The sequence below is a fragment of the Streptomyces sp. NBC_00370 genome (assembly GCF_036084755.1).
Classification (GTDB): Bacteria; Actinomycetota; Actinomycetes; order Streptomycetales; family Streptomycetaceae; genus Streptomyces.
In genome coordinates this window covers 4,823,015-4,878,709 of sequence record NZ_CP107968.1, presented here as the reverse complement: position 1 = coordinate 4,878,709, position 55,695 = coordinate 4,823,015, and the positions used below count along the sequence as shown (strand labels likewise).

The window sequence follows — 55,695 nt, the reverse complement described above, 5'->3', positions numbered from 1 at the left end:
GCCGGTGCAGATCGGCGCGGGTGGGCGCGAGTGCGAGGGGGGTCATCGGCTGTCTCCGTCCGCGGGGGCGTCGTCGGAAAGGGCGTCGAGCAGGTCTTCGGCCAGCTCCGGCTTGAGCAGCCCGTGCGCGAGCGCGCGGTCCGCCGTCGTACGGGCCATCGCGAGATAGCCGGCGACGGCGCCGGGCGCGTGCTTGCGCAACTCGCTGACGTGCGCGGCGACCGTGCCCGCGTCGCCGCGCGCGACCGGTCCTGTCAGGGCGCTGTCGCCGGAGCGCAGGGCGTTGTCGAGGGCCGCGCCGAGCAGCGGGCCGAGCATCCGGTCGGGGGCGGCGACGCCCGCGGTCCTGAGCAGTTCCATCGACTGGGCCACCAGCGTGACCAGGTGGTTCGCGCCGAGCGCCAGGGCCGCGTGGTAGAGCGGGCGGGACTCCTCGGCGATCCACTCGGGTTCGCCGCCCATCTCGATGACCAGCGCCTCTGCGGCCAGCCGCAGCTCGTCGGGGGCGGTGACGCCGAAGGAGCAGCCCGCCAGCCGCTGCACGTCCACGGAGGTGCCGGTGAAGGTCATCGCGGGGTGCAGCGCGAGCGGCAGGGCCCCCGCGCGCAGGGCCGGGTCGAGGACCCGGGCGCCGTAGCGCCCCGAGGTGTGGACGAGGAGCTGCCCCGGCCGTACGGCGCCGGTCTCGGCGAGCCCTTCGACCAGTCCGGGCAGCGCGTCGTCGGGGACGGTCAGCAGGACCAGCTCGGCCCGTGCGAACACGTCGGCGGGGGTCACCAGCGGCACGTCGGGCAGCAGCTCCGCCGCTCTGCGTACGGAGGCGTCCGAGACGCCGGACACGGCGACGGGGCGGTGCCCGGCCTGCCGCAGCGCCGCTGCGAGGGCCGGCCCCACCCGTCCCGCACCGACCACACCGACGGTCAGACGAGCGGGCCGGTCCCGGGGATCGAGAGGTTCCTGTGCTGCTCTGGGGTTCACGCGGCGGGGCCTTCCGTTCCAGTCCGCGGGGGGTACCGGACGATTTCTGGCCATGCTACGCCAGCACACAGGGCACTTTCCTGGGCACACGGACCGGGCTGGGAAACGGGCGGCGGCTGCGCGATGATCGGCTCATGGGTGACACGAGCGAGCAGGCGGCCGAACAGCCGGAACAGGACGGTACGGCCTCGAAGCGGGACGCCGGCCGCCGCAGGCGGGCCGCGCACCGCGGCGCCGAGCGGGTGCTGGCGCGCGGCGCCTGGGACCGGTCGATGGGCGAATGCCTCACCGCCCTCGCCGAGGACGGCGCTTCGGTGTACGACATGGCGGCCTCGCCCGACATCTACGGCGACGGGGTCGTCGCCGAGCTGGAGCGCCGGGTCGCGGAACTGCTGGAGACGGACGCCGCCGCGTTCTTCCCGACCGGCACGATGGCGCAGCAGGTGGCGCTGCGCTGCTGGGCGGGGCGTACCGGCAACCCGGTCGTGGCGATCCATCCGCTCGCCCACCCCGAGGTCCACGAGGAGGGCGCGCTGCCGACCGTCAGCGGCGTGCGTACGGTCCATCCGACCCGGGAGCCCCGGCTGCCGACCGCCGACGAGATCCGCGACCTCGGTGAGCCCTTCGGCACGCTGATGCTGGAACTGCCTCTGCGGGACGCGGGGTTCGTGCTGCCGTCCTGGGACGAGCTGATCGACGTGGTGGACGCGGCGCGCGAGCGCGACGCCGTCGTGCACTTCGACGGCGCCCGGCTGTGGGAGACCGTGACGCATTTCGGCCGCCCGCTCGCCGACATCGCGGGGCTCGCCGACAGCGTGTACGTGTCGTTCTACAAGTCCCTGGGCGGTCTGTCCGGCGCGATGCTCGCCGGCTCGGAGAGCCTGGTCGACGAGGCCCGGGTCTGGCGCCACCGCTACGGCGGCCAGCTCTACCAGCAGTACCCGGCGGCGCTCGCCGCACTGGTGGGCCTCGACCGTGAACTGCCCCGGCTGCCGTCGTACGTGGCGCACGCGCGCGTGGTGGCCACGGCGCTCGCCGAGGGGTTCGCCGCTTCGGCGGCCCCGTGGTTCCGGGTGCACCCCGACCCGCCGCACACCCATCAGTTCCAGGTGTGGCTGCCGTTCGGGCAGCGGGTGCTCAACGAGGCGTCGCTGCGCCAGGCGGAGGAGACGAAGGTGGCGCTGTTCGGCCACTGGAGCGCGCCCGGCACAGCGCTGCCCGGCGTCGCGATGACCGAGGTGACGGTGGCGGCGGCCGGCCTGGAGTGGACGCCGGACGACGTGCGCACGGCGGTCGCGGACTTCGTCGAGCTGGTGGTCGAGGAACAGGAACGCGAACTGCGGGCGTAGCCGGCGGGGCCGTCGGGCTAGGCGCCGCGCCGCCGTGCAGCGGCGGGGGTCCGGGGGCTTGCCCCCGGTTTCGGGAAGGGGCGGGTAGGGGACAAGGCCCCGCGCAGCGGACACCACCCTGGTCGCATCCGGCGGGCCCGGCAGCCGCGCGCGCCGCCGGCTCAGGCGCCCGCGCCGCCGCCTGCCCGTACCAGGCCCGTCTCGTACGCCAGCACGACGACCTGCACCCGGTCACGCAGCCCCAGCTTGGTGAGGATCCGGCCCACATGGGTCTTCACCGTCGCGTCCGAGAGCACGAGCCGCCCGGCGATCTCGCCGTTCGAGAGCCCCTGCGCGACCAGCATCATCACCTCGCGCTCGCGGGTGGTCAGCCGGTCGAGTTCCTTGTGCTCGGGCTCGGCCGCCGACGGCAGCATCGGGGAGAACCGGTCGAGCAGCCTGCGGGTCGTGGAGGGCGCGACCACCGCGTCGCCGCTGTGCACCGACCTGATGGCGGAGAGCAGTTCGCCCGGCGGCACGTCCTTGAGCATGAAGCCGCTCGCCCCCGCCTTGAGCCCGGAGAAGGCGTACTCGTCGAGGTCGAAGGTGGTCAGGATGAGCACCTTCGGCGGGTTCGGCGCGGCGCAGATACGGCGGGTGGCCTCGACGCCGTCGAGGCGCGGCATCCGTACGTCCATCAGCACGACGTCCACCGCTCTGCCGCGGAGGTTCTCGATCGCCTCCGCGCCGTCCCCCGCCTCGGCGACGACCTCCATGTCGGGCTGCGCGGCCAGCACCATCCGGAAGCCGGTGCGCAGCAGCATCTGGTCGTCGACGAGCATGACGCGGATCGACATCAGCGGGGTTCCTGTCCGGTAGGAGCGGTGGGTGGCGGGGTCAGTGCGCGGGTTTCAGGGGGAGCAGGGCGCTGATCCGGAAGCCGCCGCCGGGCCGCGGCCCCGCGTCGAGCGTGCCGCCGACCATGCCGACCCGCTCACGCATGCCGATGAGTCCGTGGCCGTGGCCGTCGGCGCCGCCGTCCTCGTACATCTCGTGCGCCGCGCCCCTGCCGTCGTCCTCGACGAGCAGCCCGAGGCCGTCGTCGAAGTAGACCAGGCGCACGCTGGCACCGACGTCGGGGCCGCCGTGCTTACGGCTGTTGGTGAGGGCTTCCTGCACGATCCGGTAGGCGGTGAGCTCGACGCCGCTGGGCAGGGCGCGCGCGGTGCCCTCGATCTTGAAGTCGACGGTGATGCCGGTCTTGCGCACCTGCTCGACCAGGTCCTCGATCTGCTCCACGTCGGGCTGCGGCACGTACTCGCCGCCCTCCTTGGTGTCGCCGGTGCGCAGCACGCCCAGCAGCCTGCGCATCTCGGCGAGCGCCTGCCGGCCGGTGCTGGAAATGGTCTCCAGCGCCTGCTTGGCCTGCTCGGGCGCCGCGTCCAGGACGTAGGCGGCGCCGTCGGCCTGGACGACCATCACGGAGACGTTGTGCGCGACGACGTCGTGCAGCTCGCGGGCGATCCTGGCCCGCTCCCCCGCGACCGCCACCTTGGCCTGCGCCTCGCGCTCCTTCTCCAGCCGGGTCGCGCGCTCCTCCAGCTGGTCGAAGTAGGCACGGCGGGTGCGGATCGAGTCGCCGAGCACCCAGGCGAGCACGAACGGCACGGCCAGCACGACCGTGAAGAAGATCTGTCCGCCGGTGCTCGTCGTGTTCGGCGGCCAGCGCAGCTGGGACAGCGGGGCCGCGCACAGCCCGCCGAAGAGCGCCAGCAGCGAGGCCCAGCGTGGTCCGCCACGGGCGGCGACGGTGTAGATGATGACCAGCATCGCGAAGTCGCCGGGTCCCACCCGCACGTCCAGAGCGAGCTGGACCAGGCCGAGGGCCGTCACCAGCAGCAGCATCCGCTCGGGTGCCTTGCGGCGCAGCGCCACGACCAGACTCAGCAGCGCCGCCACCGCCATGGCGGTCAGCCTCGGCTCGACGCCGCGCGTCTCCTGGATCGCCCACAGCAGTGAGATCCCGAAGAGCACGACAGCCCAGAAACTGTCGACGCCCGTCGGGTGTCTGCGGAGGAAGTCGTAGAGGCGCTGCACGTAACCCAGCGTAGGGATGTGTAAAAGGACGAGGGGTCAACCGGAGGACCGATCCGGTCGGCGGAAGCGTACTCCCCAAGGTGGAGACTTGGCGCCGTGACGGATGAGACAGATCAGTCTGACGAGGTGCGGGGCGACCTGAGCGGCGCGCGGGGAGCGCGCCGCTGGCGTACGGCGGCCGAGGCGGCGCTGTACGGGCCCGGCGGCTTCTATCTGCGCCCGGAGGGCCCCGCCGGGCACTTCCGCACCTCCGTGCACGCCTCTGCGCTGTTCGCCGCCGCCGTGGCCCGGCTGCTGGCCGGTACGGCGCGGGCGCTCGGTGGCGGTGAGGTGGCCTTCGTCGACATGGGCGCGGGCCACGGCGAGCTGGCGGCGGGCGTGCTGGCCGCCGTACCGTCCGGCCTGGCGGTACGGGCGTACGCCGTCGAGCGCGCCCCGCGCCCGGCGGGTCTCGATCAGCGGGTCGAGTGGTGCGCCGAGCCGCCGGCCGGGGTGCGGGGGCTGCTCTTCGCCAACGAGTGGCTGGACAACGTGCCGTTGGACGTGGCCGAGACGGACGCCGACGGCGTCGCGCGCTACGTCCTCGTCCGGCCCGACGGCGGCGAGGAGCCCGGCGGTCCCGTGGCCGGACCGGACGCCGCGTGGCTGGCGCGCTGGTGGCCGTCGGACGGCGCGGGCGACCGGGCCGGGACCGGGCGGGCGGAGATCGGCCGGCCGCGTGACGAGGCGTGGGCCGCCGCCGTGGCCTCGCTGGACTGCGGTCTCGCGGTCGCCGTCGACTACGCCCATGTCCGGTCCGCGCGCCCGCCGTTCGGGACGCTGACCGGCTTCAGGGACGGCCGCGAGGTGCCGCCCGTCCCCGACGGGAGCTGTGACCTGACCGCCCATGTGGCCCTGGACGCCTGCGCGTTGCCGGGCGCCGAACTGATCAGCCAGCGCGACGCCCTGCACCGGCTGGGGGTGTCGGGGCAACGGCCGCCCCGTGAGCTGGCCACGACGGACCCCGCGGGCTATCTGCGGGCCCTGTCGGCGGCCGGAGAAGCGGCGGAGCTGACGGCGCGCGGCGGGCTCGGCGACTTCGGCTGGCTGCTCCAGCCCGTCGGCACCGACCCGGCGGAATGCTGGCTCTGAGAGACTGTCGCCCATGACGGAGACCACCCGGACGACGGTCGGTGTCGGCGGCGCCGCCGAGAGCACCGACATGGTGCTCAACATCGGCCCCCAGCACCCCTCCACGCACGGCGTGCTGCGGCTGCGGCTGGTGCTCGACGGCGAGGTCATCCGCAGCGCCGAGCCCGTCATCGGCTATATGCACCGGGGCGCGGAGAAGCTGTTCGAGGCGCGCGACTACCGGCAGATCGTGATGCTCGCCAACCGCCACGACTGGCTGTCGGCGTTCGCCAACGAGCTGGGGGTGGTGCTGGCCGTCGAGCGGATGCTCGGCATGGAGGTGCCCGAGCGCGCCGTGTGGACCAGGACCCTGCTCGCCGAGCTGAACAGGGTGCTCAACCATCTGATGTTCCTCGGCTCCTATCCGCTCGAACTGGGCGGTATCACGCCGGTGTTCCACGCGTTCCGGGAGCGCGAGGAGGTGCAGAGCGTGATGGAGGAGATCTCCGGCGGGCGGATGCACTACATGTTCAACCGGGTCGGCGGCCTCAAGGAGGACCTGCCCGCCGGCTGGACCGGCCGGGCGCGGCACGCGGTCGCCGAGGTCAGGTCGCGGATGGACGTCTACGACGGACTCGTCCTCGGCAACGAGATCTTCCGCGGCCGTACCCGCGGGGTCGGTGTGCTGTCGCGGGACGCGGTCCACGCGTACGGCGTTTCGGGGCCGATCGCCCGCGCCTCCGGCGTCGACTTCGACCTGCGGCGCGACGAGCCGTATCTCGCGTACGGCGAGCTGGGCGACACGCTCACGGTTGTCACCCGCGAGGACGGCGACTGCCTGGCGCGCTTCGAGTGTCTGCTGGAGCAGACCCACAACGCGCTGGCGCTGGCCGACGCGTGTCTCGACCGGCTCGCGGAGCTGCCGCCCGGACCGATCAACCAGCGGCTGCCGAAGGTGCTGAAGGCGCCGGAGGGGCACACGTACGCCTGGACCGAGAACCCGCTCGGCATCAACGGCTACTACCTGGTGTCGAAGGGCGAGAAGACGCCGTACCGGCTGAAGCTGCGCTCCGCCTCGTTCAACAACATCCAGGCGCTGACCGAGTTGCTGCCGGGGACCCAGGTCGCCGACATGGTGGCGATCCTGGGCTCGCTCTTCTTCGTCGTCGGAGACATCGACAAGTAGCGACAAGTAGCCCGTCCCCGGCTCGTGTTCAGCCGGGACTCAGCCGGTCTTGCTGCGCAGCCGGCCCAGTTCGAGCTGTTCGGTCTCGTCGTGCTCGGTCAGGTCGATGACCTGGCCGACGGTCCGTTCGTTGGTCGTGCGCTGCTCGGCGACCGCTTCCTCCCCGACCACGTCGGCGAGGTCCTCGCCCTCGACGTCGGCCAGTTCGGCGGCCGACGCCGGTCCGTCCTGGCCGCTCTCGGTGTCCTTGTCGCCGCTGTCGGCCTCGGCATCGGCGCCCTTGTCGTCCTCGCCGTGCTGCTCGGCGGGGGCTGCCGCCGTGTTGTGCGTGGTCCCGGCGATCTGGGTGCCGAAGAAGTCGAAGCCGCCGCCGGGCAGCCGCACCGGGCCGCGCTGCGGGGAGTACGGGACGATCGCCGAAGCGGTGGGGACGCGGGTGGCGGGGAGAGCGGACGACGTGCGGCTGTGCTGCTCTCCTCCGGCGGCAGCCGCGTGCTTCCCCTGCGGCTCCTTGGCCTCGGCGCGCTGCTCGACGCGCTGCTCGGCGGTCTCGGCGCGCTGCTCGGTCGTTTCCCGCTTCTCCCGGTTGAGGGCGGCCTCGACGGTGCGCCGCACCTGCTGCTCCGCGTGCTTGCGCGGCAGGCTCTCCATGGCGCGCCTGGCCATGAGGTAGGCGGACGGGGTGGCCGCGTCGCCCGCCGGCAGCAGGGCCTTGGGCTCGGCCGCGGCTTCGATGGCGAGCTGGCGGCGGCCTTCGAGTGCGGTGGCGCGCTCGGTCTCCGCCGTGGCGTACCGCCGCAGCAGGGCGGCGTGTTCGCCGCGCAGCCGGGCCAGTTCGACGCGTTTGGCGCGCAGCCGGCCGTCGAGCTTGACGCGGATCTCCCTCGACTCGTCTATGTCCGCCTCAAGTTCGGCTATCCGCTCTTCCGTCTGCCACTGGTCGCTCTCACGGGCGCGGGTCAGATCGGCGACGCGGTGGCCGGCGTCCTCGTCCCAGCGGCGCATGAAGACGGCACCGGTGGCCGCGGCTGCCGCGGCCAGCGCCGCGCAGGTCCGCAGGACCACCGGATCCGCGAACAACCAGGCGCCTGCGGCGCAGACGACCGCGGCTCCGGCGACCGAGATCGGCGGCAGGAGCTTGTGAAGGGGTGGCGAATGGCGGTGGCGTCCACGTGGCATGGCGGAAATTTACCGTGCGTGGGGACGGAATGGGGGGCCGGTCGGACAATCTTTCCCCGCCCGTTGCCGACTCCCCTCCCGTTCCCCTCCTGTTCCCCCGCGGAACTACTTCTTGAGCAGGCCCTTGGAGTCCAGGTAATCCTTCGCGACATCCGCCGGCTTGGCGCGCTCGGCGTCGACCTTGAGGTTCAACTGCGCGAGATCGTCGGTCGTGAGCGTCGCCGTGAGCTTGTCGAGCGCCGCGGCTATCTCCGGCGAACCTGCGTCCTTGGCATTGACCACCGGCAGCAGGTTGTCGGCGTTCTGCAGCTTCTTGTCGTCCTCCAGGACGACCAGGCCGAAGCTGTCGAGCGTGCCGTCTGTGGTGGTGGAGAGAACCAGCTGGTCCACCCCGTCCTTGACGGCCTGCTTGGACTGCGGGGTGCCGACGCCCTTCGGGTCGAGGCCGGTCACGTCGATGCCGTAGGTCTTCTTCAGACCGGGGATGCAGAACGGCCGTACGGCGCACTCGTCACCGGCGGCGACCTTCACCTTGAGCTTCGACTTACCGAGGTCCGAAAGGGTCGTGAGCTTGTTCTTCGCGGCGAATTCCTTCGTCACGGCGAAGGCATTCTGGTCGACGGCCTCGCCGACCTGGAGCACCTTCAGCCCGCGCGGCTCCGCCAGCTTCTTCAACTCGGCGACGGTGGCCGCCGGGTCGCTGGAGGCGAGCGGCTTGGCCAGCGCTGTCTTGGCGCCGTTCACCTTCGCGTTGAGGAATTCGGTGACCGTCGCCGCGTATTCCGGTACGACGTCGATGTCGCCCTTCTCCAGCGAGGGTTCGTACAGCTCACGGTTGCTCACCGTGGTGACGGACGTCTTGTATCCGGCGGCGCCCAGGGTCTGGGCGTACAGCTCCGCCAGCACCTTGGACTCGGTGAAGGCGGCGGCGCCGACGACCAGCGAGCCCTTGCTGCCGGAGCCGGAGCCCGCGCTCGTGTCGCTGCTCGCGGAGCCCCCCTTGTCCTTCTCCAGGCTGTCGCCGCCGCATGCGGCGAGCGAAACGGTCAGGGCCGCCACTCCGAGTACCGCACCCGCGATCTGCGAGGTCTTGCTCATCAGGTTCACCATCCAAAAAGGCCGAAGTTCGGTCGTCACACGGTTGTGCGGGTCTTTGTCGTGGGGGTCGTCGCGGTGGGAGGTGCGGGGGACGCGGCGGTGGGGCGGGCGGCCTCGGAAGCGGCGGGCCTGGCGGGCGCGATCAGCCGGTCGAGCAGCAGCAGCGCGCCCTCGACGAGCAGCGCGAGCAGCGCGACGAGGATCGCGCCGGCGACGACCTGGGCCGTGTTGTACGTGTTGAAGCCGGCGGTGATGATCCGGCCGAGCCCGCCCTGGCCGACCATCGCGGCGATGGTGGCGGTGGCCACCACCTGCACGGCGGCGGACCGGAGCCCGGTCATGACCAGCGGGTAGGCGAGGGGCAGCTCGACCCGGGTGAAGACCTGGGTGCCGGACATGCCCATGCCCTTGGCCGACTCCACCACCGCGCGGTCGACCTCGCGCATACCCACGTACGCGTTGGTCAGCAGCGGCGGCACGGCGAAGAGGACGAGCGCGATGATCGTCGGCAGGAAGCCCGAGTTGCGCAGGGGCGAGATCATGAAGAGCGCGAGGACCGCGAAGACCGGGATCGCGCGGCCCACGTTGGAGATGTTGATCGCGAGCGCGCCGCCCTTGCCGATGTGGCCGAGCCACAGCGCGAGCGGCAGGGCTATCAGGCACGCGAGCAGCATCGAGACGCCGCTGACGTAGGCATGCTCGCCGAGGCGGTGCCACACGCCGTTCTGCCCCGACCAGTTGGCGCCCGTGGTGAGCCATGTCCAGGCTCCGCCCAGCTCCCCCATCGTCAGCTCACCGCCTTCAGCGTGCGTATCCGGGTCCAGGGCGTGAGCAGTCGCTGCACGCCCAGCAGCAGCAGATCGGCGACGACGGCGAGCAGGACACAGAGCACGGATGCGGTCAGCACCTGTGCTTTGAAGAACGTCTGCAGGGCGTCACTGATCAGATTGCCGAGTCCGCCCCGGCCGACGATCGAACCGATCGTCGTCAGGGCGATGGTCGAGACCGTCACGATGCGCAGCCCGGCCATCAGCGCGGGCAGCGCGAGCGGCAGCTCGACCTCCCAGAGCAACCTGGCGGGTCCATATCCCATTCCGCGTGCGGCGTCCCGTGCCTCTTCCGGTACCGATTCGAGACCCGCGATGATGTTCCGCACAAGAATGGTCAGCGAATAGAGCACGAGTCCGGTGATCACCAGACCGGCGGAGAGCCCGAAGAGGGGCAGCAGCAGCGAGAACATCGCCAGCGAGGGAATCGTGTAGAGAAGAGTCGTCAGTCCGAGCACGGGAGCGGCGAAAGCCGGTTTGCTCCGGGCCAGCAGTGCCAGCGGGAAAGCCACCACCAGCCCGATGGCGACCGAGACCGCCGTGATCCACACATGCTGGACCGTGGCATCGATCAGCTCGTGACTGCGGGAGTGAAGATACTCACCACAGATCCAGTCGTTGGCCGCCATGCATCCTTGCGCGCTCATCCGTCCCCACCTCCCCTCGGGCCTGTCCGGCGGATCAGGGTCGGACAGGCCCAATCCCCGAACGTATGTCTGTCACCTACGTCTGGGGACCCTATCCCCGACCACTGACATTCGCGGAAGTCCGCCACATTCCAGCAACATGGCCTTCACACAACACGGCTCACAATGGGGAACCATGATCCGATTCGAGCACGTCACCAAGCGGTACGCGGACGGCACCACCGCCGTCGACGACCTCTCCTTCGAGGTGTCAGCGGGCGAACTGGTCACGCTCGTCGGACCGTCCGGCTGCGGGAAGACCACGACCATGAAAATGGTCAACCGGCTCATCGAGCCCACCGAGGGCCGGATATTCCTCGACGGGGACGACATAGCCAAGATCGACCCGGTCGAGTTGCGGCGCCGTATCGGCTACGTCATTCAGCAGGTCGGTCTCTTCCCGCACAAAACGGTCCTGGAGAACACCTCGACCGTTCCCCATCTCCTCGGCTGGCAGCGCGCCAAGGCCAAGAAGCGCGCCGCCGAACTCCTCGACCTGGTGGGGCTCGACCCGTCCGTCTACGGCGACCGCTACCCCGCCCAGCTCTCCGGCGGCCAGCAGCAGCGCGTGGGCGTGGCCAGGGCACTGGCCGCCGATCCGCCCGTCCTGCTGATGGACGAGCCGTTCGGCGCCGTCGACCCCGTCGTACGCGACCACCTGCAGAGCGAGTTCCTGCGGCTGCAGGCCGCCGTCCACAAGACCGTGCTGTTCGTCACACACGACATCGAGGAAGCCGTCCGCCTCGGCGACCGCATCGCCGTCTACGGCCAGGGCAGGATCGAGCAGTTCGATCCGCCGGCCGCCGTGCTCGGCGCTCCCGCCACCCCGTACGTCGCCGACTTCGTCGGCGCCGACCGCGGCCTCAAGCGGCTCTCCGTGACGCCCATCGAGGAGGGCGACCTGGACCAGCCTCCGGTGCTGCACCTCGACGACCCGCTGGACAAGGCGGCGGCGCGGCTCGCGAAGGACGGCGCGCGCTGGGCCGTCGTCCTGGGCCCCGACGACAAGCTGCACGGCTGGATCTCCACCGAGCAGACCGGCGCGTCCGGGACCGTACGGGAGCGCGCCCGCCGGATGGAGGCGTGGCTGCCCGTCGGCGCCTCGCTCAAGCAGGCCTTCGCCACGATGCTCCAGCACGACGCGGGCTGGATCGCGGTCATCGACAAGGAGGAGACCGGCCGGTTCCTCGGCGTCCTGACCCCGGCCCGGCTGCACGAGGCTCTGCGCAGGTCGATCGACGCGGACGCGCAGGCCATCCCGCGCACGGCGGTGGAGCTGGAGACGGTCAGCACGGTCGCCCCGCACTGAGCCGGGCCCGGCCATAGGGTTGGGGTCATGAGTACGTTGCGCGGAGGACGCGAGGGAGGCACCGTCGAGGGGCTGCCGGACTGGGGCAGGTGCGCGGTGATGGGTGTCGTCAATGTCACGCCCGACTCCTTCTCCGACGGCGGCCGCTGGTTCGACACCACCGCCGCCGTCAAACACGGCCTCCACCTCGTCACCGAGGGCGCCGACCTCGTCGACGTCGGCGGTGAGTCCACCCGGCCCGGCGCCTCGCGCGTGGACGAGGACGAGGAGCTGCGCCGGGTCGTGCCCGTCGTACGGGGGCTGGCCTCCGAAGGCGTCCTCGTCTCCGTCGACACGATGCGCGCCTCCGTCGCCGAGCAGGCGGTCGCCGCGGGCGCCGTCCTCGTCAACGACGTGAGCGGCGGTCTCGCCGACCCCAACATGGTGCCCGCCGTCGCCGCCGCGGGCGTGCCCTTCGTGGTCATGCACTGGCGCGGCTTCAGCCAGGACATGAACAGCCGCGCCGTCTACACCGACGTGGTCGCCGAGGTCGTCGCCGAGCTGCGGGAGCGGATGGACGCCGTGGTCGCGGGCGGCGTCGACCCCGCCCGTATCGTCGTCGACCCGGGCCTCGGCTTCGCCAAGCAGGCACCGCACGACCTGACCCTCATCGCCCACCAGGCCGAGCTGCGCGCCCTCGGCAGGCCGCTGCTGGTCGCCGCCTCCCGCAAGCGGTTCCTCGGGCACGTACTCTCCGGCGGCGAGGGCGCACCGCCGCCCGCCAGGGAACGCGACGCGGCGACGGCGGCGATCTCGGCCATCGCCGCGCTCCAGGGCGCCTGGGCCGTCCGCGTCCACGAGGTACGGGCCACGGCCGACGCCGTACGCGTGGCACGCGCCGTGGAAGGCGCCGCCTGATGGCCGAAGGACGCGGCACGGCGCACACGGACAGCGAGCAGGTCGAGCTGGCCAACACCACGTTCTACGAGGCGATGGAGCGCGGCGACATGGAGACGCTGTCCGGGCTCTGGCTGGACGACGGCGTCTCCTGCGTCCACCCGGGCTGGCCGGTGCTCACCGGCCGCGGCGAGGTGCTGCGGTCGTACGCGCTGATCATGGCGAACACGGAGTACATCCAGTTCTTCCTCACCGATGTCGCGGTCTCGCTCGCCGCCGACACCGCGCTGGTGACCTGCACGGAGAACATCCTCAGCGGCGGCCCCGCGGAGGAGGCGGGCGAGCTGGGCCCCCTCGTCGGCCAGCTCGTCGTCGCCACGAACGTGTTCCGGCGCACGGCCGACGGCTGGAAGATCTGGTCGCACCACGGCTCACCCGTGCTGGCCGAAACCGACGAGGAACAGGACGACGAGCCACCCGCTTGAGTGGGTAAGGGCCTCGGGTGGATTGGTTCAGGGCCCCACGGGTATGGGCGGGGCGACCGGCACCGCAGCTACCCGTCCTGACCCCACGGGCGAGTGCTGTCGGTGCTCGCAGGTAGATTCGACCGAGATGACCCGGCAGCCCGCACGCGGCCGGGGCGTCCGCCGACCAACGACAGCAGGAGTGATTCGCGTGGATCGTGTCGCGCTGCGCGGCCTCAAGGCCCGCGGGCACCATGGCGTCTTCCCACGGGAGCGCGAGGAGGGCCAGACCTTCGTCGTGGACGTCGTGCTGAGCCTGGACACACGGCCCGCCGCAGCCGGCGACGACCTGGCGAAGACCGTCCACTACGGCATCGTGGCCGAGGAGGTCGTGGCTGTCGTCCAGGGCGAGCCGGTCGACCTGATCGAGACGCTGGCGGAGCGCATCGCCCAGCAGTGCCTGAAGCACGACGGCGTCGAGGAGGTCGAGGTGGTCGTCCACAAGCCCGACGCCCCGATCACGGTGCCCTTCGACGATGTGACCATCACCATCACCCGGAGCCGAGTATGAACGCACAGAGCGATCCGACCGTCCAGCCGGTCCCCGCCTCCGTGGTCGCCCAGGTGGACGCCGCCGATGTCACCCTGTCCAACCCCCGGCGTGCCGTCATCGCCCTCGGCTCCAACCTCGGCAACCGGCTGGAGACCCTGCAGGGCGCGGTCGACGCGCTGGAGGACACCCCGGGGCTGCGGGTGAAGGCGGTCTCCCCGGTGTACGAGACGGAGCCCTGGGGCGTCGAGCCCAGCTCCCAGCCCTCGTACTTCAACGCGGTCGTGCTGGTGAAGACGACGCTCCCGCCGTCCTCGCTGCTGGAGCGCGGCCAGGCCATCGAGGAGGCGTTCGACCGGGTACGGGACGAGCGCTGGGGCCCGCGCACCATCGACGTGGACATCCTGGCGTACGCGGACGTCGTGTCGGACGACCCGCTGCTGACGCTGCCCCACCCGCGCGCCCATCAGCGCGCGTTCGTCCTCGCCCCCTGGCGCGACGTGGACCCGGAGGCCCAGCTGCCTGGACACGGCGCCGTGCTGGAGCTGCTGGCCGGCGTCGGCGAGGACGGCGTACAGCATCGCGTGGACCTGGAACTCCGGCTGCCCGAGTAGTCGTTAGGCTCAGCGGGTCGGTCAGGTACGGGTAGGCGAGGCGAAGGGCGGCTTTCTCGGTGAAGCAGTTGAGGATCGGCGTCCTGGCCGGCCTTTTTGTGGTGGCCGGCGTGCTCTCCTGGAGCGGCGCCCGCCTCTGGGACTCCGTGGGTACGCTGCCGAGCGTCCCGCTCGCCGCACCCATCGTCCTCGCCCTGATCGCCGTCATCCTCTTCGCGACGGCGATCTCGCTCCGCGGCCAGCTGAAGGCCCAGCGCGAGCGGCGCCCGGGGGCGAAGGGCGTCGACCCGCTGATGGCGGCGCGCGCCGTGGTCTTCGGCCAGGCCAGCGCGCTGGTGGCGGCGCTCGTCGCCGGTATCTACGGCGGCGCCGGTGTCTTCCTGCTGGGCTCGCTCGACATCCCGCCCCGCCGTGACCAGGCCATCTACGCGGGCTTCTCGGTACTGGCCGGCTTCGCCGTCATCGCGGCTGCCTTCTTCCTTGAGCGGGTCTGCAAGCTCCCGGACGGCCCGGACGACGACAACGACCACCACGGGGCGAGCCCCATACGCTAGGGAGTGTCCGCGAGCCAGACGAGACTTCGCGGACACGATCTAGGCCCCTTCGGCCCGGTATCAGCGGCCGATGATCAGGCTCATCGCCTCCGAGCGGGTCGCGGGGTCGCGCAGCTGGCCGCGGACCGCCGACGTGATGGTCTTGGCCCCCGCCTTGCGGACGCCCCGCATCGTCATGCACATGTGCTCGCACTCGATGACCACGATCACGCCGCGCGGCTGGAGGATCTTCATCAGCGACTCGGCGATCTGGGTCGTCAGCCGCTCCTGCACCTGGGGGCGGCGGGCGTAGACGTCGACGAGCCGGGCCAGCTTCGACAGACCGGTGATCTTCCCGTCAGCCGACGGGATGTAGCCGACGTGCGCGACACCGACGAACGGCACCAGGTGGTGCTCGCAGGAGGACATCACCTCGATGTCCTTCACCAGCACCATCTCGTCGTGCCCGAGGTCGAACGTCGTCGTCAGGACGTCCTCGGGGCTCTGCCACAGTCCGGCGAATATCTCCCGGTACGCCCGTGCCACCCGGCCCGGCGTCGCCCGCAGGCCCTCCCGGTCCGGGTCCTCCCCGACGGCTATGAGCAGTTCGCGAATGGCGTTCTCGGCGCGTTTCTCGTCGAACTCGCCGATGGTTCCTTCGCCGTCCAGCGTCATCGGGTCCGTCATGTGGTGCCTCGTTCCTGTTCCGTCCCCGCGAGCGGGCAGACAAATACCGCGCCCCCACAGGCTAAAACCTGGGGGGCGCGGTATCCATTCCGGGCCTGTTGTGGCGCCCGGGATCAGCTCTCCGGACGGTCCTCGGGGACCGCCTCGGTCGGTGTCTCACCGGTCGTCACGGCGGGCAGGCCGCCGTTCGTACCGTTGGCCCCGTTGGTCAGAGCGAGCTCCTTCGGGGAGAGCACCGGCGGCCGTGTCGAAGGCGTACGCCGCGAGGAGCCGGTCCACGCCGGACGGGCCGGGCGCTTCACGATCGTCGAGAAGACCTCGGCGATCTGCTCCTTGTTGAGCGTTTCCTTCTCCAGCAGCTGGAGGACCAGGTTGTCGAGAACGTCGCGGTTCTCGACCAGGATCTCCCAGGCCTCGTTGTGCGCGGTCTCGATCAGCTTCTTGACCTCTTCGTCGACCAGCGCGGCGACCTCTTCCGAGTAGTCGCGCTGATGGCCCATCTCACGGCCGACGAAGGGCTCGGTGTTGTCGCCACCGAACTTGATCGCGCCCAGACGCTCGGTCATGCCGTACTGCGTGACCATGGCACGTGCCGTCGCCGACGCCTTCTCGATGTCGTTGGCGGCGCCGGTGGTCGGGTCGTGGAAGACCAGTTCCTCCGCCGCGCGTCCGCCCATCATGTAGGCGAGCTGGTCGAGCATCTCGTTGCGCGTGGTCGAGTACTTGTCCTCGTCGGGCAGGACCATGGTGTAACCCAGGGCCCGGCCTCGGGACAGAATCGTGATCTTGTGCACCGGGTCGGAGTTCGGAGACGCCGCCGCGACCAGGGCGTGGCCGCCCTCGTGGTACGCGGTGATCTTCTTTTCCTTCTCGGACATGATCCGGGTCCGCTTCTGCGGGCCCGCCACGACGCGGTCGATGGCCTCGTCCAGCGCGTTGTTGTCGACGAGCTTGCGGTCACCGCGCGCCGTGAGGAGCGCGGCTTCGTTCAGCACGTTCGCCAGGTCGGCGCCGGTGAAGCCGGGCGTACGACGGGCGACAGCGCCCAGGTCGACGTCCGGGGCGACCGGCTTGCCCTTCTGGTGGACCTTCAGGATCTCCAGCCGGCCCTGCATGTCGGGACGGTCGACCGCGATCTGCCGGTCGAAGCGGCCCGGGCGCAGCAGCGCGGGGTCGAGGATGTCGGGCCGGTTCGTGGCGGCGATCAGGATGACGCCGCCCTTCACGTCGAACCCGTCCATCTCCACGAGCAGCTGGTTCAGCGTCTGCTCGCGCTCGTCGTGGCCACCGCCGAGACCCGCACCGCGGTGCCGGCCGACGGCGTCGATCTCGTCGACGAAGACGATCGCCGGGGCGTTCGCCTTGGCCTGCTCGAAGAGGTCACGCACACGGGACGCACCGACACCGACGAACATCTCGACGAAGTCGGAACCCGAGATCGAGTAGAACGGGACGCCCGCCTCACCGGCGACGGCACGGGCGAGCAGCGTCTTACCCGTACCGGGCGGGCCGTAGAGCAGCACACCCTTCGGGATCTTGGCGCCGACCGCCTGGAACTTCGCCGGTTCCTGGAGGAATTCCTTGATCTCGTGGAGCTCCTCGACCGCCTCGTCGGACCCGGCCACATCGGCGAAGGTCGTCTTCGGCGTGTCCTTCGTGAGCAGTTTGGCCTTCGACTTCCCGAACTGCATGACCCGGGAGCCGCCGCCCTGCATCGAATTCATCAGGAACAGGAACACCACGACAAGGAGGACGAACGGAACGAGCGAGATCAGTACCGAAAGGAACGGGCTCTGCTTCGACGGTGAGACCGTGTAGCCCTTGCTGATGTCGCCGTTGTTGAACTTGGACTGCAGCGTCTTGGCCAGGTCGGCACCCTGGGTGCCGATGTAGCTGGCCTGGATCTTGTCGCTGCCCTTGATCTTCTGGCCGGACTTGAGTTCGACCTTGATGACCTGTTCGTCACCAGTGGTCAGCTTGACCTGTTCGGCCTGGTTCTTGGAGATCGCCTGGACGACCTCGCCGGTGTCCACTGTCTTGTAGCCGCCCGACGAGCCGACGACCTGCATCAACACGACCACGGCGAGGACGGCCAGCACGATCCACATGACCGGCCCACGGAAGTATCGCTTCACGTCCATCCATACGGAGCGATGACGCTCCGTCCCTCCTGCCCGTAGGTAAATGCTGCTGTGAGAAAAAGACTGTTCTTCGGACGGTACCCCAGCATTGTCACCCGCGACCGCACGGGACCGGCGACAAACCCGCCTTCCCCTGCTCCAACGCCGGGCGGGTGGCAGGGGTTCCCGCCCCGGTCAGCCGCCGTAGACGTGGGGTGCCAGCGTGCCGACGAAAGGCATGTTGCGGTACTTCTCGTTGTAATCAAGGCCATAACCCACGACGAACTCGCTGGGAATGTCGAAACCGATCCATTTCACATCGATCGCGACCTTTGCGGCATCCGGCTTACGCAGCAGGGTGCAGACCTCCAGCGAGGCCGGCTCCCGTGAGCCCAGGTTGGACAGCAGCCAGGACAGGGTCAGTCCGGAGTCGATGATGTCCTCGACGATCAGGACATGCCTGCCCTTGATGTCGGTGTCCAGGTCCTTGAGGATCCGGACGACACCGGAGGACTGGGTGCCCGCCCCGTACGAGGAGACGGCCATCCAGTCCATGGTCAGGGGGGAGGACAGCGCGCGTGCCAGGTCCGCCATCACCATCACGGCGCCCTTGAGCACCCCGACGAGGAGCAGGTCCTTGCCCGCGTACTCCGCGTCGATCTTCGCCGCCAGCTCGGCCAGCTTCGCGTCGATCTCTTCTTTGGTGATGAGCACCGACTGGAGGTCGCTGCCGAGGTCCTTGTCGTCCACCGCTTCACTTTCGTTGTCGGCCGGGGTCCGGGATCGCGGCCCCGGTGGACACAGCCGGAGAACTTCAGACCGTCAGGTCCCAGCACTTCAGCCCTGCCGGATGACCAGTCTGCCACCCTGCCGTCTGGCCTCGACGCGGCCGGGCAGGTTGATGGCCGCCTGACCCCGCCAGCCGGTGATCAGCCGGTCCACCTCTTCGATGTGCCGGGCGAACAGCGAACCCGCGGGGGCGCCCGCTGTGATGGCGGCCCTGCGCAGCACCCGGCGGCGGACGGCGGGCGGCAGCGCGTACAGCTTGGCGCACTCCAGCTGCCCCGCCGCGTCCCGTACGGTCCCCTCGGCGTCGGCGGCCCAGGCGTCGAGTGCGTCGGCGTCGTCACGGGAGAGCTGGGCGGTACGGGCCAGGGCCTCGACGACGCCTTTGCCGAGCGCCTTCTCCAGGGCCGGCAGCCCTTCGTGGCGCAGCCGGGAGCGGGTGTAGGCGGGATCGGTGTTGTGCGGGTCGTCCCAGACGGGGATCGACTGCACGAGGCAGGCCTTGCGGGCCGTCTGACGGTCGATCGTGAGGAACGGGCGGCGGTATCTGCCGGCCGCCCCCGAGACGGCCGCCATACCGGACAGGGACCGGGTGCCGGAGCCCCGCGCGAGCCCGAGCAGAACGGTTTCCGCCTGGTCGTCGCGGGTGTGGCCGAGCAGGACGGCCGCCGCACCGTGTTCCTCGGCGACCTGGTCGAGTGCGGCGTAGCGGGCGTCCCGCGCCGCTGCCTCGGGGCCGCCGGCCTGGCCGACGGTCACGGCGACGGCTTCGACGGGGTCGAGCCGCATGGCGCCCAGCCGGGCGACGACCTCGGCGGCGCGGCGGTCGGAGCCGCTCTGCAGGCCGTGGTCGACGGTGACACCGCCGGCGCGTACGGAGAGCTTGGGGGCCTCGAAGGCGAGGGCGGAGGCGAGCGCCATGGAATCGGCGCCGCCGGAGCAGGCGACGAGCACCAGCGGCGGTCCCGCCTCGGGGGCGCGGGAAGCCGGGGTGCTGTCGGTGAGGATGTCGTGAAGTACGCGGCGAACCGCCAGGCGTATCGCCGCGACCGCAGGATGGGGACCCATGTCCGGTGCCCTTCGTGATGTTTTTCGGGAGGTGCCTCGCTCGGATTCGGGACGATGTCCGTCACTCAGAGTGCGTCGATGGTGACAGAACCGAGCCGATACCCGAGCATCGCACGCCTACCCATCACCTACGGTCCCTCGGATGGGTGATACCTGGGGCGTTCTTACGCTACGGACAGTTTCCGGCGGTCCGGAATCCCGCTCAGGAATCGGCCTTGCGGTGCACGCGCGCGACCCAGTCCGCCGGTTTGGCGATCTCCGCCTTGGTGGGGAGCGTGTTCGGCGAGGTCCATACCCGGTTGAAGCCGTCCATCCCGACCTCTTCCACCACGGCCCGGACGAAACGCTCGCCGTCGCGGTACTGGCGCAGCTTGGCGTCGAGGCCGAGCAGCTTGCGCAGCGCCTGGTCGAGCCGGCTCGCGCCGCTGGCCCTGCGCTGCTGGAACTTCTCGCGGATCTCGGCGACGGACGGCACGACCTGCGGGCCCACGCCGTCCATCACGTAGTCGGCGTGGCCTTCGAGCAGGGACATGACGGCGGTGATCCTGCCGAGCACCTCGCGCTGGCCCGGGGTCTGCACCAGTTCGACGATGGAACGGCCCTCGTCGTCGTCCTCGGCCGCGCCTTCGGCCGCGCTCTCCGAGCGGTTGCCGCCGAGCGACTGGGCGGCTTCCCTCAGCCGCTCCAGAATCGTCATGGGGTCGACGTCGGTCTCGCGGAGGAACGACTGGATCTCGCCCTCCAGGTGGTCCCGCAGCCACGGCACACCGGTGAACTGGGTGCGGTGGGTCTCCTCGTGGAGGGTGACCCAGAGCCTGAAGTCATGCGGGTCGACGTCCAGTTCACGCTCGACGTGGACGATGTTGGGGGCGACGAGCAGCAGCCGGCCGCCGCCGCCCGCCGACGGCAGGTCGCGGGTGTCGGGGGCGAAGGTCTCGTACTGGCCGAGCACCCGGGACGCCATGAACGACAGCAGCATGCCCAGCTCGACGCCGGTGACCTTGCCGCCGACCGCGCCGAAGACGGCGGCCCCCGGACCGCTGCTGCTCTGCCTGCGCTCCTGCATCTTCTCCAGCAGGGGCTTCAGCAGCTCGCGGAACCCGGCGACGTTGGCCTTCACCCAGCCGGCCCTGTCGACGACCAGGACCGGGGTGTCCACCGGTTCCGTTCCTTCGGGGATCATCCGCGTGTACGCGCGGACGTGCTCCTCCGCGGACTTCGCGTGCCGCCGCAGTTCCGCGACGATCTCGCGCGCTTCCTCGCGGCTCACCTCGGGACCCGGCCGCACGAGGCGGGTCGCGGTCGCCACCGCGAGATTCCAGTCGACCATCTCGGCACCACCGATGCTCGTCATGCGTCAACCGTACGTTGTCCGCGCGGAATGCGGTGAGGTGTCGGTGGCCCGGTTCTTCCCCCACGTGTCCCCCTAGGGGAGACGTGGGGGACGACGCGCGGGCGGTCAGGCGGTCGGTACGAGGGTGGCGGCGAGCCGGTCGAGGGCCTTCTGCGCCGCGTCGGGGCCCGGGGTCGAGCCCGCCATGAAGGCGAAGGCCAGCAGTCGGCCGTCCGCGTCGACGACCGTGCCCGCGAGCGTGTTCACGCCGGTGAGGGTGCCGGTCTTGGCGCGGATCAGCCCGGCGGCCGGCGCCGCGTCCGCGAACCGGGCCCGCAGGGTGCCGCTGAACCCGGCGATGGGCAGCCCGGTGAGCACGGGGCGCAGCTCAGGGGACTGCTGGTCGCCGTCCCGTACGAGCAGTGCGGTGAGCAGGGACGCGCTGACCTTGTCCTGGCGGCTGAGCCCGCTGCCGTCGGAGAGCCGCGCACCGGTGAGCGGCAGCTTCAGCTTCTTCAGCCGGGCCAGCACGGCCCGCCCGGCGCCCGCGAAGCTGGCGGGCTCGTCGGCGGCGACGGCGGTCTGCCGGGCCAGGGACTCCGCGATGTCGTTGTCGCTCTGGGTCAGTGCCCGCTCGACAAGGGCCGAGAGCGGCGCCGACCAGATCCTGGCGACGCGCTCGGCGTCCTTGGCCGCCCGCTCGGGGCGCGGCGGCGCCGTCGTACCGATGCCCCGGTCGCGCAGCAGCGCGGCGAACTCCCGGGCGGCGGCGCCCGCGGGGTCGCCGCTGCGCGGCGCGGGCCCGGTGGTGGACCTGTCGAGGCGGCCTTCGTTGCTCATCAGCGCGACGACGGGGGCGATGTTGTCGTTGGGGCCGATGGGGTGCTGGCGCGGCCCCGAGTAGAGGGACGTGTCGAAGCCCAGGTGGACCTTCTTGACGCCGCGGGTCCGCAGGGCCTTCGCCGTCTGGTCGGCGAGCGCCGCGAGCCCCTTGGCGTCGAGGGTGGCGTCGCCGCCGCCGACCAGCGTCACCTTCCGCCCGTCGGAGCCCGCGACGACGGTGGTCGCGATGCGGTGGTCGGGACCGAGCGCGGACAGGGCGGCGGTCATCGTCGCGAGCTTCACGGTCGACGCGGGCGTCATCGGGACCGCGGCGCCCTTCGCGTAGAGCTGCTTGCCGGTCGCCACGTCGACCACGACCCCGGTGTGCCGGGAGCCGAGCGCGGGGTCGGCGAAGAGCGGGTCGAGCTTGCGGGCGATGGTCCTCGGCACGCTCGCCGGCGTCTTCTCGGCCGCCAGGCCGGACCCCTGCCCCGACCCGCCCAGCGCGGCCAGGACGGCGCCCGCGCTGGGTGCCGGCGCGGGTTCCCGAGCGGCTCCAGGCGCCGGGCGCACCTGGTGATGTGCGCCACCCGTACGGCCCTGGGCGACCGCCCACTGCCGCTCGGCCTTACGCTGACCGTTGTCCCAGGGGCCGGCCGCCGCCACCGCACCGGCCGCAACCAGCAGCCCGACGACCACGGAACCTGCCGTGATCTGCCACACTTTCGGCTCAAGCACGGCTGACCAGCCCCTTTCGCGATCACACTGCTGCGTGGGGGACACTTAACCACTGCGCCTTGCCGCGAGCATGGCACCCCTGCCCATGCGGCCTGTCAGGCGGCGATCCGGGGGGCCTCCTCCGCGTGCGGGCACACCATCACCGGACAGATGTGTTGATCATGGAGGAGCCACCCGTGGAGTTCGACGTCACCATCGAGATCCCCAAGGGATCGCGGAACAAGTACGAGGTGGACCACGAGACCGGTCGCATCCGCCTTGACCGTCGTCTCTTCACCTCGACGAGCTACCCGGCCGACTACGGCTTCGTCGAGAACACCCTCGGCGAGGACGGCGACCCGCTGGACGCGCTGGTCATCCTGGACGAGCCGACGTTCCCCGGCTGCCTCATCAAGTGCCGCGCCGTGGGCATGTTCCGGATGACGGACGAGGCGGGCGGCGACGACAAGCTGCTGTGCGTCCCGGCCTCCGACCCCCGCGTCGAGCACCTGCGGGACATCCACCACGTGTCGGAGTTCGACCGGCTGGAGATCCAGCACTTCTTCGAGGTCTACAAGGACCTGGAGCCCGGCAAGTCCGTCGAGGGCGCCGACTGGGTCGGCCGCGCCGAGGCCGAGGCCGAGATCGAGAACTCGTACAAGCGCCTCCAGGCGCAGGGCGGCACGCACCAGCACTGACGTACGCGCGAGTTGAGCGCCACGACGGGCGGCACACCCTCCGGGGGGTGCCGCCCGTCGGCGTGTGGCGGCCCATGACCGTGCCCATACTGGGCAGACGCGGGCGGGGACAGGTGTGACAGGACGGGCGACGAGAGGACGTGTGGAAGCTAAGTGGTGGCCGAGCCGGACGGTCCGGAGGACCGGAAACCTCAGTCGGACGAGGCACACAGCGCCTTCACCCCACCCTTCGGGGTGGAACAGCCGCCGGTCCCCGACGACGACCGCCCCACCTCCGAATTCGCGCTGCCCGAAGGGCTGAACACCGAGCAGCCGGCCGGCAGCGAGGGCTCCGCCTTCGACACTCCCCCGGGGCTGCCCGCCTCGTACGGGGTCCGGCAGTCGCCGCCCGCCTTCACCCCGGCCGAGGGCATCCCGATGGTCCGCATAGTCAAGGAGGCGCCCTGGCAGGACCAGATGCGCACCCTGCTGCGGATGCCGGTCGGCGAGCGGCCCGTACCGGAGCCGGTGCAGCGGCACGACGACGCGGGGCCCGCCGTACCGCGCGTGCTGGACCTGACGCTGCGTATCGGGGAGCTGCTGCTGGCGGGCGGTGAGGGCGCGGAGGACGTCGAGACGGCGATGTTCGGCGTCAGCCGGGCGTACGGACTCGACCGCTGCGAGCCGACCGTCACGTTCACGCTGCTGTCGATCTCCCATCAGCCGTCCCTGGTCGAGGACCCGGTGACGGCCAGTCGGACCGTACGGCGCAGGGGCACCGACTACACGCGGCTCGCGGCCGTCTACACGCTCATCGACGACATCACCACCGAGTCGACGGACGTCACGCTGGAGGAGGCGTACCGGCGGCTCGCCGAGATCCGGCGTAACCGGCACCCGTACCCCGGCTGGGCGCTGACGGTGGCGAGCGGGGTGCTGGCGGGCTCCGCCTCCGTGCTGGTCGGCGGTGACCTGGTGGTCTTCGTCGCGGCTGCGCTCTGCGCGATGCTCGGCGACCGGCTGGCCTGGCTGTGCGCGGGGCGCGGGCTGCCGGAGTTCTACCAGTTCGTGATCGCGGCGATGCCGCCGGCGGCGATGGGGGTGGCGCTGACCCTGCTCAGTTCCGCCGAGCACTGGGACATCAGGCCGTCGGCCGTCGTCACCGGTGGGCTGTTCGCCCTGCTGCCGGGACGGGCCCTGGTCGCTGGCGTGCAGGACGGCCTGACGGGTTACTACATCACCGCGTCGGCGCGACTGCTGGAAGTCATGTACTTCTTCATCGCGATCGTCATCGGGGTGCTGCTCGTGCTCTATCTCGGCGTGCAGCTGGGCGCCGAGCTGAACCCGGACTCGTCGATCCACACCCATCCCCGCCCGCTGCTGCAGATCCTGGTGTCGGTGGCGCTGAGCTTCGCCTTCGCGATCCTGCTCCAGCAGGAGCGGTCGACCGTGCTGCTGGTCTCGCTCAACGGCGGGGTGGCGTGGGTGGTGTACGCGGCGATGCACGACGTGGGCCACATCTCGCCGGTCGCGGCGACGGCGGTGGCCGCCGGGCTGGTCGGCCTGTTCGGGCAGCTGCTGTCCCGCTACCAGTTCGCTTCGGCGCTGCCGTACGTGACCGCGGCGATCGGTCCGCTGCTGCCCGGTTCCGCGACGTACTTCGGGCTCCTCGGCATCGCCCAGAACGACCTGGACAAGGGGCTCGCCTCGCTGTCGAAGGCGGTGGCGCTGGCCCTGGCCATCGCGATCGGGGTCAACCTCGGTGGGGAGATCTCCCGGCTGTTCCTGCGGGTGCCGGGCGGGGGCCGCACCTCGGGGCGCCGCGCGGCCAAACGGACGCGCGGGTTCTGACCCCGCCCGCTGTGCGGGTGCCCGCGTCAGTTCTTGGCGTGGCGCCTGCGGCCACCGGTGCCCGGCGCCTCGGGGCCCGGCGCGCCGTCACGGCCCGCCGTACCGGCGGGCTGCTGCGGCGCCTGGGCCGCGGCCTTCTTGGACTTCGAACGGGCCCGCAGGTACTCGATCGCGATCGGCACCACGGAGACCAGCACGATGGCGACCAGGATCAGCTCGATGTGCGCGTTGACGAAGTCGACCTTGCCGAGCGCCGCGCCCAGCAGCGTGACCCCGGCGCCCCACAGCGTGCCGCCGATGATGTTGAACGTGATGAACGAGCGGTAGTTCATCTTGCTGACGCCGGCGATGATCGGCGTGAACGTACGGATCACGGGCACGAACCGGGCCAGGACCAGCGACTTCGGGCCGTACTTCTCGAAGAACTCGTGCGCCTTCTCGACGTTCTCCTGCTTGAAGATCTTGGAGTCGGGCCGCCGGAAGAGCGAGGGGCCCACCTTGCGGCCGAAGAGATAGCCGACCTGGTCACCGACGATCGCCGCGACGGCGACCAGGGTGCAGACGAGCCACAGCGGCTGGTCCAGGGAACCGGCCGTGACCAGCAGTCCGGCGGTGAACAGCAGCGAGTCGCCCGGCAGGAAGAACCCGATGAGCAGGCCCGACTCGGCGAAGACCACCACCAGGACGCCGAGGAGACCGAAGGTCCCGATCAGCTGGTCCGGGTCCAGCCAGCTGGGTCCGAGCGCAATGGTGGTCACGGGTTCGGGACTCCTGTGTCGTGTCGGTCGATCGTCGAATCGGCGTTGTCGGCCGCCCAAAGCTATCAACGTCCGCCGGGCTCCTGCGGTTCCACCCGTCTGCCGGGGTGCGGGCGGGGCAGACGAGTACGAAGGTGCAACCAGGGAGAGTTCGGAGAGAGGGACGGCACATGGGAACGGAAGAATACGGCGGCGGCCAGGGTACCGGCGACGACGTCCTCGTCGTCACCACGAACGACGTGCCCGGCTACCAGGTCCGGCAGGTGATCGGTGAGGTCTTCGGCCTGACCGTCCGCTCCCGGAACGTCGGCAGCCAGTTCGGCGCCGGGCTGAAGTCCCTGGTCGGTGGCGAACTGAAGGGGCTGACGAAGACCCTCGTGGAGACCCGTAACCAGGCGATGGAACGGCTCGTCGAGCAGGCCAGGTCGCGCGGCGGGAACGCCGTCCTGATGATGCGGTTCGACGTGACCGAGGCGGCCGACGTCGGCACCGAGGTGTGCGCGTACGGCACGGCCGTGGTGCTCGAACCCACCGCCTGACGGCACGGCGAGGACGGGCCGGCCGGCTGAAGCGAGCCGGCCGGCCCGTGACCCGTTTCCCGTGACCCGTTTCCCGTGGCCCATTTCCCGTGACTCGTTTCCCGGGCCGTTCCGGGGCTTTTGTCCCGTTACGGTGACCGCGTGGCCACCGACGCTCAGCACGCTCCCCCCGCGCCGTCAGCGCGCACCCTGCTGCCCCTGGTCCTTCCCTCGCTGCTGATCGGCGTCGTCGCGAGCCTGGTGCTCCTCGGCGTGAGCGAACTCGCCGACCTGCTGGAGGACGTCCTGTGGCAGACGCTGCCCGACGCCCTCGGGATCGGCCGCTACTCGATCCTGTGGATGATCGTGGTCCTCACGGCGACCGGGATCGCCGTGGGGCTGGTGGTCCTGCTCGTCCCCGGCCACGCGGGACCCGATCCGGCCACCACCGGGCTCGTCGACGAGCCGATGGCTCCGGGTGTCCTGCCCGGTCTGCTGCTGGCGGCGACGCTGGCCCTCGCGGGCGGCGTGAGCGTCGGTCCCGAGAACCCGATCACCGCCGCCAACATCGCCCTCACCTACTGGCTGGGCCGCAAGATCGCGCCGCAGAGCCCCACCATGGTCTGGGTCGCGCTCGGCGCCGCCGGCACGATCGGCGCGCTGTTCGGTACGCCGGTGGCGGCGGCGCTGGTCCTCTCCGAGACGCTCAGCTCCCGGCCGGGCCCCGGCTCGCTGTGGGACAAGCTCTTCGGGCCGCTGATCGCCGCGGGCGCGGGCGGGCTGACCACGGTGCTGATCTCGCACCCGACCTTCGACCTGGACCTGCCCGGCTACCACGGCACCACCTGGGGCGACCTGCTGGCCGCGCTGGTCATCGCGTCGGCGGCGGCGCTGCTGGGCATGGCGGCGGTGTACTGCCTGCCGTACGCGCACACCGCGTTCCGCACGCTCAGGAACCCGGTGCTGACGCTGACCGTCGGCGGTGTCGTGCTCGGGCTGCTCGGCGCGCTCGGCGGGAAGCTGACCCTGTTCAAGGGGCTCGACCAGGTGAAGACGCTCGCCGCCGACCCGGGCGGCTGGTCGGCGGGGTCGTTCGCACTGATGGCGGTGGTGAAGCTGGCGGCGGTCGTGGTCGCGGCGGCCTGCGGGTTCCGGGGCGGCCGGATCTTCCCCGCCCTCTTCGCCGGCGTCTCCCTCGGTCTGTGCGCGCACGCGCTGGTCCCCGCCGTACCGGCCACGCTCGGGGTGGTCTGCGGCGCGCTCGGCGTGCTGCTCGCCGTCACCCGGCAGGGCTGGCTCAGTCTGTTCACCGCCGCCGTCCTGGTCGCCGACCCCAATGTGCTGCCGCTGCTCTGCGTGGCGACGATCCCGGCGTGGCTGCTGGTCACGGGCCGTCCGCTGATGCAGCTCAAGAAGGACGGCACCTCGCTGCGCTGACGGACCGCCGGAAAAACGGAGGCACGCCGCCGGGCGGTGCGGCGGGTTCCTTCGTATCCTCGCGGGAGAGGGACCGGACCCGTCGCGAGGAGATCAGCTCATGCCGCTCCGCCCAGGTACGAACGACTCCGGGGACGCCCAGGCCGCGGCCGAGGACCACGCCGAGATGCGCCGTCTCTCGCTCAACCCGTTCTTCGGCGCTGCCGACCCGACGAGCGAGATGAACTCGGCGCCGCCCACCCACCGGCTGCCCGACGGACCGATCCCGCCCGAGACGGCGTACCAGCTGGTCCATGACGAGCTGATGCTCGACGGCAACTCGCGGCTCAACCTCGCCACCTTCGTCTCCACCTGGATGGAGCCGCAGGCGGGGCGGCTGATGGACGAGTGCCTGGACAAGAACATGATCGACAAGGACGAGTACCCGCGCACCGCCGAGCTGGAGCGGCGCTGTGTGGTCATGCTCGCCGATCTGTGGAACGCCCCGGACCCCTCGACGACCGTCGGCTGCTCGACCACCGGCTCCAGCGAGGCGTGCATGCTCGCCGGGATGGCGCTGAAGCGGCGCTGGGCCAAGCGCAACGCCGACCGCTATCCGGCGACGGCCAGGCCGAATCTCGTCATGGGCATCAACGTCCAGGTCTGCTGGGAGAAGTTCTGCAACTTCTGGGAGGTGGAGATCCGGCAGGTGCCCATGGAGGGCGACCGCTTCCACCTCGACCCGCGGGCCGCCGTCGAGCTCTGCGACGAGAACACCATCGGTGTGGTGGCCGTGCTCGGCTCGACCTTCGACGGGTCGTACGAACCGGTCGCCGAGCTGTGCGCCGAACTCGACGCCTTCCAGGAGCGGACGGGCCTGGACGTCCCCGTCCATGTGGACGGCGCGTCCGGCGCCATGATCGCGCCCTTCCTCGACGAGGACCTGGTCTGGGACTTCCGGCTGCCGCGCGTCTCGTCCATCAACACCTCGGGGCACAAGTACGGGCTCGTCTACCCCGGCGTCGGCTGGGCGCTGTGGCGCACCCCGGAGGAGCTGCCCGAGGAGCTGGTCTTCCGGGTGAACTATCTGGGCGGTGACATGCCCACCTTCGCGCTGAACTTCTCCCGTCCCGGCGCGCAGGTCGTGGCGCAGTACTACACCTTCCTGCGGCTGGGCAGGGAGGGGTTCCGCGCGGTGCAGCAGACGGCCAGGTCCATCGCGATGCGACTGGCCGACCGGATCGGCGCGATGGACGAGTTCCTGCTGCTCACCCGGGGCGACGAACTGCCGGTCTTCGCCTTCACGACGGCGCCGGGCGTGACGAACTTCGACGTGTTCGACGTGTCACGGCGGCTGCGCGAGCGCGGCTGGCTGGTGCCCGCGTACACCTTCCCCGCCGACCGGCAGGACCTGTCGGTGCTGCGGATCGTCTGCCGCAACGGCTTCTCCGCCGACCTGGGCGCTCTGCTGCTCGCCGACCTGGAGCAGATCGTGCCGGAACTGCGGCTCCAGGAGCACCCGTTGAACCGGGACAAGTCGCAGGTCACGGCGTTCCACCACTGATCGGCCGCGTCAGCCGCCGTACGGATTCACCTGACCGTCCGCGAGCACCCCGACGAACGGCTCGCCCTCACCGGCGAAGGTGTAAGCGCCGGCCTCGATGCGCCGGATCAGGCCGCGTGTCCATTCGGCGCCGGTGTCGGCGGAGTGGATCCACAGGTGCATGATCTCGCCGATGTGGCCGAGGGACTCCGGGCCCTCGTCGGGGACGTAGTGCTCGGTCACCGCGTCCCGCCAGGCCTGGATCGCCCGCAGCCGCTCGCCGAGCAGGCCGACGACCTCGGCCCGCTCCAGATCGACGATGCAGCCGAGCGCGGCGGAGAGCACGTCCATCTTCTGGTCGTAGGAGACCAGGGATTCGCGCAGCAGCCGGAAGTACTCGGCCGTGCCCGCCTCGGTCAGCTCGTACTCCGTGCGCGGCGGGCCGCCCGCCGTGCTCGGCGCGACCTCGTGCGCCAGCAGGGCGCCTTGCTTCGCGAGCTGTTTCAGGGCGTGGTAGATCGAGCCCGGCTTGGCGTTGGACCACTCGTGGGCGCCCCAGTACTCCAGGTCGTTGCGGACCTGGTAGCCGTGGGCCCGCCCGTGCTGGCGCACCGCGCCGAGCACGAGCAAACGGATCGCTGACATCCGCCCAGGCTATTGCCCCTCAGAACGGGAACTGCGAGCGCCCGTACTGGACGGAGATCCACTTCTGGGTGGTGAACGCGTCGATCATCGACTCGCCGTTCAGCCGTCCCGAGCCCGAGTGCTTCTCGCCGCCGAACGGGACGATCGGCTCGTCGTGGACCGTGCCGTCGTTGATGTGGATCATGCCGGTCCGCACCCGGTGCGCCAGCTTCACCCCGCGCTCGATGTCGCCGGTGTGCACGGCGCCGCTCAGCCCGAACGGGGTGTCGTTGGCGATACGGACCGCCTCGTCCTCGCCGTCGAACGGGACGAGGATCGCGACGGGGCCGAAGATCTCCTGCGACAGGAGGGGCGAGTCGGCGGCGAGGCCGGTCAGTACGGAGGGCGAGACAACGTTGCCTTCGGTGCCGCCGTGCAGCAGGGCTGTCGCGCCCGCCGCGACCGCGTCCGTGACGGTCTTCGAAACGGCCTCGGCCTGACGGGAGTTGATGAGCGGACCGATGTGCGTCGACGGGTCGGCCGGGTCGCCGGCCTTCAGCGTCCGCACCTTGGCGACGAACTTCTCGGTGAACTCCTTCTCCACCGCGCGGTCCACCAGGATGCGGTTGGCCGCCATGCAGACCTGGCCCTGGTGCACGAACCGGCTGAAGACCGCCGCGTCGACCGCGTAGTCGATGTCGGCGTCGTCCAGCACGATCAGCGCGCTGTTGCCGCCCAGTTCGAGGATGGCGCGCTTGAAGTTGGCCGCGCAGACGGTCGCGACATGGCGGCCGACCGCGTCGGACCCGGTGAAGGAGATGACGGAGGGGATCGGGTGCTCGATGAGCGCGTCACCGATCTCCGCGATGTCCGTGATCACGACGTTCAGCAGGCCCGCCGGCAGCCCCGCGTCCTCGAATATCTTGGCGACCAGCGCCCCGCCGCAGATCGGCGTGTTCTGGTGCGGCTTGAGCACCACGGCGTTGCCGAGCGCCAGCGCGGGCGCGACCGACTTGATCGACAGCAGGAAGGGGAAGTTGAACGGGCTGATGACCCCGACGACTCCGACGGGCAGCCGGTAGACGCGGTTCTCCTTGCCGTCGATCGGCGACGGCAGGATCCGGCCCTCGGGGCGCAGCGCCACCTGCACGGCCTCGCGCAGGAACTCCTTGACGAGATGCAGCTCGAAGGCCGCCTTCAGCCGCGTACCGCCCAGCTCGGCCACGATGGCCTCGGATATCTCGGCCTCGCGGTCCTCGACCAGCCGCAGCGCCCGCTCGAACACCAGCCGCCTGGTGTACGGGTTGGCTGCGCCCCACGCCTCCTGCGCACGCGCGGCCGCCCGGTACGCCTGGTCCACCTCGTCAGCCGTGGCCACCGTGATCGACGCGAGCTTCTCCCCGTTGTACGGGTTGAAGTCGATGATGTCCCAGGACCCACTCCCGGGCTTCCACTCACCGTCGATGTACTGGTGGGCCAGGTTGGTGAAGAAGGACATGAGACCCCTCGTCGCGTCGTCGCACAAGCGCGTGGACTGATGTCCCGCCATCGTACGGGCGTGCGTGGACAGTTGGGGCGGATCCTTCAGGACAGCTGCGTCAGCAGCCGGTGCAGCAGGTCGCGCGTTTTCTCCGGTCCGGGACTGTCCGCGTGCAGGCGCTGCATCACCCGTTCGTACTGGGCGACCTCCTCACGCTTGTCCACGTAGAGCGCGCTCGTCAGCTGCTCCATGAACACGACGTCGGACAGATCGGACTCGGGGAAGGTCAGCATCGCGAACGAGCCGGTCTCGCCGGCATGGCCGCCGAAGCTGAACGGCATGACCTGGAGCGTGATGTTCGGCTGCTCGGAGGCCTCGATCAGATGGGTCAGCTGACCCCGCATCACCGAGGCGTCACCGTAAGGACGGTGCAGCGCCGCCTCGTCGAGGACGGCGTGGAAGTGCGGAGCGCGCTCGGAGACCAGCACCTTCTGCCGCTCAAGACGCAGGGCGACCCTGCGGTCGATCTCGGCGCGGTGCGCCTCCGGGTTGGGCATACCGCGGGTGACGACGGAGTGCGCGTACGCCTCGGTCTGCAACAGGCCGTGGACGAACTGCACTTCGTAGACCCGGATCAGCGAGGCGGCACCTTCCAGACCGATGTAGGTTGGGAACCAGCCGGGCAGCACATCGCTGTAACTGTGCCACCAGCCCGCGACGTTGGCCTCGCGTGCGAGGCCGAGAAGTGCCCCTCGCTCGCGTTCGTCGGCGACGCCGTAGAGGGTCAGCAGGTCCTCGATGTCTCTGGCCTTGAAGCTCACCCGTCCCAACTCCATACGACTGATCTTGGATTCGGATGCGCGGATCGAGTAGCCGGCGGCCTCACGTGTGATGCCGCGTGTCTCGCGCAGTCTTCTCAGCTGTGAGCCAAGAAGGATGCGCCGCACCACGGAACCGCCCGATTCGGTTGCGGTCACGTCTCCAACCCTCCCCATCCATGGACATCTGCTGGAGCACCCCCGAACCCCAAGTGCCGGATTCTGCCACCAAAACGCTTCAGCGCGTACTCATTCGATTACGGAAATAAGAAGCCTTTGGGAAGAGGACAGAAGCAGCCAGAAGAAGAAATCGGTTGGAAACACCCTACGAAGGGTCAAGACAGGCAGCTGCACGTGCATCTGCCCTTGCATCTGCCCTGCGCATTGGGAACCATGGTGCTCGCGCACCTGCGTGCTCGTTTCAGACCACCGCAGTATCGCCACGGCCGCGAACCCCGGGAGTGCCCGCATGGGGACGAATGGATCGACCATGCTTGAGCCGTTAAGGCGCGGGCTCCCTCCGATCGATCCGACTGCTGCGTCCAGCTCGGCGTCGTGCGCCCTCCCCGCCCGGTACGAAGCAGTGCGCGGAGCACGCCAGTTCACCAGAGCCACGCTCGACCAGTGGGGTCTCAGCGACCGTTTCGACGATGTCGCGCTCGTCGTGTCGGAACTCGTCACCAACGCCCTGCGGCACGCGCTGCCCGCCGACACCCCGCGTGAGCACTCCGACTCCGCGGTACGGCTGCATCTGATGCGGTGGCAGAGCCGGCTGGTCTGTGCCGTGCGCGATCCGAGCTACGCCAGCCCGGAGACGCAGGAGGTCGACGAGAGCTGTGCGGCCGAATCCGGTCGCGGGCTGTTCCTGGTGGAGTCGTTCAGCGACACCTGGGGCTGGCACCCGCTCGCCGGAACACTGCACGGCAAGGTCGTCTGGGCGCTGTTCCAGCTTCAGAAGGACTGAGAGCTGACGGCTGACGGCTGACCACGAACGACGTCAGGAGAGGGGCCGGTTCGCCGGCCCCTCTGTTGTCGGTTCGCTCAGCCGGTCGCGGTGAGGTGGTCGAACTCGCCGTCCTTGACGCCGAGGAGCATCGCCTCGATCTCCGCAGGCGTGTACACCAGAGCGGGTCCGTCGGGATGGCGTGAGTTCCGCACCGCCACCTCACCGCCGGGCAGCTTGGCGAACTCCACGCAGGAACCCTGCGAGTTGCTGTGCCTGCTCTTCTGCCAGGCCGCTCCGTGCAGCTCTGTGGCCGCCATGCCGTTGTACACGTGGTGCACAGGTCGCTCCCCGAGTTGCAAGGTGCAGGTGTCAACTATCCCGGATCATAGCTGTGTTCATGTGCTACTGCATGAGCATATGCACGTGCACGCGGGGTGTTCCCTTGGTTACAGACGTTGCCGCCTCGCCCCGGCCCACTGAGAAGAGAGACGCACGAACAGCCCTTTCGGATCCCCTACCCCGGAAATGGTCCAGTCCGCACGCCGGGGCGCACCCCCGACAGGACCCGGTCCCTGCTGATAACTTGGCGCGCTCCGGCGTCGACGAGGGGGACCTGACCATGCGCGAGCTCATACGGACGGGCGTGACGGCGGCGGGCGTCGCCGCCGCACTCGTACTCACCGGTTGCAGCAGCGGTGACGACGGCGCCGCAGCCGACAAGAGCAGTACGCCGCCGCCGAGCGCCGCGCCGAGCATTTCGGCCGCCCCGGGCGCCAGTTCGGCCGCCGAGGTCGCCAAGGACATCGAGGGCAGCTGGGCCGGGCTGACCGACGGCAAGTCCGTCGCTCTCGTCGTCCAGAGCGGCAAGGCGGCGCTCGTCGCCGAACAGCACGTCTGTCAGGGCTCGGTGCAGGACATGGGGCAGCCGATGCTCTCGATGACCTGCACCGACGGGAACACCGACCGGGCCATGGGGACGATCACGTCCCACGACGGCAAGACGCTGGTCATCTCCTGGGGCACCAAGAAGGACACCCTGAAGAAGACCGAGGCACCGGGCAAGGGACTGCCGACCGCCATCCCCTCTCTCTGAGCCCGCTGCCCCCTCTTTCTACCGCCGCTGCGAGCGGGCCTCGACGGCGCCTCCCGCGCCCGGCACCTGCGCCCGGTCCGCCGCCGATGTGCCCTGCGTCCAGCCCTCGGCGTCGGTCACCCCGCGCACCCGGGTCGCCACCGTCTCGGGGAACATCCGGTCGACGTGGTCCGTCACCGCCACATCCCTGGCGGCCAGCACCGGCAGCAGCGCGCCACCGCCGCCGTCCGCCTCCGCCGTCGCCTGCCCGGTGGCCTGCTCGGTCGCCGCCGCCAGCCGCTCGCCGACGCGGTGCGCGTACGCCAGCAGGAACGACTGCCGGAAGGTCTTCGTCCGCCGTCGCCCCGCCGCCCGCTGGTCCGCCTCGGCGCGGGTCATCGCGGCCGTGCCCTGCACGAGCAGCGAGGTGTGCAGCAGCTCGACGGCCGCGAGATCCGGCTCGAAACCGACCACGGTCGAGAAGCCGAACGCGCTGTTCCACACCGCCCGGCAGCGGTTGGCCGAAGCGACGGCGTCGAGCAGGATCGCCTTCGCCGTCTCGTACGGCGCGTCCACCCCGATCCGGCAGGCGCCCGGCACATCACCGCTGTGCGCGCGGTCGGCGAGCAGCGCCTCGTCGATGCTGTGCCGCGCCATCAGCTCCTGCGCCTTGGCCGTGAGCGCCTCGGCCTCCTGCGGATAGCCCGTCGCCTCGGCCTTGGCGAGCAGCGCCCGGATCCGGGTGAGCATGCGCGGCTCACCCGCCGCGTCGGCGGGCGGCAGATGGACGGGGGTGCCGGGCACCGGCCCGACCGGCTCGATCGCCGGCAGCCGGGCCAGCAGCAGGTACAGCTCCAGTACGGAGGTGGCGTACGAGAAGCGGTCGGGCCGCCGCTCCGGGCGGCCGGTGCCCGCGGCCGGCGCGGTCAGCTCGGCCAGCTGCTCGCTCCAGCGGCGCGGCAGCCGCTCGTACCGTCCCGTCTCCGCCCCGATCAGCTCGGCGACGAGCCGTACATGCGTCTCTTCGAGGTCGCGCCGCACCATCCGTACGACGTCGGCGGGCTGCCAGCCGCGCTCCCAGGCCAGCCGGACGTACCCCTCGCCGCGCCGCCGCAGCTCGGCGTCGGCCGCCGGGTCGGCCGCCAGCAGGGAGGCCCCGGTGTCGGTGTCCGACGAGAGGGCGGCGCGCAGCGCGCGCTCGACGGTCCCTGCCGCCGTCTCCCCCGTACCGCCGTCGTTCGTCTCACCCATGCCGCCATGATCCCACCGTCCACAGGCTGTGGATCACGAATGGATTACGGTGACGGGAGGAGCGGGCGGCGAGGAGAGGACACCTGTGGGCGAGAACAAGGACCGCATGCTGGCCGGGGACTGGTACATCCCCGACGACCCGGAGCTGATGGCCGAGACCGAGACCCGGACAGCGCTCTGCGCCGCCTACAACGCGGGCGGCGCGAGCCGCGCGGCGCGGGAGAAGGCGCTCGAAGAGCTGCTCGGCTCGGTGGGCGAGGGCGTGAACGTACGCCCGCCGTTCCAGTGCGACTACGGCTCCTACATCACCATCGGCGACCGGACCTTCATCAACTTCAACGCGGTCTTCCTCGACGCGGCTCCGATCACCATCGGCTCGGACGTCCAGATCGGTCCCAATGTCCAGCTGCTCACCCCGGCCCACGAGCTGGACGCCGAGCGCCGCAGGGCCGGCTGGGAGAGGGCCCTGCCGGTGACCATCGGCGACAACGTCTGGCTCGGCGGCGGCGTGATCGTCTGCCCGGGGGTGACGATCGGTGAGAGCACGGTGGTGGGCGCGGGATCCGTCGTCACGAAGGATCTGCCCGCCGGGGTGCTGGCGGTGGGCAACCCGGCCCGGGTGGTCAGGCGGCTGGACGGCTGAGCGCCCGGCGCGCGACCGCGGGTGTCGCCTATCGTGGGGCGTATGGAGCGCGTGTTGACGCCGAAGGGTGCCGCCACCCGGCAACGGATCGTGGAGGGCGCGGCCACGCTCATCCGGGAGCGGGGCACGACCATAGGCCTGGACGACATCCGGGCCGTCACCTCGACCAGCAAGAGCCAGCTGTTCCACTACTTCCCGGACGGCAAGTCCGACCTGCTGCTGGCCGTCGCCGAGTACGAGGCCGGGCAGGTGCTCGCCGACCAGCAGCCGATGCTCGGGGAGCTGACCAGCTGGGCCGCCTGGCAGGCGTGGCGCGAGCGGGTGATCGCGAAGTACGACGCGCAGCGCAGGAACTGCCCGCTGTCGGCCCTCACGGCGCAGCTGGGCCTGGCCGACCCGGCCACCCGGACCATCGTCACCGAGCTGTACGACCGGTGGCACGCGTATCTGGTCGCCGGTGTCCAGGCGCTGAAGGACAGCGGCGAGATCGACGCGGGGGTCGACGTGGGCCGGTCGGCGACGGCGATCCTGACGGCCGTCACCGGCGGTGCGACGCTGCTGATCGCGACGGACCGGCTGAGCTATCTGGAAGAGGGACTGACGGAGGCTCTGGACGCGCTGCTCCGCAGGGCGGGAGCCGGCACCGGCGGCTGAGTGACCGCGCCCGGTCCCCCGGCACCGGCCGCCGCGGCCACCGCCGCTGCCGCGAACTCGCACCACACCACCTTGCCGCGGTACTGCCGGGCGTGATCGCCCCAGTCCGTCGCGAGTCCCGTGACCAGCAGCAGCCCGCGCCCTTCGGCTGCCGCCGACTCGGCGTCCACGGCGCCGATCCCGGTCGGCCAGCGCGGCGGCGTACGGGACGGGTCGCGGACCTCGACGCGTAACCGCTCCCCCGCCCCGAGCAGGGCGAGGGAGACGGTGCCGCGGGTGCAGCCGCAGGGGCACACCCCGTGCCGCACCGCGTTGGTGACGAGTTCGCTGACGGCCAGCTCCACGGAAGCGGCGAGTTCGCTGTCCACCCGCCGGACCGCGAGGATCTCCCTGGTGTGCCGGCGGGCCCTGGACGCGGCCTCCGGTTTGTGCGGCAGGGGCAGCCGGGTGAGGGGCAGCCAGGGCCGCTCGGGGGCGTAGACGTCGTGGGCCACAAGTCCATTGTCAGTGAGCATCATTACTCTCGGACATCACTAGGTCACTGTGAGCTACCTATCGTGCACGAGAGGAGCGCCGTGATGCCACTTCAGCGCGTGTCAGGGGAGCGCGCGTCAGGGGCGCACGCGATGCGGGGGCCGGTGTCGGGGCGTGCCGGGGGCGGCTCGGAGGGCGGGTCAGGGAGCGATGACGAGCTTTCCCCGTACGTGCCCCGCCTCGCTCGTCTGCTGCGCCTTCGCCGCCTCGGCCAGCGGGTACGTGTGCGCGACCTGCGTCCGCAGCGCCCGCTCGGCCGCGAGCCCGAGATGGCGCAGCAGGACGTCCCGGCGCTCCTCGTCGGACATGCCGCCGGCCGTGAAGACCACGCCGTACTTCTCCGCGTCCATGTCGGCGATGGTGACGATCCGCTCCGTCGTGCCGCCGCGCAGCTCGATCGAGTCCGGCAGCGCGCCCTTGCCCGCGACGTCGAAGACGGCGTCCACACCCTGGGGGGCGACGTCGCGCACGCGGTCCACGAGCCCGTCGCCGTACGTCAGCGGGACCGCGCCCAGCGAGCGCACGTAGTCGTGGTTGGCGGGCGACGCCGTGCCGATCACGGTCGCGCCGCGCGCCACGGCGAGCTGCACGGCCACCGAACCGACGGCCCCCGCCGCGCCGTGCAGCAGCAGCGTCTCGCCCTCGCGCAGGTCGACGAGGTCCAGCCCGCGCTGGGCCGCGTTGCCCGCGACGGGGATCGCCACGGCCTCGTCCCAGGCCACCCCCGCCGGCTTGGGCGCGATGACCCCGGCGATGGCGTACTGGGCGTAGGAGCCGGTGAGCGACCAGCCGACGACCTCGTCGCCGACGGTGAAGCCGGTCACGGAGTCACCGATCTCGTCGACGACCCCCGCCACCTCAAGACCGGGGATCGCGGGGAAGGTGGTGGGCATCATCTGCTGGACCCAGCCGTTGCGGATCTTCCAGTCCATCGGGTTGACGCCCGCGGCCCTGACCAGGATCCGGATCTGGTCGGCGGCGGGGTGCGGCTCCTCGACGTCCCGCAGCCGCAGTACGTCGGGGCCGCCGAACTCGTCGAACACGATCGCTTTCACATCAGCCTCCATAGGGGTCCGTCGGCGCGTCTCCGCGTCTCCACGGTCGATCTTGCCCCGCCGCTGTCAGTCCCGCCTGCGAAACTCGCTGCCATGACCGAACGATGGGCGGTGGCGGAGACGGGCGACGGGGGCGCGCTGCTGGCCCCGCTCGGTCCTGACGGCCGCCCGGCGGGACCTGTGCTGCGGGAGCCCGATCTGGTCGGTGCGGTCCGCGCGCGGCTGCCCGAGGCCGGCCGGTGGGTCTGGCGGTCGACCGCCACCCTCTTTCCGAGGCTACTGGCCGCCGGCGTGCGGATCGACCGGTGCTACGACATCGAGGTGGCCGAGGGGCTGCTGCTCGCCCATGAGGGGCGGCTGGGCGAGCCGCGCTCGGCCGCCGCCGCGTGGGCCCGGCTGCACCACGGCCCCGTACCGCCCGATCCGCCGGCCCGTTCGGCCGAGCCCGGCTCGCAGTCCTCGCTGTTCGAACCCACGGCCGGGGCGGAGCTTCCGTTCGACGCGCTCGTCGACGTGTACGCGGAGCAGCAGCGCAGACATGAGGCGGCCGAGCATCCCGGCCGGATGCGGCTGCTCACCGCTTCCGAGTCGGCGGGCATGCTGGTGGCCGCCGAGATGCACCGTGCGGGGCTGCCGTGGCGGGCCGACGTGCACCGGGAGGTGCTGGCCGAGCTGCTGGGCGACCGGTACGCGGGCGGCGGTGAGCCGCGCAGGCTGGCGGAGCTGGCGGACGAGGTCTCGGCGGCGTTCGGCCGGCGGGTGCGGCCCGATCTGCCGGCGGACGTGGTGAAGGCGTTCGGGCAGGCCGGCATCAAGGTGAAATCCACGCGCCGCTGGGAGCTGGCGGAGCTGGACCATCCGGCGGTGCAGCCGCTCATCGAGTACAAGAAGCTGTACCGGATCTGGACGGCGCACGGCTGGGGCTGGCTCCAGGACTGGGTACGGGACGGCCGGTTCCGCGCCGAGTACCAGCCGGGCGGCTCGGTCTCGGGCCGCTGGACCACCAACGGCGGCGGCGCGCTGCAGATCCCCCGGGTGATCCGCCGCGCCGTCGTCGCCGACGAGGGCTGGCGTCTGGTCGTGGCGGACGCCGACCAGATGGAGCCGCGGGTGCTGGCCGCGATCTCCCGCGACCCCGGCCTGATGGAGGTCGCCGGGCATGACGGCGATCTGTACACGGCCCTGTCCGACCGCGCGTTCTCCGGCGACCGTGACCACGCCAAGGTGGCGCTGCTGGGCGCGATCTACGGCCAGACGTCCGGGGACGGCCTGAAGAATCTGGCCGCGCTGCGCCGCCGGTTCCCGCTGGCCGTCGCGTACGTGGACGACGCGGCGCGGGCCGGCGAGGAAGGCCGGCTCGTACGGACCTGGCTCGGCAGGACGAGCCCGCGCGCGGCGGGCGCCGCGGACGACGAAGAGGCGGGGCTCCCCCAGGAGGGCCCGCCGGGGACGGATGCGGACGCACCGCAGGGCGGTGGCGACAGCGGCTCACGCGCCCGCGCCCGTGGCCGCTTCACCCGTAACTTCGTCGTGCAGGGCAGCGCGGCCGACTGGGCGCTGCTGATGCTGGCCGCACTGCGCAGGGCGACCGCGGAGATGCGCGCCGAGCTGGTCTTCTTCCAGCACGACGAGGTGATCGTGCACTGCCCGCGCGAGGAGGCGGCGGAGGTCGCCGAGGCGATCCGCGCGGCCGGTGAGCTGGCCGGGCGGATCACCTTCGGGGAGACACCGGTGCGGTTCCCGTTCACGACGGCGACGGTGGAGCGGTACTCCGACGCCAAGTGACGCACCGGGCGAGGCGAGGGACGCATCGGCCTCAGCCGAACGTCAGCCACTTCGAGCTGGTGGCGATCTTGACGAGCTGCCCGATGGTCAGTGCGGGCTCCTTGCGGCTGGCCGGGCCGTGCTGGTCCGCGCCGTTCGTCTCGAAGACGACGACGCGCAGCCCGTCGGGCCGGATGGTGTCGGCCTGCCACATCACCATGCCCACACCGCCCTTCTCGCCGGGCTGCTTGGCCGTGTTCAACCGCACGCCGCCCGGCAGCTCTGTCGTGCCTTCGCCGAAGAGCTCACCGGCGACATCGTTCATCCCGCGCTGGACGTTGATCTCGACGCGGGTCGGACCGTTGCCGTCGTCCACCACCACGTAGGTGTAACCGCTGTCCGGGGGGCCGGACTCGATGATCTTCAGTTCCTTGGGCAGCAGCGAGGTGAACGTCTTGTTGATGTTCCCGCCGTGCGACGCCATGCCGGGGTTCCCCTTCGGCTTGCCGGGGTTCCCCTTCGGCCCGGACGGCGGCTGCTTGGCCAGGTCCGCCAGCGGGCCCGCCCACTTGGCCGAGGTGACCAGGTCCCGCAGCTCCTTCGGGTTCAGCGGCGGTACGGCGCGGGAGACCTTGGCGCCCTTCTCCGCGGGGGCGTTGTACTCGGTGAAGTCGATGACGAAACCGCTCTTGGTCAGCAGCACGGCGCGCCACGACCGGGTCTCCTCGCGGCGGTCTGGATATTCGTACCCCTGAAAGACGGTGAGCCTGTCACCGCCCGCCAGATCCGTGCTGACGCAACTCTGGTCCTTGCTGAGACCGTTGACGGGGCAGGGGGACACGTCCTGGCCGGCCGCCGCCGGGTACAGCGCGACCGAGACCTCCGCCTCGCCCTTCCCGTCGTCCAGGACTCCCGTCACATGCGCGAGACGCGGACCGCCGAAACCGGTCACCGACGACGGGGTCAGCTTCCCGGGAGCCAGCAGCCCGCTCAGAATCGACACCAGCTCCTGCCCGCCCTGGCCCGCCTCGGCTCCCCCGGGGAACGCGGTCGCCGGGGCCGGGTCCTTGGGGCCGGCCAGCGACGACTTCCCGCCCCCCGAGTCGCCCAGCACCCCGCTGCCGTACGCGCCGCCGACGCCGACCAGGGCGAGCGCGAGCACGCTGCCGGTGACCGCCGCCGTCCTGCGGCGCACCACCCGGCGGCGGCCCCGCGTGAGTCCGCCGTCGACCAGCGCCTCGCTGTCGGCGGGCTCGAAGGTGTCCCCGGCGCAGCGCAGCGCGGGACCGAGCCTGTTCTCGAAGGGTCCGGAGTCATCGAAAGGATCTTGAGAAGACACGGGTCAACCACGCTCTCTGCTCGGGTCGGTGTCGGTCGTCGGTTGGGTACGCGGCAGCGGGACGGTGCTCAGTGCGCGGCGAACTCCGTGAACCTGCCGCCGAGTTGTTCGCGGAGTTTGGCCAGCGCCCGGCCCGACCTGGTGCGTACGGCGGCGGAGCTGACGTTCATCACGTCGGCGGTCTCCTCGACGCTGCGGTCCTCCCAGTACCGCAGCACCACCACCGCGCGGTCCTTGGGCGCGAGCCGGCCGAGCGCGTCGAGAAGCGCTATCCGCAGCGCCGGGTCGTCGCCCGGCCGCACGACCGGCTCCGGCAGTTCCGCCAGCGGCCGTTCGGTGGCGGAGAGCCGGCGCTGGTGGGTGAGATAGGTGCGGACGAGGACCGTCTGGGCGTATCCGGCCGGGTTCTCCACCCGCGAGACGCGCCCCCACAGCGCGTACATCTTGCCCAGGGTCTCCTGCACCAGGTCCTCGGCGAGATGAGTGTCCCCGCCGGTCAACAGGCAGGCGGAGCGGAAGAGTTGACGGGTACGGCCCGCCGCGAAATCCCTGAAGTCAGCCGCCCGGGCGCTCCGGGCCCCGCCACCGCCTCGCACGCTCTCCCCCGTCGCCGGTGCCCGCGGGCTGTTCGCCCCTCATCTCACTGACGCGGTGGCACGGGGGAAATGTTTCAGTCGGTGCCGTGCCGGTGGTGCTGGCGGTCCAGACTGCGGCGCAGATGGCCGGTCATCGCCTCGGCGGCCCGTTCCGGGTTACGGCGCAGCACGGCGCGCAGGACGCGGTCGTGCTCGGCGAGGGTGAGCGGCCCGGCGCCGGGCACGCTGCCGAGCCGGAAGATGTGCAGGTGGCTGTGGAGGCGGCCGATCGCCTCGGCGAGCAGCGGCCGACCCGCCGCACCGGCGACCGCGTCGTGGAACCGCTGGTCGAGCGCGGCGAACTCGCGGTACACGGCGTACCGTTCGCCCGATCCCGGCCGGTCGCGCATCTCCTCGACCAGGCCCTCGATCGCGTCGAGCTGCGCCTCGTCGGCGTGCGCCGCGGCGAGGGCCGCGGCGTGCGGCTCCAACAGCAGCCGCATCTCGAAGAGTTCGTCGAGCCCCTGCCGGGTGAGCAGTTCGGTGGCGCGGTAGCCGGCCAGCGAGCGCTTGGTGACGAGTCCGTCCGACTCCAGCCGCGCCAGGGCTTCGCGTACGGGCGTGGGCGACACGTCGAGCCGACGGGCCAGCGCCTCGATACCGACGCGGGCGCCGGGCTGGATCTCGTGGTCCATGACCAGGGCCTTGACCGACTCGTAGACGCTGTCGGCGAGCACCTGGCGCTGCGGCTGCCGCCCAGCGGCGCCTTCCGTACCGTCCACAGCCCGGCCTCCTCCGCTCGTCCAGCGCGGATTCTATAGGTTTCCCGGACTCGGAAGGGTGCACGGACCCGGACCGCGCGACGGTCACTCCATCAGGAAGACCTGCTCAAGCCGGGTCCACCAGTCGCCCGCCGCGGCCTCCGGAACCGGCTCCTGGCAGGGGTCGGTCAGCTTCCACCACTCCTTGGTCGCCTCGTCGTCCGCCATCGCGGCCATGTCGGCCGCCAGGTCGTCGCCGTGGTACTCGAAGTAGGCGAAGAGCCGGTCGCCCAGCAGATGGATCGAGTAGTTCGAGATCCGGCAGGCCCGCAGCCGCGCCAGTACGGGTTCGGGCACCGCGCGGTGCAGCTCCCGGTACTCGTCCACCTTCTCCGGTTTCACCCTGATCACCTGTGCGATGCGTTGCATGACCGGGAACCTATAGGAAAGGCCCTCACACGAGAACCCCTCGCACAGGGAAAATCCATCCCAAGCCCTTGACGTGCGGGCGCACCGCGCGGCTAACCTCCGGAGGCCCCCAGATTTCCTATAGGAAACTCATCCATGAGCGAGATCAAGAGCGTCGACTGCAAGCTCGTCACCATCGAACCGGAGACACTGCGCACGGACGCCACCCAGACCTTCGTCCGCCAGGAGACGGTCCTCGTCACCGTCGAGACCGCCGACGGGCTGCGCGGCACGGGCTACTCGTACACGATCGGCACCGGCGGCAGCTCCGTACTCGCCCTGCTGCGCGACCACCTCGCCGCCACCCTGATCGGCCAGGACGCCCGTAACGTCGAGGCGGTCTGGGCCCGCATGCTCGCCGCCACCCGGGCGACGGCGGGTGGCGTGAGCGCCGTGGGAGCGGACCGGCGTGCCCGCGAGAGGCGTAATGAGGCGGTCCGCAGGACCGGCACGGTCAGGCTGGGGCGATGAGCGACAGCAGAGCGGACGAGCGGAACGTGGTCCGGCTGATCGCGCTGTCCGACGGGATCTTCGCCATCGCCATGACGCTGCTGGTGCTGGACATCCACGTCACGCCCGATCTGGACGGGCCGCACTTCCAGGACATGGTCGAGGACCTGCTGCCGCACATCGGCGCGTACGCGCTGAGCTTCGCGATCCTCGCCGGCTTCTGGCGCGACCACCGGCGCATCCTGCAACTCGCGCAGCGCGTCGAGGGCCTGTCCCTGCGGCTCTCCCTGGCCGGGCTCGGCGCCATCGCGCTGCTGCCGTTCCCGACCACGCTGCTGTCGGAGTACGCGTCCCAGACCCTGTCCGTGGTCATCTACGCGGCCACGGTCATCGTGATCGACCTGCTCCAGATCGCGGTGCTCCGCACGATCCACTACCAGCCGCGCGCCGCGGGATCGGGCCCCGAGCCCGCCCACCGGAACCTGATCACCGACCTGGTGTCGAACGTCGTCGTGTTCGGCGCGGCGCTGCTGATCGCCTTCGCGTCGCCGAGGGGCGCGCTGTGGACGCTGGTGCTGCTGGTCCCGCTCCGCTTCGTCCTCGCCCACCGCGCCAGGAAGCGGGCCTGACGGCGGCGGGCCCGCTCCGACCGACCTCGGAGCGGGCCCGCCCGGTATCCCGGCACACGCACCGGCCTTGACGGACCGTCAGGCCTCCAGCGCCTCCGGGTCGTCGTGCGGGTACGGGTAGAACGCCGTCCCCAGCTTCGGCAGCCAGCCCACCGTCGCCACCGGCTCGTCGCCGTCGCCCGGGTGCCGCGGCAGCAGCCCCGCGTTCAGTACCGGCTCCCAGCCCACGGTCAGAAAACTCATCGCAGGGCCTCCTCGGCGATCAGCGGGTCGTTGGACAGCTCGGGCGGCACGGGCAGTTCGGCCGTCAGGGCGCGCGGTACGCGCTCGGCGGCCGGCGCCGGCCGCGGGTCGGGCGGGGCCGCGTTGTGGTACTCCGGGTAGTTGTCCTGGTAGTCGATGGCCGCCTGCACGATCTCCGGCTCGCTGAAGCGCGGCCCCCAGAACTGCGCGGTGATGGGCAGCCCCGCGTCCGTGCTGTCGTAGCCGACGGGGAACGAGACCATCGGCCAGGCAAGGGCGTTGGGGAGCTGGTAGTACGCCCGGTAGACCGGGAAGCCGTTGCCCGTACGCGGGCCGATCTGCGCCCCCAGGCTCATCACGAGCATGAAGTCGACCCCCGCGTCGTCCAGCGCCGCCTGGTAGTTGGCCTGGAGCGTACGGCGCCGGTGCTCGCCCTCCACCCGTACGGACGCCGGTATCGCGCCGCCGAACCGGGTGGCCGACTCGAACGAGGCCGCCGACTCGCCGGGGGCGCGCCGCCCGTACTGGGACTGGAGCGTCTTCGCCTGGTCGGCGGGGCGGGTGGCGGCGAAGTCCTTCACCGCGTCCCAGTACCGGATCTCGTACCGGTTGGGGCTCAGCACCGCCGACGACGGCGAGACCGGTGAGCCGTCGACCGTGGCCAGCACGTCGGAGCTGGAGAAGTACGGGTCGTTCTCCGCCTTCGTCACGTCGAGCCCCGCGAACTCCTTCACCTTCGCGCCGAGCGAGGTGAGCTGGCGGCGCAGCCGCTCGAACGCGGCGCGGTGGTCGTCGTCGTACGTGTCCTGCGGCGCCACGCCGACCTGGACACCTGCGCCGGTGCGCATCCAGTCCGTCTGCGGGATGCCGATGGTGATCCCCGCCAGCGGCTTGCGGCCCTTGCGCGGGGTGAGCGGCATCGCGGGGAAGGGGTCGGGGGCCGCGAGGGTCAGCGGGTCGTTGGCCGGGTCGGGGCCGAGCATGACGGACAGGATGAGCGAGGCGTCGCGTACGGACCGGGCGATCGGGCCGAGCACGTCGTACCCCGGCGACAGCGGCATCAGCCCGGCGACCGACGACGTGCCGAGCGACGGCTTGATGCCGCTCGCGCCGTTGGCGGCCGACGGCATGACGATCGAGCCGCCGGTCTCCTCGCCGATGGTGGCGGCGGCGAGCCGCGCGACCGTGGCGACGCCCGAGCCCTGGCTGGAGCCGCCGGGTACGTACTTCAGCCCCCAGGCGTTCCCCGCGAAGGTGCCGGTGATCGAGCCGGAGAAGGCGGAGCAGATGGTGTGCCCGAGGATCACGGCACCGGCCTCGCGCAGCCGGTGGACGACGGTCGCGTCCCGCAGGGCCGCGTTCCCGTCGAAGGCGTGGCTGCCGTCCTTGGCCTCGAACCCCTTGACGGCGACGGAGTCCTTGATGCCGAACGGGATACCGAGCAGCGGCGGCAGGTCGTCGTCGCCGTGGCCGCCGGAATGCCCGTGCCCGTGCTGCCCGGCCTTGGCGAACCGGGCGTCGGCCGCACGGGCCTGGGCCAGGGCGCCGGCCTTGTCGACCCGGACGAAGGCGTTGTAGAGGCCGTTGTCGGCGTACGTCTCGAAGGGGCCGTTGAAGCGGTCGATCCGGTCCAGGTAGGCCTGGGTGATCTTGACGGAGGTGGTGGCCCCGGCCCGCAGCAGCGCGGCGAGTTCGGTCACCTCGTAGTCGACGAGTCTGGAGCGCTTCTTGATGCCCGACACGCTCGGGAGCGCGGCGGTGAAAGCGGCGGGGGTGGCGGCGGCGGGCGGTGCCGCGGCGAGGGCGGGGGCGGCGGTCGCCGCTGAGACGGCGACGGCTCCGGTCACGGCGGCGGTGCTGCCGAGGACGGCGCGCCGGCTCAGCCCGCGGGAGGCGGGAGCGGAAGAGGTACGGGGGGTGCTGACGGGGGTGCTGTCCGCTGACATCAGGCGAGTTTCCCTGTCGTCGTAGGTGGATGGCCCTGACGCGTGGGGGGATACGAAGTCGGCGAAGAAGAGGGTCGCCGAAGGCATGTGTAGGAAGCACCGAATGGGCGCCGCCAGCGTACCTACCAGGCTGTTTCGGCTGCGTACCGATCATGTGACCGGAACCGCGCTTGATCACCCGGACCCGTCCGGCGGCCGACCACCTCATGGACAAACGGTGTCAGATCCGCCACATCCGGCCGCGCGGGCCGGGCGTCCACACCTGCCTGCATCCCCCACGCAACACGGAATCGGAGCCTCCGCCGACAGTTACCACTGTGGCGCAACTGTCCGGGCCGTCCTGCCGCAGCGCCCCTATGGTGACGCGAATACCGAGGTCGGGGGCGTGTGTCGTCCCATATCGATCGGAGCGACCGTGCACGATTTCCTCCACACGTTCTTCAGCTGGCACGAGATATGGAACGTGTTGCCCAGCCTGCTCACCGAGGGGCTCGGCAACACCCTGCTGATCGCGGCGCTGGCCATTGTCTTCGGCCTCGTCGTCGGCATGCTGCTCGCCGTGCTGCTGCTGTCCGGCAGGCGGCTGGTGCGGCTGCCTGCCCGGATCTACGTGGATGTCTTCCGGGGCATGCCCGCGATCGTGACCGTCAGCCTCGTCGGCCTCGGGCTCCCCGCCGCCGGCATCCGGCCCTTCGGGCGCAGCCCGCTCGGGTACGCGGTCGTCGCCGTCGGGCTGATCTCCGCCGCCTACTGCGCCGAGATCTTCCGCTCCGGCATCCAGTCCGTACCGCCGGGCCAGATGCAGGCGGGGCGCAGCCTCGGCATGTCGTACCTGAGCACCATGCGGGTCGTCGTGGTGCCGCAGGGCATCCGCAACGTCCTGCCGGCGCTGACGGGCCAGTTCATCGTCGACGTCAAGGAGAGCTCCCTCGTCTATCTGCTGGGGCTCTCGGTCGGCCAGCGGGAGCTGTACTTCATCGCGCAGGAGCACCAGGCGGCCACGTACAACTCGTCGGCGCTGGTCGCCGCCGCCCTGTGCTATCTCGTGATCACCGTCCCGCTGACCTACTTCGTCAACTGGCTGGACCGCAAGATGCGCAACGGCCCGTCAGGTCCGCGCCCCGCCGCGGCGGCGCCGACGCCCGGCACCCCGCTGACCGGTGAGGAACAGCCGGGAGTCGGCCTGTCCGCCGGTCCCCTCGACAAGGAGGTACGGGCATGAGCGAGCCCGTCATCAGCGTCAAGGACCTCCACAAGTCCTACGGCTCGAACGAGATCCTGCGCGGGGTGAGCTTCGACGTCGCGCCCCGCGAGGTGGTCTGTGTCATCGGCCCCTCCGGGTCGGGCAAGTCGACCGTGCTCAAGTGCCTCAACCTGCTGGAGCAGCCGTCCAGCGGCTCGGTCGTCGTGTCGGGGGTGCCCCTCACGGACCCCGGAGTGAACGTCGACGAGCTGCGCGCCCGGATCGGCATGGTGTTCCAGCACTTCAACCTCTTCCCGCACCTGACCGTGCTCGGCAACCTGACGGCCGCCCTGCGCAACGTACGGAAGATGAAGCGCGAGGACGCCGAGGAGCGGGCCCGCACCCAGCTGGGCAGGCTCGGCCTCGGCCATCTCGCCGACAGCAGGCCGGCCAATCTGTCCGGCGGGCAGCAGCAGCGGGTGGCGATCGCCCGCGCGCTGGTCATGCGGCCCGAGGTGATGCTCTTCGACGAGGCGACCTCCGCGCTCGACCCCGAGCTGGTCAAGGGCGTGCTCGACGTGATGCGCGAGCTGGCCACGTCCGGAATGACCATGGTCGTCGTCACCCACGAGATGGGCTTCGCCCGCGAGGTCGCCGACCGGGTGATCTTCATGGACGAGGGCCGGATCGCCGAGCAGGGCACGGCCCAGGACCTGCTGGAGAACCCGTCGAGCCCCCGGCTGCGCGCGTTCCTGTCCCAGGTCCTCTGAACACCATCCGATGATCACAGCACAGACAGGACCCAGTGCCATGAGAAATCTCGCCATGAAGGCAACAGCCACCGGAGCCGTCGCTTCGGCCGTCCTCCTGCTCGCAGCCTGCGGCGGCGGCGACTCGTCGGCCGGCGACAAGTACGGTCTGCACCAGTCGGGCACCATCACGGCGGCGGTCTCCACCGACCAGCCGCCGTTCGCCAGCGCCACCAAGAGCGGCAAGCCCGTCGGCTTCATCGTCGACATCACGGACGAGGTCGCCAAGCGCCTCGACGTCAAGGTCACCTACAAGGCGAGCACCGTGCCCGGCGCCCTCCAGGGGCTGACCTCGGGCCAGTACGACCTGGCCGCCTCCGGGCTCGGTGTCACGGCCGAGCGGCAGAAGTCGGTGGCCTTCACCAAGGGCCTGTACTGGTCCACCACCGACGTGCTGACCCGCCTCGACGACAAGGCGACGGCCCTCGACGCGTTCAAGGGCAAGGACGTCGGCGCCGTCACGGGCTCCGTGCAGCAGGACTTCGTGAAGTCGAAGATGCCCGGTGCCAAGCTCAGCAGCTTCCAGACGCAGCCCTCGGCCGTCTCCAAGCTGCTCTCCGGCGGCCTGGACGCGTTCGTCGTCGGCGGTCCCGACTCGGACGCGTACCGCAAGCAGTACAAGAACCTCCGCGTCGCCGTCTCGGCGCCGGTGGACCACGCGACGGCGATGGCCGTCCCGAAGTCGAACACCAAGCTGCAGAAGGCCACCGACGCGCAGCTGTCGAAGATGGTCGAAGACGGCACGTTCATGAAGATCTACGACAAGTGGTTCACCGAGGCGCCGGCCCCCGAGCTGATCAAGATCTGGCCCGGTCTGGCGAAGCAGGTCAATAAGTGACGACGATCGGCACCACCGGAACCACAGGCACCACCGGCACATCGGGTGAGGAGATCCGGCTGCCCGACGGCGGCTCCGTCTGGCGGCGTACGGTGCGCACCCCGCTGCGCGACGGCGTCGTCCTCGTCGCCGACCTCTACACCCCGCACGAGGAGCCGGCCCCGGCTCCGGTCCTGCTGGAGCGGACACCGTACGGACGCAGGGACCGCCGCTACTCGGACGGTCTGCACGCGCACGGCGGCCCGATCCGGCCCGAGGACCAGGCGGCCTTCTTCGCCGGCCGCGGCTTCAACGTCGTACGGCAGGACTGCCGCGGCCGGGGCGACTCCGAGGGCACGTTCGTGAAGTACCTCGGCGAGGCCACCGACGGGTACGACACCGTCGAGTGGCTGGCCGGGCAGCCGTGGTGCGACGGCCGGGTCGCGACCACCGGCGTCTCGTACTCGGCGCACGCCCAGACCGCGCTCGCCTCGCTGTCGCCGCGCCACCTGGCCGCGATGTTCGTCGACTCGGGCGGCTTCGCCAGCGCGTACGAGGCGGGCGTCCGGATGGGCGGCGCCTTCGAGCTGAAGCAGGCGACGTGGGCGTTCCGGCACGCGTTCCAGAGCCCCGAGGTGCAGGCCGACCCGGTGACGCTGGCAGCGCTGGAGTCGCAGGACATGCGCGAGTGGTTCCAGGCCATGCCGTGGCGGCGCGGGGTCTCACCGCTGCGCGCGGTGCCGGAGTACGAGGAGTATCTGCTCGACCAGTGGGAGCGCGGCCCGTTCGACGGCTTCTGGAAGCAGCTCGGCATCTACGGCCGCGGCTTCTACGACGACTTCCCCGACGTACCGAGCCTGCACATGGTGAGCTGGTACGACCCGTACGTACGCACGGCTGTGGAGAACTTCCAGCAGCTCGGCGAGCGCAAGACCAGCCCGGCGTATCTCGTCGTGGGCCCCTGGACGCACGGCGCGCGCAGCGACAGCTACGCGGGCGACGTGGACTTCGGCGCCGCCGCGACGCTGGACGGGAATCTCGCGCCGGACTATCTGGAGTTCCGGGCGCGCTGGTTCGAGCGCCATCTGGGGGAGCACGCGGGCGACGACTTTCCGCGGGTGCAGTACTTCCTGATGGGCGGCGGCACCGGGCGGCGCACGGAGACCGGCCGGCTCGACCACGGGGGCGGCTGGCGGGTGGCCGACGCCTGGCCGCCGCGCGAGACGAAGCCGGTACGGCTGTATCTGCGCGAACAGGGCGCGCTCACCGAGGCAGCGCCGCTGGCCGGGATCGACACCCAGGTCGCCTACGACTTCGACCCGGCCAGGCCCGTGCCGACCATGGGCGGCCAGATCACGTCGGGCGAGCCCGTCATGGTCGGCGGCGCCTTCGACCAGCGGCCCGACGCCACGGTCTACGGCAGCGAGCCGCCGCATCTGCCGCTGGCTTCGAGGCCCGACGTGCTGGCCTTCGAGACGGAGCCGCTGGCCGCGGACGTGGCGGTGGCGGGCCCTGTCGAGGTGCGGCTCTCCGTGTCGTCGAACGCGCCGGACACCGACTTCACCGTCAAGCTCGTGGACGTCCATCCGCCGACCCCGGACTATCCGAACGGGTACGCGATGAATCTGACGGACGGCATCCTCCGCGCCCGCTACCGCAACTCGTACGAGAAGCCCGAGCCGCTGTATCCGGGCGAGGTGTACGAGATCACGGTGACGGCGCCGGACACGGCGAACCTGTTCAAGGCGGGCCACCGGATCCGGCTGGACGTGTCGTCGAGCAACTTCCCCCGCTTCGACGTCAACCCCAACACCGGCGAGAACGAGGCAGCGTCGCGGCGCAGGGCCGTCGCGACGAACCGGGTCCATCTGGCACCGGAGAGCCCGTCGTGGCTGACGCTCTTCGTACTGCCGGCCTAGGGAGTGTCGTCGAAGGAGCATCGTCCGCCCGCAGGGCGCCGGACGGGGCTTCGACGACACGACCTGGGCGGAGCGGTAGTCCGGTCCCGCGTGCTCTGCCGGGACCTCGGTCCCTGGCAGGACACGCGGCGCACGCCTACAGTTGACGCGTGGTAGTCGTGCTCGACGTAGCGGGGGCAGGCGCTTCGGATGTGGTGGCGGGTACGTCGCCTCTCGCGGAGCTTCTGTCCTGCCTGCATGTTCTGGCGGAGCCCGAACACCACCCCGAGTCCCGCACCTGGCTGGCGCGGGCCGGTGAGCGGCTGCCCGCGAGTCTCACGCAGGAGCTGCGGTACTACTCTCCGTTGTGGGCGCGCTACCGCTGCCGGCTGTTCTTCCCGCTGCGGGGCCCGCTCGGCCGTGAGCTGTACGACGAGCTGGACGCCCTGCTCGACCTCGACCTGGCGACCTTCGTCCCGCTCGCGGCCAACGCGATACGCGGTGTCGTCTTTCCCGGCTCGAACCTGCTGCGGAGCGGCAGGACCGAGCAGCGCGAGTTCGTGAAGGCGTGCGAGCGCCGCTCCTTCTCCCGTGGTGAGCTGGCGAACGCCCTGGTCGACGACCCGGAGGCGTTCCGCACCGGCCTGGTCGAGACGGTCGGGCACTGCGCCGAGGCGTTCTTCGACGAGGAGTGGCGCAGGGTCGGCCCCCGGCTGAGCGATGTCGCCGCCCGGGTGCGGGAGCAGCTGCGTACCGAACCCGCCGACGCGGTGCTCGCGTCCGTCAGCCCGACCGCGACGGCGACCCAGCAGCCGGCGCGCGTCTCGTACGACAAGCTCCAGTCGGCGCGCGGGAAGGTCCGTGACCGCGGCTGCTTCCTGGTGCCGACCATGCACGGCTGGCCGCATCTGATCCTGAAGCTGGACGAAGGGCTGCCGCTCGTCGTGCACTTCATCGCCGACGACTGGGAGCAGCGCCCCTCGGTCTCGCAGTCGCTGGTACGGGACCGGCTGTCCGCCATATCCGAACCCGCCAGGCTCGAACTCTGCCGCCATCTGCTGAGCGAGCCGATCACCACGTCGGAACTGGCCGGGCGCATGGGCATCGGGGAGCCGCAGGTCTCGCGGCATCTGCGGCGGCTGCGGGAGGTGGGTCTGGTGACCTCGCAGCGGGAAGGCCGGATGGTGTACCACCGGCTGCACGCGGAGCTGCTGCTGAACCTGGGGGCCGACGTGCTCACCACGGTCATGCGCTGACCGTGGTGAGCGGGCGTCAGATCCTGCCGGTCAGTTCCTGGTCCCGACGGTGACGTCGCTCGCGTTGACGAGCGCCACCCGGTGGTTGAACTGGATCGTGTACATCTTCCCGCCGCCGACGACCAGGGTCTTGCTGGTCGCGAAGTAGTCGTCGGTGCTCACGGGCTGCTGCGTCGCCACGTACGCCTGCCCGGCGGGCAGCGAGTACGAGGTCAGCGGCGTCTCCGTGGAGGGCGAGAGCCCGGCCGGGTACTCCCCCGGCTGCGGGTAGCCCGAGCCGTAGACGTCGACCGCCGCCGTACCCGCGCCCTTGATCACCTTCGTGCCCGTGGCGATCGTGGTGTTCTTGCCGAGCGGGTTGTAGAACCACACCTTCTTCCCGCTGAACCAGATCGCCGTCCAGTCGACGCTGCGTCCGGCGACCACGTACTGCTGGCCGTCCTGGACGACGCTGCCCCAGTCGTTGATCTCGTTCGTACCGGCGGCGCCGCCCGGGTGCAGGGCCTGGTCGCCGAAGAGCGGCGCCGTCGCGCTCGGCGCCGTGCGGACCGGCAGGAAGTTCACCGGCTGGGTCCGGTTGACGCAGGAGGGCGTGTTGCCGCTGGGGTCCTCGGCCGGGCAGACCCGGACCGTCTGCTTGTTGGTGGCGAAGGCGGGCGAGATCGTCACGACGGAGCCCACCGGGCCCACGCCGGGCCGGTGCACATTGGTCGGGGCGCCGACCAGGCTCATGAACAGCGACCAGTCCCAGGACGGTCCCGGGTCCCAGTGCATGCCGGCGACGGAGCTGTTCACCGGGCCCGGCACGTTGTCGTGGCCGATGAGGTGCTCGCGGTCGAGCGGGATGCCGTAGCGCGCCGCGAGGTACTTCACCAGATCGGCGGTGGCCTGGTACTGCGTCTGCGTGTACCAGGTGGCACCCTGCGCGGCGAAGCCCTCGTGCTCGATGCCGATGGAATGCATGTTGAACCAGTAGTTGCCCGCGTGGAAGGACAGGTCCTTCGTGGGCACCATCTGGGTCACGGCGCCGTCCGACGCCCGCATGACGTAGTGCGCGGACGAGCCGCCGGGCTGCTGGAAGGTGGCGATGGCCGAGGCGTACGAGCCCTCGGTGTCATGGATGACGATGTACTTGACGTCCATGCCGTCGGCGGGCCGGTTCGCGACCTGGCCGTTCGACGGGTCGGCGGCGACGAACGTGCAGTCGACGGTCGCCGGGCACTCGGTGGCGGGGGCGGCGGGCGCCGCGCGCAGCTTCAGCCGGTCCAGCTGCGCGGTGGCCGGCCGTACGGACGGGTCGGCGGCCAGTCGCATCCGCTGGCCGTCGGTGGTCTGCCGCCGCACGCCGGTCTTGAGCCCGGCGTACACCCGGTCGGCGAAGGTCGCGGCGGCCTTGCGGTCGGGCGACTGGCTGTAGCGGGCGACGGCGCCGTACCAGTCGGCCGGGTCGGCGGACGTGGTGCCGGTCAGCGCCTTCTCGTACGAGGCGAGCAGCGCCGCGCCGCCGCGGATGTTGTCCCGGCCGCCCGCGCGGAGCCGCTCGGCGGGAACGCCGGCGAGCTTCGCCGCAGCGGGCAGCGTGTGCAGGGCCGGGTCGGCGGTGAGCTTGCCGAGGTCGGCGCGGCCCGCGGCCCCCGCCGCGCCGTCGGCCAGCATCTTCGGCGTCACATCGGTGAGGTTCATCGGGCCGTAGCCACCGCCGGTGTTGTACTGGCCGGCGTGCGCGTCCCAGCGCGATTCCTGGTAGGCGACACCGAGCAGCACGGACACGGGTACGTGGAACTCGGCTGCGGCGGCGGCGAAGTCCGCCTGTCTGCCGGCGGCGGTGCCGGTCTGTGCACCGTCCGCCTGCGCGGCGGCGGACGGGAGCAGCGCGAGACAGCTCGCAGCGAGCGCGCCGCTCGTGACGATCGCAGGAAGCAATCGTCCTGACTTTCGCTTCAGCAAGGGGATTTCCTCTCGTCCAGGCGTCGTTGGGAGTAAAGCACCTGCCGGTGAACGATGTTGGAACGCCCTTGCGGACGAAACGGGAGGATGATGGCCGGATGGATTCCGTTTCCCGTACGTTGCGCGCCGCCGGCCGCCGCTGCCTCGCCTCCTGGCGTATCGCGGTGGAGGCGGTCTTCGAGAACCCGGCGCTCGGCGGAGTCGTCGTCCTGGGCGGCCTGACGATCTTCTGGGTCGTCGAGGGGAACGTGTACGGAATCGTGTCGTCGCTGGTCGCGATGGCGGTGACCCTGGCGGTCGCGGTACGCACGGCCCGCCGCTGACAGCCCGCCGGGGCCCGGTCGGCCCGTAGCACCGCCCCGGCCCGCTCCCGTCACCCTTCCGGACCGCTTCGATGCGTGCGTACGGGCAGCTCACCGTAGGTTCTCCCCTGAGAAGAGGGGTACACGGACGGACCGAAGACCCAACCGGCAGGGAGCGACAACGTGCGGGCACTGACATGACACGGGCGGCGCTGTTCGACGTCGACGGCACCCTCGTCGACACCAATCACCTTCATGTGACCTCCTGGTGGGAGGCGTTCCGGCAGGCAGGGCACCAGGTGCCTATGCCCGCCATCCACCGGGCCGTCGGGCTCGGCTCCGACGACCTCATCGCGCATCTGCTCGGTGACGAGCGGGACACCGGCCAGGACGCCGCCATCAGCGCCGCGCACTCCACCCTCTACGGGACGTACTTCGACCGGCTGCCCGCCCTGCGGTCGGCGGCCGAGCTGCTGTGGGCCCTGTCCGACCGGGGCTGGCGGATCGTGCTCGCCACCTCGGCCGGCGGCTCCGAGCTGACCGCGCTGCGCCGCGCCATCAACGCGGACGACGTCATCGCGGGAACCGCCAGCGCCGACGACGTCTCCGCGGGCAAACCGGCTCCTGAGCCGGTGCGGGAGGCCCTGCGGCTGGCCGACGTGTCGGCCGAGCGTGCGGTGTTCGTCGGGGACACCGTCTGGGACATGGAGGCGGCGGCGCGAGCGGGCGTGCGCAGCATCGCCGTCCTGTCCGGCGGCATTCCGCGCGCCGCGCTCGAATCGGCTGGGGCGGGCGGTGTCTACGAGGACCCGGCCGACCTGCTGGCGCGGCTCGACACCAGCCTCTTCGCCGACATGGAAGCCCGCTGACCGCCGGCCCGGGTCCTTCCGACCCGGGTCCTTCGGGTGTCCGAAAACCAAAAACGCCCGGAGGCATTTCCCGCCTCCGGGCATTCCGTTCGCCTCACTCCTACTCCTCGACGAGCAGTCCCGCACGCAGCTTCGACAACGTACGAGCCAGCAGTCGCGACACGTGCATCTGCGAAACGCCGAGCTTCTCGCCGATCTGCGACTGCGTCATTTCCTGACCGAAGCGCATCT

Annotated in this window: 58 protein-coding genes (2 of these 58 only partly in view); 28 read left to right on the top strand and 30 right to left on the bottom strand. The window is 71.1% G+C overall.

Going from position 1 to position 55,695, the window contains the following annotated elements; translation table 11 throughout:
* Positions 1–46, bottom strand: partial view of a pantoate--beta-alanine ligase gene (panC, locus tag OHS57_RS21785; RefSeq protein ID WP_328583078.1) — the 5' portion only. The gene continues 848 nt to the left of window position 1, outside the view; only the first 46 of its 894 coding nucleotides appear in the window; its start codon is at positions 44–46; its stop codon lies beyond the left edge, outside the window.
* Positions 43–1,032 carry a Rossmann-like and DUF2520 domain-containing protein gene (locus OHS57_RS21780; RefSeq protein ID WP_443042932.1) on the bottom strand — a complete coding sequence of 330 codons (990 nt, stop codon included), beginning with the start codon at positions 1,030–1,032 and terminating at the stop codon, positions 43–45. The genes panC and OHS57_RS21780 overlap by 4 nt, the downstream gene beginning before the upstream one ends.
* Positions 1,033–1,112: 80 nt before the next feature.
* On the opposite strand from OHS57_RS21780, the gene OHS57_RS21775 reads away from it, so the two are divergent.
* Entirely contained in the window at positions 1,113–2,327 is a 1,215-nt protein-coding gene (locus OHS57_RS21775; protein ID WP_328583077.1) for a threonine aldolase family protein, read from the top strand.
* 161 nt (positions 2,328–2,488) lie between these two features.
* Here OHS57_RS21775 and OHS57_RS21770 read toward each other — a convergent pair whose 3' ends face one another.
* Positions 2,489–3,163 (bottom strand): response regulator transcription factor, encoded by a 675-nt coding sequence (locus tag OHS57_RS21770; protein ID WP_041986323.1) that lies wholly within the window; start codon positions 3,161–3,163, stop codon positions 2,489–2,491.
* Positions 3,164–3,203: 40 nt separating this feature from the next.
* Positions 3,204–4,403 carry a sensor histidine kinase gene (locus OHS57_RS21765; RefSeq protein WP_041986326.1) on the bottom strand — a complete coding sequence of 400 codons (1,200 nt, stop codon included), beginning with the start codon at positions 4,401–4,403 and terminating at the stop codon, positions 3,204–3,206.
* A 138-nt stretch (positions 4,404–4,541) separates the two neighbouring features.
* Between OHS57_RS21765 and OHS57_RS21760 the strand changes: the two genes are divergently transcribed.
* Positions 4,542–5,534, top strand: a complete 993-nt coding sequence (locus OHS57_RS21760; protein ID WP_328585126.1) for an SAM-dependent methyltransferase — start codon at positions 4,542–4,544, stop codon at positions 5,532–5,534.
* A 13-nt stretch (positions 5,535–5,547) separates the two neighbouring features.
* Complete coding sequence (locus OHS57_RS21755) at positions 5,548–6,699, top strand: NADH-quinone oxidoreductase subunit D (protein WP_041986332.1); 1,152 nt, start codon at positions 5,548–5,550, stop codon at positions 6,697–6,699.
* 39 nt (positions 6,700–6,738) lie between these two features.
* Here OHS57_RS21755 and OHS57_RS21750 read toward each other — a convergent pair whose 3' ends face one another.
* The 4 genes from OHS57_RS21750 to OHS57_RS21735 all read right to left on the bottom strand — a co-directional run bounded on the left by OHS57_RS21750 (position 6,739) and on the right by OHS57_RS21735 (position 10,450).
* A complete protein-coding gene (locus OHS57_RS21750; RefSeq protein ID WP_328583076.1) occupies positions 6,739–7,878 on the bottom strand; it encodes a hypothetical protein in 1,140 nt (379 codons plus the stop codon).
* A gap of 105 nt (positions 7,879–7,983) precedes the next feature.
* Positions 7,984–8,976: an ABC transporter substrate-binding protein gene (locus OHS57_RS21745; protein ID WP_041995429.1), complete on the bottom strand. Its 993-nt coding sequence runs from the start codon at positions 8,974–8,976 to the stop codon at positions 7,984–7,986.
* 35 nt (positions 8,977–9,011) lie between these two features.
* Positions 9,012–9,761: an ABC transporter permease gene (locus OHS57_RS21740; protein ID WP_328583075.1), complete on the bottom strand. Its 750-nt coding sequence runs from the start codon at positions 9,759–9,761 to the stop codon at positions 9,012–9,014.
* A gap of 2 nt (positions 9,762–9,763) precedes the next feature.
* Positions 9,764–10,450, bottom strand: a complete 687-nt coding sequence (locus tag OHS57_RS21735; protein WP_041986339.1) for an ABC transporter permease — start codon at positions 10,448–10,450, stop codon at positions 9,764–9,766.
* A 175-nt stretch (positions 10,451–10,625) separates the two neighbouring features.
* Here OHS57_RS21735 and OHS57_RS21730 point away from each other — a divergent pair, with 175 nt between their 5' ends.
* The 6 genes from OHS57_RS21730 (at position 10,626) to OHS57_RS21705 (ending at position 14,856) form a co-directional block, all read left to right on the top strand.
* The gene (locus OHS57_RS21730) at positions 10,626–11,798 is read left to right on the top strand and encodes an ABC transporter ATP-binding protein (RefSeq protein WP_041986342.1); all 1,173 of its coding nucleotides are present in this window, start codon (positions 10,626–10,628) and stop codon (positions 11,796–11,798) included.
* Positions 11,799–11,825: 27 nt separating this feature from the next.
* Positions 11,826–12,695: a dihydropteroate synthase gene (folP, locus tag OHS57_RS21725; RefSeq protein WP_443042931.1), complete on the top strand. Its 870-nt coding sequence runs from the start codon at positions 11,826–11,828 to the stop codon at positions 12,693–12,695.
* Positions 12,695–13,159 carry a nuclear transport factor 2 family protein gene (locus tag OHS57_RS21720; RefSeq protein WP_041986351.1) on the top strand — a complete coding sequence of 155 codons (465 nt, stop codon included), beginning with the start codon at positions 12,695–12,697 and terminating at the stop codon, positions 13,157–13,159. Before folP ends, OHS57_RS21720 begins: the two co-directional genes overlap by 1 nt.
* 190 nt (positions 13,160–13,349) lie before the next feature.
* Complete coding sequence (gene folB / locus OHS57_RS21715) at positions 13,350–13,709, top strand: dihydroneopterin aldolase (protein WP_041986354.1); 360 nt, start codon at positions 13,350–13,352, stop codon at positions 13,707–13,709.
* Positions 13,706–14,302, top strand: coding sequence for a 2-amino-4-hydroxy-6-hydroxymethyldihydropteridine diphosphokinase (folK, locus tag OHS57_RS21710; protein WP_328583074.1), 597 nt, complete (start codon positions 13,706–13,708; stop codon positions 14,300–14,302). The genes folB and folK overlap by 4 nt, the downstream gene beginning before the upstream one ends.
* A 59-nt stretch (positions 14,303–14,361) precedes the next feature.
* The gene (locus OHS57_RS21705; RefSeq protein ID WP_041986362.1) at positions 14,362–14,856 is read left to right on the top strand and encodes a DUF3180 domain-containing protein; all 495 of its coding nucleotides are present in this window, start codon (positions 14,362–14,364) and stop codon (positions 14,854–14,856) included.
* A gap of 60 nt (positions 14,857–14,916) precedes the next feature.
* On the opposite strand, the gene folE is transcribed toward OHS57_RS21705, so the two are convergent.
* From folE to dacB, 6 genes are all read right to left on the bottom strand, one after another.
* Complete coding sequence (folE, locus tag OHS57_RS21700) at positions 14,917–15,522, bottom strand: GTP cyclohydrolase I FolE (RefSeq protein ID WP_041986366.1); 606 nt, start codon at positions 15,520–15,522, stop codon at positions 14,917–14,919.
* 113 nt (positions 15,523–15,635) lie between these two features.
* The gene (gene ftsH / locus OHS57_RS21695) at positions 15,636–17,663 is read right to left on the bottom strand and encodes an ATP-dependent zinc metalloprotease FtsH (protein ID WP_041986369.1); all 2,028 of its coding nucleotides are present in this window, start codon (positions 17,661–17,663) and stop codon (positions 15,636–15,638) included.
* 174 nt (positions 17,664–17,837) lie between these two features.
* Complete coding sequence (gene hpt, locus OHS57_RS21690) at positions 17,838–18,392, bottom strand: hypoxanthine phosphoribosyltransferase (protein WP_041986371.1); 555 nt, start codon at positions 18,390–18,392, stop codon at positions 17,838–17,840.
* 87 nt (positions 18,393–18,479) lie between these two features.
* Positions 18,480–19,496 (bottom strand): tRNA lysidine(34) synthetase TilS, encoded by a 1,017-nt coding sequence (gene tilS, locus OHS57_RS21685; RefSeq protein WP_041986374.1) that lies wholly within the window; start codon positions 19,494–19,496, stop codon positions 18,480–18,482.
* 202 nt (positions 19,497–19,698) lie between these two features.
* Positions 19,699–20,850, bottom strand: coding sequence for a zinc-dependent metalloprotease (locus OHS57_RS21680; RefSeq protein WP_328583073.1), 1,152 nt, complete (start codon positions 20,848–20,850; stop codon positions 19,699–19,701).
* A gap of 105 nt (positions 20,851–20,955) precedes the next feature.
* Positions 20,956–22,389 carry a D-alanyl-D-alanine carboxypeptidase/D-alanyl-D-alanine endopeptidase gene (dacB, locus tag OHS57_RS21675; RefSeq protein ID WP_328583072.1) on the bottom strand — a complete coding sequence of 478 codons (1,434 nt, stop codon included), beginning with the start codon at positions 22,387–22,389 and terminating at the stop codon, positions 20,956–20,958.
* Positions 22,390–22,565: 176 nt separating this feature from the next.
* Between dacB and OHS57_RS21670 the strand changes: the two genes are divergently transcribed.
* Positions 22,566–23,066, top strand: coding sequence for an inorganic diphosphatase (locus OHS57_RS21670; RefSeq protein WP_041986385.1), 501 nt, complete (start codon positions 22,566–22,568; stop codon positions 23,064–23,066).
* 153 nt (positions 23,067–23,219) lie between these two features.
* Positions 23,220–24,896, top strand: a complete 1,677-nt coding sequence (locus tag OHS57_RS21665; protein ID WP_328583071.1) for a threonine/serine ThrE exporter family protein — start codon at positions 23,220–23,222, stop codon at positions 24,894–24,896.
* Positions 24,897–24,922: 26 nt separating this feature from the next.
* On the opposite strand, the gene OHS57_RS21660 is transcribed toward OHS57_RS21665, so the two are convergent.
* A complete protein-coding gene (locus OHS57_RS21660) occupies positions 24,923–25,654 on the bottom strand; it encodes a DedA family protein (protein ID WP_328583070.1) in 732 nt (243 codons plus the stop codon).
* A 170-nt stretch (positions 25,655–25,824) separates the two neighbouring features.
* Between OHS57_RS21660 and OHS57_RS21655 the strand changes: the two genes are divergently transcribed.
* The 3 genes from OHS57_RS21655 to OHS57_RS21645 all read left to right on the top strand — a co-directional run bounded on the left by OHS57_RS21655 (position 25,825) and on the right by OHS57_RS21645 (position 29,152).
* Entirely contained in the window at positions 25,825–26,193 is a 369-nt protein-coding gene (locus OHS57_RS21655) for a YbjQ family protein (RefSeq protein ID WP_041986391.1), read from the top strand.
* A gap of 141 nt (positions 26,194–26,334) precedes the next feature.
* Positions 26,335–27,609, top strand: a complete 1,275-nt coding sequence (locus tag OHS57_RS21650) for an ion channel protein (protein WP_328583069.1) — start codon at positions 26,335–26,337, stop codon at positions 27,607–27,609.
* Between the two features lie 100 nt (positions 27,610–27,709).
* Positions 27,710–29,152: a glutamate decarboxylase gene (locus OHS57_RS21645; RefSeq protein ID WP_041986398.1), complete on the top strand. Its 1,443-nt coding sequence runs from the start codon at positions 27,710–27,712 to the stop codon at positions 29,150–29,152.
* 9 nt (positions 29,153–29,161) lie between these two features.
* Here OHS57_RS21645 and OHS57_RS21640 read toward each other — a convergent pair whose 3' ends face one another.
* From OHS57_RS21640 to OHS57_RS21630, 3 genes are all read right to left on the bottom strand, one after another.
* Positions 29,162–29,776: a PadR family transcriptional regulator gene (locus OHS57_RS21640; RefSeq protein WP_041986401.1), complete on the bottom strand. Its 615-nt coding sequence runs from the start codon at positions 29,774–29,776 to the stop codon at positions 29,162–29,164.
* Between the two features lie 19 nt (positions 29,777–29,795).
* Positions 29,796–31,253 carry an aldehyde dehydrogenase family protein gene (locus OHS57_RS21635; RefSeq protein ID WP_328583068.1) on the bottom strand — a complete coding sequence of 486 codons (1,458 nt, stop codon included), beginning with the start codon at positions 31,251–31,253 and terminating at the stop codon, positions 29,796–29,798.
* Positions 31,254–31,339: 86 nt separating this feature from the next.
* A complete protein-coding gene (locus tag OHS57_RS21630) occupies positions 31,340–32,212 on the bottom strand; it encodes a helix-turn-helix domain-containing protein (RefSeq protein ID WP_198533233.1) in 873 nt (290 codons plus the stop codon).
* A 310-nt stretch (positions 32,213–32,522) separates the two neighbouring features.
* Between OHS57_RS21630 and OHS57_RS21625 the strand changes: the two genes are divergently transcribed.
* A complete protein-coding gene (locus tag OHS57_RS21625) occupies positions 32,523–33,017 on the top strand; it encodes an ATP-binding protein (protein ID WP_041986405.1) in 495 nt (164 codons plus the stop codon).
* Positions 33,018–33,094: 77 nt separating this feature from the next.
* Here the strand turns inward: OHS57_RS21625 and OHS57_RS21620 are convergent, their stop codons facing one another.
* Positions 33,095–33,337: a DUF397 domain-containing protein gene (locus tag OHS57_RS21620; protein WP_041986408.1), complete on the bottom strand. Its 243-nt coding sequence runs from the start codon at positions 33,335–33,337 to the stop codon at positions 33,095–33,097.
* 281 nt (positions 33,338–33,618) lie between these two features.
* On the opposite strand from OHS57_RS21620, the gene OHS57_RS21615 reads away from it, so the two are divergent.
* Positions 33,619–34,092, top strand: a complete 474-nt coding sequence (locus OHS57_RS21615; protein WP_041995433.1) for a hypothetical protein — start codon at positions 33,619–33,621, stop codon at positions 34,090–34,092.
* Between the two features lie 18 nt (positions 34,093–34,110).
* On the opposite strand, the gene OHS57_RS21610 is transcribed toward OHS57_RS21615, so the two are convergent.
* Positions 34,111–35,322, bottom strand: a complete 1,212-nt coding sequence (locus OHS57_RS21610; RefSeq protein ID WP_328583067.1) for a DUF2786 domain-containing protein — start codon at positions 35,320–35,322, stop codon at positions 34,111–34,113.
* Positions 35,323–35,407: 85 nt separating this feature from the next.
* Here OHS57_RS21610 and OHS57_RS21605 point away from each other — a divergent pair, with 85 nt between their 5' ends.
* Both OHS57_RS21605 and OHS57_RS21600 read left to right on the top strand, forming a co-directional pair.
* Positions 35,408–35,965, top strand: a complete 558-nt coding sequence (locus OHS57_RS21605) for a sugar O-acetyltransferase (protein ID WP_041986412.1) — start codon at positions 35,408–35,410, stop codon at positions 35,963–35,965.
* A gap of 42 nt (positions 35,966–36,007) precedes the next feature.
* Positions 36,008–36,619, top strand: a complete 612-nt coding sequence (locus OHS57_RS21600; RefSeq protein ID WP_328583066.1) for a TetR/AcrR family transcriptional regulator — start codon at positions 36,008–36,010, stop codon at positions 36,617–36,619.
* Here OHS57_RS21600 and OHS57_RS21595 read toward each other — a convergent pair.
* Together OHS57_RS21595 and OHS57_RS21590 are read right to left on the bottom strand one after the other, a co-directional pair.
* A complete protein-coding gene (locus OHS57_RS21595) occupies positions 36,547–37,113 on the bottom strand; it encodes an ATP-binding protein (RefSeq protein WP_328583065.1) in 567 nt (188 codons plus the stop codon). The genes OHS57_RS21600 and OHS57_RS21595 overlap by 73 nt on opposite strands.
* A 180-nt stretch (positions 37,114–37,293) precedes the next feature.
* Positions 37,294–38,208 (bottom strand): NADP-dependent oxidoreductase, encoded by a 915-nt coding sequence (locus OHS57_RS21590; protein ID WP_041986418.1) that lies wholly within the window; start codon positions 38,206–38,208, stop codon positions 37,294–37,296.
* Between the two features lie 93 nt (positions 38,209–38,301).
* Here OHS57_RS21590 and OHS57_RS21585 point away from each other — a divergent pair, with 93 nt between their 5' ends.
* Complete coding sequence (locus OHS57_RS21585) at positions 38,302–39,993, top strand: bifunctional 3'-5' exonuclease/DNA polymerase (protein ID WP_328583064.1); 1,692 nt, start codon at positions 38,302–38,304, stop codon at positions 39,991–39,993.
* 31 nt (positions 39,994–40,024) lie between these two features.
* Here the strand turns inward: OHS57_RS21585 and OHS57_RS21580 are convergent, their stop codons facing one another.
* The 4 genes from OHS57_RS21580 to OHS57_RS21565 all read right to left on the bottom strand — a co-directional run bounded on the left by OHS57_RS21580 (position 40,025) and on the right by OHS57_RS21565 (position 43,076).
* A complete protein-coding gene (locus OHS57_RS21580) occupies positions 40,025–41,311 on the bottom strand; it encodes a hypothetical protein (RefSeq protein ID WP_328583063.1) in 1,287 nt (428 codons plus the stop codon).
* 68 nt (positions 41,312–41,379) lie between these two features.
* A complete protein-coding gene (locus tag OHS57_RS21575; RefSeq protein ID WP_041986427.1) occupies positions 41,380–41,907 on the bottom strand; it encodes a SigE family RNA polymerase sigma factor in 528 nt (175 codons plus the stop codon).
* Positions 41,908–41,981: 74 nt separating this feature from the next.
* Entirely contained in the window at positions 41,982–42,668 is a 687-nt protein-coding gene (locus OHS57_RS21570) for a GntR family transcriptional regulator (RefSeq protein ID WP_041986429.1), read from the bottom strand.
* An 84-nt stretch (positions 42,669–42,752) separates the two neighbouring features.
* Positions 42,753–43,076, bottom strand: a complete 324-nt coding sequence (locus OHS57_RS21565) for an L-rhamnose mutarotase (protein WP_041986433.1) — start codon at positions 43,074–43,076, stop codon at positions 42,753–42,755.
* A gap of 135 nt (positions 43,077–43,211) precedes the next feature.
* Here OHS57_RS21565 and OHS57_RS21560 point away from each other — a divergent pair, with 135 nt between their 5' ends.
* Both OHS57_RS21560 and OHS57_RS21555 read left to right on the top strand, forming a co-directional pair.
* Positions 43,212–43,586: a hypothetical protein gene (locus OHS57_RS21560; protein WP_443042930.1), complete on the top strand. Its 375-nt coding sequence runs from the start codon at positions 43,212–43,214 to the stop codon at positions 43,584–43,586.
* Entirely contained in the window at positions 43,583–44,194 is a 612-nt protein-coding gene (locus tag OHS57_RS21555) for a TMEM175 family protein (RefSeq protein WP_041986440.1), read from the top strand. Before OHS57_RS21560 ends, OHS57_RS21555 begins: the two co-directional genes overlap by 4 nt.
* A gap of 78 nt (positions 44,195–44,272) precedes the next feature.
* Here the strand turns inward: OHS57_RS21555 and OHS57_RS21550 are convergent, their stop codons facing one another.
* Both OHS57_RS21550 and OHS57_RS21545 read right to left on the bottom strand, forming a co-directional pair.
* Positions 44,273–44,437 carry a hypothetical protein gene (locus tag OHS57_RS21550; RefSeq protein WP_328583062.1) on the bottom strand — a complete coding sequence of 55 codons (165 nt, stop codon included), beginning with the start codon at positions 44,435–44,437 and terminating at the stop codon, positions 44,273–44,275.
* Positions 44,434–46,383, bottom strand: a complete 1,950-nt coding sequence (locus tag OHS57_RS21545; protein WP_328583061.1) for an amidase — start codon at positions 46,381–46,383, stop codon at positions 44,434–44,436. The genes OHS57_RS21550 and OHS57_RS21545 overlap by 4 nt, the downstream gene beginning before the upstream one ends.
* Positions 46,384–46,798: 415 nt before the next feature.
* Here OHS57_RS21545 and OHS57_RS21540 point away from each other — a divergent pair, with 415 nt between their 5' ends.
* From OHS57_RS21540 to OHS57_RS21520, 5 genes are all read left to right on the top strand, one after another.
* Entirely contained in the window at positions 46,799–47,605 is an 807-nt protein-coding gene (locus OHS57_RS21540) for an amino acid ABC transporter permease (protein WP_078863485.1), read from the top strand.
* Entirely contained in the window at positions 47,602–48,336 is a 735-nt protein-coding gene (locus OHS57_RS21535; RefSeq protein WP_328583060.1) for an amino acid ABC transporter ATP-binding protein, read from the top strand. Before OHS57_RS21540 ends, OHS57_RS21535 begins: the two co-directional genes overlap by 4 nt.
* A 40-nt stretch (positions 48,337–48,376) precedes the next feature.
* Positions 48,377–49,213, top strand: a complete 837-nt coding sequence (locus OHS57_RS21530) for a substrate-binding periplasmic protein (protein ID WP_328583059.1) — start codon at positions 48,377–48,379, stop codon at positions 49,211–49,213.
* Entirely contained in the window at positions 49,210–51,111 is a 1,902-nt protein-coding gene (locus OHS57_RS21525) for a CocE/NonD family hydrolase (protein WP_241778498.1), read from the top strand. The genes OHS57_RS21530 and OHS57_RS21525 overlap by 4 nt, the downstream gene beginning before the upstream one ends.
* Before the next feature lie 149 nt (positions 51,112–51,260).
* Complete coding sequence (locus OHS57_RS21520; protein ID WP_041986452.1) at positions 51,261–52,346, top strand: DUF5937 family protein; 1,086 nt, start codon at positions 51,261–51,263, stop codon at positions 52,344–52,346.
* A 30-nt stretch (positions 52,347–52,376) separates the two neighbouring features.
* Here OHS57_RS21520 and OHS57_RS21515 read toward each other — a convergent pair whose 3' ends face one another.
* The gene (locus OHS57_RS21515) at positions 52,377–54,293 is read right to left on the bottom strand and encodes an N-acetylmuramoyl-L-alanine amidase (RefSeq protein ID WP_328583058.1); all 1,917 of its coding nucleotides are present in this window, start codon (positions 54,291–54,293) and stop codon (positions 52,377–52,379) included.
* A 98-nt stretch (positions 54,294–54,391) separates the two neighbouring features.
* Between OHS57_RS21515 and OHS57_RS21510 the strand changes: the two genes are divergently transcribed.
* Positions 54,392–54,616, top strand: a complete 225-nt coding sequence (locus OHS57_RS21510; RefSeq protein WP_157874301.1) for a hypothetical protein — start codon at positions 54,392–54,394, stop codon at positions 54,614–54,616.
* A gap of 176 nt (positions 54,617–54,792) precedes the next feature.
* On the top strand, positions 54,793–55,464 hold the full coding sequence (locus tag OHS57_RS21505; protein ID WP_041986460.1) for an HAD family hydrolase: 672 nt from the start codon (positions 54,793–54,795) through the stop codon (positions 55,462–55,464).
* 100 nt (positions 55,465–55,564) lie between these two features.
* Here the strand turns inward: OHS57_RS21505 and OHS57_RS21500 are convergent, their stop codons facing one another.
* Positions 55,565–55,695, bottom strand: partial view of an RNA polymerase sigma factor SigF gene (locus OHS57_RS21500; RefSeq protein WP_041986463.1) — the 3' end only. 772 nt of this gene lie beyond the right edge of the window; only the last 131 of its 903 coding nucleotides appear in the window; its start codon lies beyond the right edge, outside the window; the stop codon is at positions 55,565–55,567.

Coding starts and splice junctions, on each gene's coding strand:
- tilS (WP_041986374.1), bottom strand. CDS start 19,496: ATGGGTCCCCATCCTGCGGTCGCGGCGATACGCCTGGCGGTTCGCCGC.
- OHS57_RS21505 (WP_041986460.1), top strand. CDS start 54,793: ATGACACGGGCGGCGCTGTTCGACGTCGACGGCACCCTCGTCGACACC.
- OHS57_RS21680 (WP_328583073.1), bottom strand. CDS start 20,850: ATGACGAGCATCGGTGGTGCCGAGATGGTCGACTGGAATCTCGCGGTG.
- OHS57_RS21545 (WP_328583061.1), bottom strand. CDS start 46,383: ATGTCAGCGGACAGCACCCCCGTCAGCACCCCCCGTACCTCTTCCGCT.
- OHS57_RS21655 (WP_041986391.1), top strand. CDS start 25,825: ATGGGAACGGAAGAATACGGCGGCGGCCAGGGTACCGGCGACGACGTC.
- OHS57_RS21565 (WP_041986433.1), bottom strand. CDS start 43,076: ATGCAACGCATCGCACAGGTGATCAGGGTGAAACCGGAGAAGGTGGAC.
- OHS57_RS21600 (WP_328583066.1), top strand. CDS start 36,008: ATGGAGCGCGTGTTGACGCCGAAGGGTGCCGCCACCCGGCAACGGATC.
- ftsH (WP_041986369.1), bottom strand. CDS start 17,663: ATGGACGTGAAGCGATACTTCCGTGGGCCGGTCATGTGGATCGTGCTG.
- OHS57_RS21735 (WP_041986339.1), bottom strand. CDS start 10,450: ATGAGCGCGCAAGGATGCATGGCGGCCAACGACTGGATCTGTGGTGAG.
- OHS57_RS21770 (WP_041986323.1), bottom strand. CDS start 3,163: ATGTCGATCCGCGTCATGCTCGTCGACGACCAGATGCTGCTGCGCACC.
- OHS57_RS21625 (WP_041986405.1), top strand. CDS start 32,523: ATGGGGACGAATGGATCGACCATGCTTGAGCCGTTAAGGCGCGGGCTC.
- OHS57_RS21640 (WP_041986401.1), bottom strand. CDS start 29,776: ATGTCAGCGATCCGTTTGCTCGTGCTCGGCGCGGTGCGCCAGCACGGG.
- OHS57_RS21585 (WP_328583064.1), top strand. CDS start 38,302: ATGACCGAACGATGGGCGGTGGCGGAGACGGGCGACGGGGGCGCGCTG.
- OHS57_RS21740 (WP_328583075.1), bottom strand. CDS start 9,761: ATGGGGGAGCTGGGCGGAGCCTGGACATGGCTCACCACGGGCGCCAAC.
- OHS57_RS21610 (WP_328583067.1), bottom strand. CDS start 35,322: ATGGGTGAGACGAACGACGGCGGTACGGGGGAGACGGCGGCAGGGACC.
- OHS57_RS21560 (WP_443042930.1), top strand. CDS start 43,212: ATGAGCGAGATCAAGAGCGTCGACTGCAAGCTCGTCACCATCGAACCG.
- OHS57_RS21615 (WP_041995433.1), top strand. CDS start 33,619: ATGCGCGAGCTCATACGGACGGGCGTGACGGCGGCGGGCGTCGCCGCC.
- OHS57_RS21555 (WP_041986440.1), top strand. CDS start 43,583: ATGAGCGACAGCAGAGCGGACGAGCGGAACGTGGTCCGGCTGATCGCG.
- OHS57_RS21530 (WP_328583059.1), top strand. CDS start 48,377: ATGAGAAATCTCGCCATGAAGGCAACAGCCACCGGAGCCGTCGCTTCG.
- OHS57_RS21720 (WP_041986351.1), top strand. CDS start 12,695: ATGGCCGAAGGACGCGGCACGGCGCACACGGACAGCGAGCAGGTCGAG.
- OHS57_RS21745 (WP_041995429.1), bottom strand. CDS start 8,976: ATGAGCAAGACCTCGCAGATCGCGGGTGCGGTACTCGGAGTGGCGGCC.
- OHS57_RS21750 (WP_328583076.1), bottom strand. CDS start 7,878: ATGCCACGTGGACGCCACCGCCATTCGCCACCCCTTCACAAGCTCCTG.
- OHS57_RS21755 (WP_041986332.1), top strand. CDS start 5,548: ATGACGGAGACCACCCGGACGACGGTCGGTGTCGGCGGCGCCGCCGAG.
- OHS57_RS21730 (WP_041986342.1), top strand. CDS start 10,626: ATGATCCGATTCGAGCACGTCACCAAGCGGTACGCGGACGGCACCACC.
- folE (WP_041986366.1), bottom strand. CDS start 15,522: ATGACGGACCCGATGACGCTGGACGGCGAAGGAACCATCGGCGAGTTC.
- OHS57_RS21780 (WP_443042932.1), bottom strand. CDS start 1,032: ATGGCCAGAAATCGTCCGGTACCCCCCGCGGACTGGAACGGAAGGCCC.
- folK (WP_328583074.1), top strand. CDS start 13,706: ATGAACGCACAGAGCGATCCGACCGTCCAGCCGGTCCCCGCCTCCGTG.
- OHS57_RS21635 (WP_328583068.1), bottom strand. CDS start 31,253: ATGTCCTTCTTCACCAACCTGGCCCACCAGTACATCGACGGTGAGTGG.
- folP (WP_443042931.1), top strand. CDS start 11,826: ATGAGTACGTTGCGCGGAGGACGCGAGGGAGGCACCGTCGAGGGGCTG.
- OHS57_RS21550 (WP_328583062.1), bottom strand. CDS start 44,437: ATGAGTTTTCTGACCGTGGGCTGGGAGCCGGTACTGAACGCGGGGCTG.
- OHS57_RS21645 (WP_041986398.1), top strand. CDS start 27,710: ATGCCGCTCCGCCCAGGTACGAACGACTCCGGGGACGCCCAGGCCGCG.
- OHS57_RS21510 (WP_157874301.1), top strand. CDS start 54,392: ATGGATTCCGTTTCCCGTACGTTGCGCGCCGCCGGCCGCCGCTGCCTC.
- OHS57_RS21775 (WP_328583077.1), top strand. CDS start 1,113: ATGGGTGACACGAGCGAGCAGGCGGCCGAACAGCCGGAACAGGACGGT.
- OHS57_RS21535 (WP_328583060.1), top strand. CDS start 47,602: ATGAGCGAGCCCGTCATCAGCGTCAAGGACCTCCACAAGTCCTACGGC.